Below are 46,722 nucleotides of genomic sequence, written 5' to 3'. Positions count from 1 at the left end.
TTTGATTAATTTCTTTTGCCATAATGCCAAATTCGTCGTGGGATTCTATTTTGATGAGATTGGCTGTTTGTGTATCGTGGTTGAGGTAGGAGAAGAAATGAGACAACCCTTGTTGAATGCGTTTGAGTGGTTTTAAGAAAACCCGAATGATGTAATAAAGTATAATAGAGCCAATAACGATAAGTATTGAATTGATGATGAAATTTTTAACAGCAGTGATATTAGAGGCTCTTGTATAATCGCCATGGTCTGCGCTTGCAACCATAATCCAACCAAAAGGCATTACCCGATAATGTGCGATTCTTTCTGTGTTCGTATGGTCTGTGAGATTGATGATTCCTTGTGGATTTTGTTTGGCTGCTTTGGAAATTGCAATCTCTTGTGGAGTTTGTTTGCCATCTAGCACTAGGCTTTCAATTTCGTGGGAAACGATTTCATTGTTTTGGTCCATAATGTAAATATTTAAGCTTGGAAAATCTGAAGTATCAAAGTTTTTGAAACGTTCTTGGAATAAGTCCAAAGGAATATCTGCTGCAACTACTCCAGCAAATTTGCCATTTTTGTGGAATGGTAATGCAGCAGTTGCCAAATGTCTCCCAGCTAATTTGCCGCTTTTGGAAAGATAAGCAGGCGTTACGATAAAGCCATCTTTTTGTTTGGCTTGTTGATACCATAGAGCCTCTCGCATATCTTTGTATGTGGAAGGAATCGGAGTGAAGCTATCACTAAAGCTAGAGGGAAAATGTTCCTCTAGCCATTCATCAACGAAGTCTCCGTTATCTTCATAAACCATATAAACATCAGGATATTTCACGGTGTATTGGACGCTTGATAATGCCTTGCGAAGAGAAACAACATCGTAGCGGTCAATACTTGCTATTTCCTCTGCCAAGAATTTTAAATGTTGTTCCGCCTCAATATTCATTGTGATGTTGATAGTCGTATAAGACGCCTTTAGAATCTCTTCTTGTAACATAGTATAAACTTTTGTTGAATCGTCTGTCGTATTTTTATAATTTAATATTGCACTAATGCTAATCATAATAACAAAGGCTATCACGATTGCCCCTGCAATTTTTGTAACCAATGAAACCCTTAACGCCTTCATAAAATCTCCTTATTTTAAGAATAATAAAATCTTATAAAATTTCTTCTTTCAATTTAATTAATATTTTAGTTTAATGTGAGACATTAAAAGAATGCTAATCACTTAGAATCCTGCAAGAATAAGGAATCCAAGTGAAAAGTTAGAGTTGGATTTGAAAGATTAAGCAAGTTGCGCTTTAAGCATCCAAATTGCTTTTTCTAAGGCAGCGACTTTTTCGTCTGCTAGCCCAACGGTTGCTTTATCATTTGCATCGTCTGCTAAGTCTGAAAGCTCTCTAAAGGATTTTAGGAAATATTCATAGTCCGGTAAAATAGATTTTAAAATTGTTTTGGAATCAAAGCTTGTGCCTTTGTCTTCTTTGATTTTGCTAGCAGCTAGCATATCTTTAAGGGTTACAAAAGGTTTTTCACCGATTTGAATCACGCGTTCTGCCACTTCGTCCATTTGTTCTGTGATTTCATCATACATATTTTCTAGTGCTGAATGCATAGGGTGGAAATCTGCACCTTTGATATTCCAATGATAATTATGAAGCTTGATATAGAATACAGCTGAATCTGCTTGGATTTGTTTAAGTGTTTGAACAATTTTATTCATTGTTGTCTCCTTGATTAAAATATTTATGAATTATACAGAGGAGATTCTTAAAGGAAAATAATTATCATTAAGAAAATGAACTTGCCAAGCCAATAAATTTTATGTCATAATTTCTCAATTCTAAGGATTATAGGATTTAATGTGGAATGGCTGGGATTATCTTTTTGTGCGCAAGGAGAATATCCGCTAGAATCAGTAAAGGCTTGTAAGGGGTTTGTGGTTTTGTTGCGAGGTTTGATTTATGCGAGGTTATGGATTTGCACTAAAGTGGTTGAAGCTAGCGCAATGAGGACCACAAAATTTTATAAATTTTCTCGCAAGGATAAAGCAATTTTATATTTTCTCTTTCCTTGTGGAATCCCACAGGCTTACCCGCCTGTTTGATAAAATGCCCTTTGAGAAATCGCATTGGTATCCCAATCATTTTTTTCTGGCTTGTTTTCTATGCAGAGTTTTAAGCGAGAGAGAATCTCCTCTGTATCGCCTCGTAACATTGCTTCTTTAATGTCTATTGCGTTGTTATGATAAAGACAAGGAATCAGCTTGCCCTCACTGCTTAGGCGGACTCTATTGCAGGTTTTGCAAAAGTCATCGTTGTGAGGTGCGATGATGCCAAAGATATAATCGCGATTTAGCTCCACTCCTAAGTTTGCTTTGATTTCTTGTTGTGGAATCTTAAAAAGTGTCGCAGGTCCAATGACTTCTTTTTCAAATAGCCGCGTGGGATATTTTGTTTGAATGTTTGCTAAAATTTCTGCAAGTTTTAATCCCATAATTCCTTCTTTAGCGTGGGAATTTTCCATATATTCAATGAATCGCACCATTATGCCACGTTTCATACCATATTCCAAGATAGAGAGAATCTCGTCCGTATTGATTCCTTTGAGTGGAACCATATTAAGCTTGATTTTAAGTCCGACTTGATGTGCTACTTCAATGCCATTGAGGATTTTTTCTAATCCGTCGCGTTTGGAGATACAAAGGATTCTATCTTTTTGCAAGGAATCTAGGGAAATATTAATGCGCTTCAATCCCGCATCTTTGAGTGGTTTGGCAAGTGGAGCAAGCAAAAAGGCATTGGTGGTTAGTGCAATATCAATTTGTGGCGCAAAGTCGCAGATTTGCGCAATAAATGGAACGATTTTGGAACGCAAAAGCGGTTCTCCGCCTGTGATTCGGATTTTTTTAACTCCTTGTATAATGGCTACCTTGATGAAGTTTAACACAGATTCTAGCGGTACATCTTCGTTTTCATCGCCTAAATTCATCGGCGTGTTTGGCATACAATAAGCGCAACGAAAATTGCATCGTTCGGTTACGCTGATTCGCATATAATCAATGGTTCTTCCAAAACCATCTACTAGCACATTTACTCCTTACGCATTTAAAGTTTAGAATCCTACCAAAAGTGCAGGAAAAAAGCTATAATTTTGCCAAAACTTCAAATAGGATTTTTAGGTTTTGTATATTTTGGGGGTTGCTAAATGAGATTTTCAATACCTTGTGTCCTTTTGTGCGGTGGCAGAAGCACAAGAATGGGGCAGTTAAAGCAAGATTTGCTAATAGGCAATGCGAATGTTCCAAAAAAGCAGGAGACTTTGGCAAACTTTCAAGCAAGACATTTACAACAATGGTTTTTGAGTTTGTATTTTTCTGCCAAATTTGAGATTCCAAATACCTTTGGAATCGCTACAATTTTAGATTTATCCTTGAATGCGGATAATGCGGGAAAGGATTTCAATCAAAAAATCCATTTAGCAGACGCAAGAGATTGGCACAAGATTCCTAAAAGCAAGTTTGCACCTATCTTTGGTTTGCAGAGTATTTTGGAGTTTTTGCAATGTGATGTGTTTGTGATAAGCATTGATACGCCCTTTTTGGATTGCGATTCCATTGCAATGCTTTGGCGAGCTTACACAAAAAATCCCAAACCAACTTTTGCTAAAAATACAAAAATACACCCTTTGCTTGGTATTTATACATTAGAATCTCTTGCAAAGATTAAAGAGCAAATTGCGAAAGGAGATTACAAACTTATGAGACTTTTGGAAAATATTAATGCGCAATTTGTGGAGATAGATGAGGACAAAACACTAAATCTTAACACGTTAGAGGATTATCAAAAGGCGTGCAAACAAATGGAATCTTAACAAGGAGGCTAAATGGCAGATGAACAAGAAAAGACCGAAGCCCCCTCCGCGCGCAAGATTGAAAAGGCGCGCGAAGAGGGAAATGTCCTAAAAAGTCCTGATGTTAATGCCTTTTTGGGATTAACTATGGGATTGGTGTTAATCTTTTTGTGCTTTAGCTTCTGGGTGCAGGGTGTGAGCAATGTGTTTGAGCAAATCTATCAGCAATTTTCCCAAGATTTGACGCGAAAGAATGCAATATCTATCGCAATTTCTTTGATTTTTCAGATTCTCTTTCTAGTTGCGCCAATTTTTGGAGCATTAATGCTTATCGGAGTGATTGCCAATGTCGCACAAAGTGGATTTTTGCTAACCGCAAAGGCAATTCAGCCAAAATTGCAAAAGCTAAATTTTATTAGTGGAATGAAGAACCTTGTCTCTCTTAAAAAACTTCTTGATGGATTCTTGATTACTTTTAAGGTAATGACTGCCTTTATTATCGCGTTTTTTGTGTTTATTGGTTTTATGCACGAGCTAACCACCGTTGCGCTGTTTCCTATTGGCGACCAAATGCTGTGGTTTCGTGATAAAGCAATCATTTTGATTGGAATCCTGCTTGCGTTTTTTATGGTGATGGCGAGCGTGGATTATCTGATTAAACGTTATCAGTATTTTAAGTCTTTGCGTATGAGTAAGCAAGAGGTGAAAGATGAGTTTAAGAATATGGAGGGAGACCAACAAATTAAGGGCAAGATTCGCTCCCTTATGTTTCAAGCAGCGCGCAAGCGAATGATGCAGAATCTCCCTAGTGCTGATGTCGTAGTAACAAACCCTACACATTATGCAGTTGCGTTGCGCTATGATAGCGAAAAAGATCGCGCACCGCGTGTGCTAGCCAAAGGTGCAGATTTCTTAGCCCAGCGCATTAAAGAAGTCGCAAAGGAATATGAAATCCCAATCATAGAAAATCCCCCTTTAGCGCGTGCTTTGTATAAAGATGTAGATTTGGATATGGAGATTCCAGAGACATTGTATCAAGCAATGGTAGAAGTGCTAATCAAAGTCCAAAAAATCAATGATGAGCGCAGAAAAAAGTAAGTTAAACTTTCCTCAAAATCTAAAAGACTCCACAGAGAGTTTAGAATCTATGTGCCAGAAAAGCTTTTTAAAGGCAATGCAGATAGCGCGTCAAATTTTTTGCAAGAAAGTAAAAAAATCAATGCTTCGCGTAAAAATTCTACTAAAATATAACGATAAAGTGGAGTCTCGTCTTTGAGATTCTAAAAACTTATCCTCGCGTCCTTACGAGCGTAGTGAAGCAATCCATAATCAAGCATACTCAAAAGATTTCGTTGTAAAGATTCCTATATGCAAGATTATAGATTGCTACGATTCCTTACAGAATCTCGCAATGACAAGGCAGATAATCATATTTTGCGGAAGCTTAGAGATTCTAACAAATGTTCTTTTTGAATCTTTGCAGAGGAGTCTAAATCCGCAATCGTGCGCGCTACACGCAAGATTTTATCGCGTCCGCGCTTGGAGATTCCGAATTTTTCGCAAGCAATTTCTAGTGTTTCTTTTGTTTTAGAATCTAACACGCAATATTTTTCTAATTCTGCGCCTTGTAAGCGGGAGTTAAGGCAAGTTTGTCCGCGCTGTTTTTGGAACAAAAAGGCTTGTAAAATGAAATCTTGCAAGGTAAGAGAATTCACTCTATGTGCGCTTTGTTTGCCCTCTTGCATTTGCACAAATAAATCCAATCTATCCCAAAATGGCTCGGAAATTTTGGTTTTATAGGCGTTAATTTCTTTTTGGTTGCAGCGGCACTCCTTGCTAAGGCTTAAGAGATTGCCACAAGGGCAAGGATTCATCGCACCAATAAACATAAAATTTGTAGGACAAGTGATTTTTGCCTGCAAGCGCGAAATAGTAAAATAATGATTTTGCAATGGCTCGCGCAAGGATTCCAAAACGCTTTTTGGAAAGTGGGGTAACTCGTCTAAAAACAAAACTCCAAGATGTGCCATACCAATTTCACCCGGCTTGATATTTTGCCCCACGGCACTTCCCAAAATAGCAGCTTTGGTTGCGCTATTGTGTGGATTACGAAAGGGTCTATGCGGAGAGATTTCAAGTGTGTTGGCAGCCATTTGCAAGATTTCATAGAGCCTCAAAGGCGGCAAAATATAAGGAATCCTTGTAGCAATCATACTTTTGCCACTCCCGGCACTGCCTTCAAGCAAGAGATTGTGGAATCCACAAGCTGCGATGAGTGCGGCGCGTTTGGCGCGTTCCTGTCCAATAATATCATAAAAATCAAGTGGAAATTCTTGTGTGTAATAATATTTTTCTCCCGCAATTTCTTGATGCAAAAAGGGTAAGTCGCAAGAGTGCGATTCTAAAGGCGGTAAGTTTTGTAAAGTTGCAATGGCGTCTTGGAGGCAATCTACATAATAGGCTTTAAGGTTTGGAAGCTTGGAATAAAATTCTTGTGCAACTTTGGGCAATAAAAAGAGGGAATTGGATTGCTTGCTTAACAGAGAAAAAAGTAGAGGATAGATAGAGGGGCTATCCTTGATACGCCCATCTAACCCAAGTTCTCCAAAGGCAAAGATTTTTGGGGGTTTGGAATCTGTATTTTGTTGCGTGATTTCGTTGAGGTCGCAAGTGCCATTGAGTGCGATAAGCAAGGCAATAGGCAAGTCATAAAAACTCCCTTGCTTTGGGATATCCGATGGAGAAAGATTAACATTGATTTTGAGCGGAGGAAATTTAAAGTTGTTTGCGAGCAAAGAGGACTGCACGCGTTGTTTGGATTCTTGAATCGCATTACCCGCAAGCCCTGTAATGCTAAAAGAGGGCAATGCACGCGTAAAGCTTACTTCTACTTCCACGATTTTTGCTTCAAGTCCTACTTGTGCCGCGCAATAGAGTAGGTTTAATCCCATTATTTTTCCTTGTTTTTAGGTTTCAGTGTATCGGAAGTTTGTAAGAATTGCAAACAAAAGAATCGGATTTTGCAAAATTATTGTTTGACTGGATAAAATAGTAACATAGTTGTTGTGAAATGTAGCTTTTTAGTTTTTGCGATTGTATTGTAAAAATTTCTGTGAGATTCTATTTTCACGAGATTGTAGATTGCCAAGAACGCTACGCATTCTCACAATGACGCAGGGTAGAATCGCAAATGCACGCCACAAAAACCTTTAGGTTTTTGTAAGGACGCGGTGAAAGAATTGCGTTGCAGTTCTCGCAAGGATAAAGTGTGTGCTACAACTTCTATGAAGTCTCGCGAGGACACACAACAACAAATGATTGTGTGCGTTTAAGTAGGTTAAGATTAGATTTTGAAAGGGTTCTCAACTACTCTTTTTCTATCTACAATATAAGGAATTAATGCCATTTGTCTAGCGCGTTTGATTGCGACTTCTACGCGCTCTTGCCATTTTTTAGAGTTGCCTGTTAAGCGACGTGGCATAATTTTGTAACGTTCAGAAAGTGAATGCTTAAGCATTTCTACATCTTTGTAGTCAATAAAATCAATTTTTGCCTCTGTGTATCTGCAATATCGTTTGGAGTATCTTTTTTTCTCTGCCATAATTTATCCTTTAAAATGGTATTTCTTCATCGTCAATGTCAATCACAGGGATTTCGTTTTCTTTGGCTTTTTGTGGTTTTGGTGCGCTAGCTTGTTGTGTATTTTGAGGATTCCCATAGTTGTTGTAGTGAGTGGTTTCACCATAATTGTCATTTTGATTTTGGTAGCCCCCATAGCTTCCATTTCCACCGCCATTTCCATAATTCCCACCTTCATTTCTTGAGCCAAGCATTTGCATATTTTCGGCTGTAATGCTGTGTTTGCTTCGCTTTTGTCCGGTATTATCTGTCCAGCTTTCCAATACCAAACGCCCTTCAATAAGCACTGAAGAGCCTTTTTTGAGGTATTGATTTGCCACTTCAGCAGTCCGCCCAAACAGATTTACATCAATATAGCAAACTTCATCTCCTTGCGAACCATCTTGCTTTTTGAAGCGACGATTCACCGCAAGTCCAAGTTTTGCTAATGCGGCACCACTAGGCAAATAGCGCAATTCTACATCTCGCGTTAAATTTCCTGCTAAAATGACTTTGTTAAACATTGAATATCCTTAACTACCCTTATTCTTGAGCAACTTTTTCTTCTGCCTCTTTTTCTTTTAAGGGAGCAGATTTTTTATTGTTGATTGCTCTATCAACTAAGATTTCCCAAGCTTTTTGCTCTTTTTTGCTATCGTATTTGATGACGATAAAGCGTAAAATATCTTCATTGATGCGGTAGAGACGCTCTAATTCTAAAACAAGCTTAGGTTCTGCTTTGAAATAAATAACAAAATAGTAGCCGCGTTTGTTTTTTTTGATTTCATAGGCAAGGTTGCGCATACCCATATCTAAAGTTGCGCTGATTTCTCCGCCATTGTTGATGATTGCAGTTTTGTAAAAATCAATCTTTTGAGTGATTTCTTCTTGTGTCAAAGTGGGTTTAACCACAAACATAGTTTCATAAAAACGCATAAAGTCTCCTTGTGGATTTTGCCCTTTTGCGATTCAAAAGAGCAAGGATTCATCTTTTACAATTCAATGTAAAGTCGCGGATTTTATCTCAAGATTGCTTGAATTTTCATTAAAGCACTTAAAAGTCCATTGCCTTTGTTTGCGCCTTTTAAAGAATCCTCTCTCCAAGCATTAAGAATAGAGAAAACGGATTCATATTGAGATTCTTTAAGCAAAATCGCAAATCTCTTTTTCTGCTCTAGCAACATAGGAGGTAATTTGTAGCCCAAAACATCTTGTGATGAGGCTTCTCCATAAATCCTAATATGGCTTGAAAACAAAAACAATACAAAAAAGTATTTTTGTATTTCATTAATCAAAGGCACTTCCTCAAAGCCCTGTTCTAAAAATTGTGATAATTTGTCAAAATAAGGCTTTTTAAGCAGTAGGGATTCCAAAATCTCCTCTAGTTTTACACTGCCCAAGCCATAGCCCAAGCCCTCTACCATTTCCGCACTGATTTCTTGGTCAAAAATCGTATATTTGCGAAGTTCTGCGACACTTAATCCCAAATCAAAGTTTTGTTGTTCTAGGATTTTGTGTAGATTAAAGTCCGAAATTTGGATTTTTAGATTTTGGGCATATTCTTTTAAGATTGCCATTGCTTCGTTGAGGTTTGGTGCAAAGAATCGTGCTTCAAAAACCTTTTCTTTTGCGTTTTTTGCAGGAAAACTCGCAGACATCGCGCGTGCGTCTGTCATATATTCACTCGCACTTTTGTTCTCTGCGGGATAAAATTCAACCACCAAATAACCCGCGCCGTTTTGCAATAAGGATTGGATTAAAGTATCTAGCTGTTTTTTGGGAATTTTTTTGTCAATTTTAATCCACACCAATGCTTCATCTCCAAAGAGCGAGCCTTGTGAAAAGCAGCTTAATGCACTTTGGAAATCAAAGGCATTGAAATAAAAACTATTTTTTTCACAGCCTTTTGTAAGAATCGTTTGCGCAATTTTTTCACCATAATAGCCAATCAAAAAGGAGCTTTCGCCATACAGCAAAATAGCGCGGATTTCTTCTTGTTTGGCAAGTTTGGCGTCTAATTCTTTTTTATACATTATCTACCTTTGCATTTGTGGCGCACAAAAGATTGCGAGTTGGTATGGCGATTCCTTTTATAGCGTTTTGCTCGTTGCATTGTTTTTTGTGCTTTTTCTTTAGCTTTTTGTTGCTTTTGACGCTCTTTTTGAGAAGATTTCGCAAAGAGATATGTGGAGATTTGCTCGCTTGCGATTCCAAAACTTTCATTATAACTTTCCACAATTCTACCATAAATTTTTGCGGTTGCGATATTAACTTCTATGATTTGAATGCGCACTTTTTGGTATTTTACCCCTTTGCCTTTAAGACAGAGGACACGCGCACCTTGCAAAGGAGGAGTTACAAGAGAAACAATCTCTGGGGTAGAATCATTGGACACAAATCCGATAAAAGCTTGTCCGATTCTTTGTGATAAAAATCGCGCAAATTTGCGGTCTTTAAATTCCATTTCTATCTTGGCGACTTCGCGTTCTTTTTGGCTTAAATCCTCGCAAAGTGTGGGTAGAGATTCCTTGTGCGTGGAATCCTCATTAAGCTGAATCTTTGCCTTTAGGATTCTGTGAAGTAGCAAATCACTATAACGCCGAATCGGAGAAGTAAAATGACTATAAACTTCAAATCCTAATCCAAAATGCCCGATATTGTGGCTTGCATAGCTTGCTTGTGGCATAGATTTGATAATAAGTTTATCCATTTCGCTTTCCATATTAGCGAGTTTCGCGGCTCTTTGCACGTTTAAAATAGCTTGATGAAAATCTCTAAAAGGAATCACTTTTTCCCAAATGCCAAGTAGTTTAAGCTCCGTGAATAATTCTGTGATTCCAGCGGGTTTTGGTTGTGAATGGACGCGATAAATACCTAGTTTTAGGCTTTCGTCATTTGCTGTTGTTCTTTGAGTTTGGAGTTTTGCACTTTGCATATTTGCTAGCAGCATGCACTCTTCTACAAGTTGATGGCTAGGGGTTTGCGATTCTATTTTTATATTTTTTAATTCTAAGTTTTTGTCTAGCTCCATTGATTTTTCATCTCCTAAGAAATCAAAACCCTTTTTTAACCTTTTGGCTCGGAGTTTTTGGGCAAGCGTGTGAAGATGAAGGAGTGGTTTTTTGAGAGCAGGGAGAATTTGTTTGCTCTTGCCGCTTTCTAGTAGCTCATCTACTTCCTCGTAAGTGAGTTTTTGTCGCACTTTAACCACCGCTTCAAACAATTCGCTATTTAAAACCGCTTTGGTGCGTTTGTGTAGGCGCATTTTCCAAACCATTGCAAGACGCAATTTGCCCGCATTCAAAGAACAAAGATTCTCACTTAAAGCACGAGGCAACATAGGAATAGATTTGTGCGGAAAATAAATGCTAAAGCCACGATTTCTTGCTTCTAAGTCTAGCGGGGAATCCTGTGGCACATAATAGCTTACATCGGCAATCGCAACATAAAGCGTAGAGGATTCCGCGTCAAAATAAACCGCGTCATCGTGGTCTTTTGCGCCAAGCGGGTCAATCGCACAAAAAGGCAAATGCGTGCAGTTTATGCGGTCTTTGAAGTCTTTTATGCGCACTTCTTGGAAGCTTTCTGCTTGAAGTTGCGCGCTTAGATTGAAAGATTCTTGCCGATCATAGAGGCTTAATGTAAGGGTTTCATCAATCTGCGAATCTTCTAATGTGCCTAAAATTTCTAAAATCTCGCCATTTTTGGGATTTAACTTTAAGATTGTGTTAGAAGGTAAGGTTTTTAGCGATTTTTGGCTCGCTTTGATTTTATAAGGAATCTCGTTTGGGATTGAAATTGCAATGCAATCTAGTTTGTATTTTTCAAGATAGCAAAGCACGAATTTGTCTTTGGATTCTAAAATGCTTAAAACTTTTGCACGCGGACGATTGGAATCGCCTTTGGTAAGCAGTTTGGCTAGCACAATATCGCCCTTTTGCGCTCCTTTTAAAAGATTTTTTTCTACGAGCCAATCTTGCTTGTTGGATTTTGGCAGAGGAAGGACGAATCCATAACCCTTGCGCGCTAGTTCTACTCTGCCAATGCAGAATTGTTTGCGTAAAAAATAGCGATTTTTGCGCAAGATAAGCACATTAAGCTTTAAGAGAGATGCCAAAATTTGTGTAAAGGATTCTGCAAGTTTGAAATCAAGCGGAATCCCGTTTTGCAAGAGGTTTAAAAACTCATTCATCAACTAAAGGATAATCCTCTTCGGGCAAAGTAGGCGCGGGGTTTAGTCGCATATCCTCTAAGGTTGTGTCAAAGCTTGCTAAATCCAACTGATATTGTTGCACAAGATTTCTTGCTTCCAAAATTTGCGCTTCACTTGCGATTTCATAGGGATTTATTAAGGCATTCAACACTCTTAGGGGATAAATATAAATTTGTAGCTCTTTTGGTAAAGTAGGGCTATTTAAATAATGTACCACTTGCACCATTGTTTCTTCAAAGTTCCAATGTTCAAATAAATGCTCTAGCACTTCAAACTGGTTGTAGCCGAGCAAATTTTGTTCAATTTCTAAAAATTGATGGGAATTAATGTTCTGCATAAATTCTTCTTGCTTTCCTGATTGCTTTAAGCAGTTTGAAATAATCACCATACCAATGTGCATTACAAGTGCGCAGGGAACTAAAATCTCAAGCAAATGGATATTTTTTTGTTGCCACCTACATAAAAAAGCATTTTTGATATTGGAAGTATCTACAAATTGACTAACTTCTATGTTGTAAGGTGTTAAATTTATCACAAATTTTGCTTTGATTGCACTTGCAATCGCCAAGCCTTTGGCAGTTGAGATTCCAAAGAGGGAAACGGCTTGTAAAATGGAGTTAATTTTACGATGATAACCATAAAGAGGAGAATTTGCGCTTTTGATTAAATCCATTGTCAAAAAAGGGTCTTGCTCAATCACATTAGCAACTTGCTTGATGCTTGAATGTTCTTGAGCGCAAATCCTTTGCAATTCAAGAATTGTTTGAGGCAATGGTGGCAAAGCATCAATTTCGTTTATTACAAAATCTTTCATCGTTTGAATATTTTTTAACATAATAAAATAATTCCAATTTATGAGAATCAAAGAATCAAAATAAAATTATAGCATAAACTCTAAAATGCAGAGAATTTTGCTACAATAAAGCTAAATCTTTAAAGGGAGAAAAATATGCAATACATTGATGATTCTTTGAAAGGGAAACGCATTTTGATTACAGGGGGTGCAGGATTTATTGGCTCTAATCTCGCACTTTATTTTCAAAAGCACCATAAAGACGCGGAAGTGGTGGTATTGGATAGCTTTAGAAGCGAAACGAAGTTTAGCAACGGAAATCTAAAATCTCTAGGACATTTTAAGAATCTACTTGATTTTAAGGGCGAGGTGATTGTAGGGGATATTACCGATAAAGAGGATTTGGCAAGATTGGAGAAACGCAAATTTGATTATATTTTTCATCAAGCGGCTATTTCGGATACCACAGTGATGAATCAAGAGGCGATTTTGCGCGCAAATGTGAATGCATATAAGGATTTGTTGGACTTGTGCGTGCGTAGCAATGCAAGTATGATTTATGCTTCAAGTGCGGGCGTTTATGGCAATAGCCCTGCGCCTAATAGTATCGGTAGCGGAGAGATTCCAGAAAATGTTTATGGATTTTCTAAATTGATGATGGACAATCTCACGATGAAATACTTAAAGAATTTTCCGCTTTTAAACATTGTGGGCTTGAGATATTTTAATGTTTATGGTGAAAATGAAGTTTATAAAGGCAAAACTGCTTCAATGATTTTGCAATTAGGCTTACAAGCGTTGAAATCCAAAAAAGTGCGCTTGTTTAAAATGGGCGAACAAAAGCGTGATTTCGTGTATATTCAAGATGTGATTGCAGCAAATGTCAAAGCAATCCACGCAAAAAAAAGTGGAATCTATAATGTTGGTAGTGGCAAGGCAAGAAGCTATAATGACATTATTCAATGTCTCAAAACGAATTTGGGTGACTTTGAAGTGGAGTATATTGAGAATCCCTATAAGTTTTTTCAAACGCATACAGAAGCGAATATCGTTTTGACCAAAAAATTTTTAGATTATGAACCAAGATTCTCGCTAGAAGTGGGAATCAAAAACTATTTAAGCCAAATCAAAGCGATTCATAATGCAAATCTGTGGGAAGAAGTTTTGGGAAATTAATGTATGAAGCCAAATATTTTAGTTGTGGGAGATTTGATTTTAGACCATTATATTTGGGGGAATTGTGAGCGCATTTCTCCTGAAGCACCAGTGCAAGTGATTGATGTAAAAAAAGAATCTTTGAGCCTAGGTGGCGCGTGTAATGTCGCTAATAACCTTATAAGTTTGGAATCCAATGTATGGATTTGCGGAATAGTGGGTTGTGATGAAGCGGGTAAAACTTTGAAACAAGAATTAGAAAATAGGGGCATTAAGATAGAGGGGATTTTCTCAAGCACTTTGCGCCCTACGACACAAAAATCTCGCCTTATTGCGGCACATCAGCAAGTCGTGCGAATTGATAGGGAGGATAAAAGCCTCATTTGTCAAGAGGGCGAGAAGTTTATTTTGGATTTTGTTTCGCGCAAGATTGTGGAATCCAATCTCCAATGTCTCGTGTTAAGTGATTATCAAAAGGGCGTATTGAATGATAGTTTGACACAAAGTTTGGTTGCCTTAGCCAAAGCGCACGATTTAAAGATTTTAATAGACCCAAAGGGCAAGGATTATACCAAATACAAGGGCGCAACCTTGCTTACTCCCAACAAAAAAGAAGCAATGCAAGCCACAGGGATTAATATTTGTGATGAGGATTCGTTGCAAGATTGTATTGTGGCTTTACAAAAAATGTGCGCATTAGAGACTTCATTAATCACTTTAAGTGAAGATGGAATCGCATTTGCCACAAGGGATTCTATCCAAGAAGGAAGCGTCAAAGTAGAGAGAATGCCAACGATTGCACGGGAAGTCTTTGATGTAACAGGAGCAGGAGACACGGTGATTGCCTCTTTGGCTTATATGTTGGCATTGGGTAAGCCAATCTCACAAAGCGTATATTTTGCCAATGCCGCCGCTGCGGTTGTAGTAAGCAAAGTGGGTTCTGCAACTGCTAGCAAACAAGAGATTTTTGCTTATCTTAGGCGCAACAACCTTTTGGATTCTGCTTTGGCAAATACAGAATTTTTGCAAATTTTTGGCGAGGAGATGTCTCTTTCAAATTCTCTAAGCAGACAAATTACCAAAATTTTTAAGCGGCAAAAACTCACTTCCTATTGGGATAAATGGATAAAAGCAGAGGAGTTTTATGGATTTTTGGAATCTCTCCACCAACTCAAAGAGGAAAATTTCAAAATCGTTTTTACAAATGGTTGCTTTGATATTTTGCATTTAGGACATATTGATTATTTGCACAAGGCGCGTAATTTAGGAGATTTGCTGATTATCGGTTTGAATAGTGATGCTTCTGTCAAACGGCTTAAAGGGATTTCGCGCCCTATGAATGAGGAAAAAGATAGAATCGCAATGCTTTGTGCTTTGGAATGTGTGGATTTTGTCGTGGTGTTTGAGGAGGAAACTCCACGAGAGTTGATTGCAAAAATTCGCCCTAATGTGTTAGTAAAAGGCGCAGACTATCAGGGCAAGGAGGTTGTGGGGAGTGAATTTAGTGATGAGGTGTGCTTGTTGGAGTTTATAGAGGGCAAAAGCACAAGTCAATTAATCCAAAAAATAAAGGAATCTTAAATGAAACAAGTGATTTTGGGAGAGATTGCAGCACATTTAGAAAGTGCGCAAAAAATGGAATCTCTAGCGCAAGATTTAGAAAATGCAGCACAAATGGCGATAGAGGTATTAAAAGGCGGAGGCAAGATTCTACTCTGTGGCAATGGCGGAAGTGCGGCAGATAGCCAACACATTGCGGCAGAACTTACCGGGAGATACAAGCGGGAGCGCAAGGGTTTGTGTGCGATTGCTCTAACAACCGATACGAGTGCTTTGAGCGCGATTGGAAACGATTATGGCTATGAGTTTGTGTTTTCTAGACAAGTGGAGGCGATAGCAAGAAATGGGGATTTGTTGCTTGGAATCTCTACAAGTGGCAATAGTAAAAATGTCCTTAATGCCTTAAAAGTCGCGCGTCAGATAGGTTGTAAAACTCTAGGATTTAGCGGAGGGAGCGGGGGAGAAATGCGGAATCTCTGCGATATTTTGCTCATCTCTCCAAGCAGTGATACGCCGCGCATTCAGGAAATGCACATTTTAATGGGGCATATTCTTTGTGATTTGATTGAAAGAGAGGCGGAATAATTGCAAAAATTTTTTGAAAAAACGATTGCTGCTTGCGGAAGTGGAGAGAATGGCTTGGATTCCGCGCTTTTTAAACAGCTTCAACAGGGTGGGATTATGGCGAATTTCGCGGATTTATCTGCCGATGAGAGGGGCATTTACTTTCGTTTTTCAAGCAATAATATTTGCAAAATTATGCTCTATCAAGCAAGAGTGCAAGAGGTGATGTTTAGGAGTAAAGGCGACCCTTTTGTGCATTTGTGCGGGTGCAAGGAGGCTTTGGAGAATCTCAAAAATCCCGATTTCATTGCTACGATTTCTCTTAATTTGCGCTTTTTTCTTGGGATTTATTCGCATAAGGTGCAGACAAAGTTTTTTAACGACAAACCTTTACAAATTTGCCCACAATGCGCGAAAGTGTTAGAAATGTATTTCAATAATGATTTAAGAGGATTCTTTGGGGGATAGGTTGTGAAGAATATTGAAATATCTTATTCTTTGTTTCATACAATATGCCCATTGGTATATGTTTTTCATAAACTTTTAGCGTATATTCTAAGAAATCTATCCATTCTTTCTCGTTAGCATTTTTGGTAGTTTTCTAATATTCTTAAAATATCTTTTTGCCTGTTTTGGTTTGTTTTAGATTAATTACGCCTACTACAAAGCGTTTGTCCATTTTCTAAAGTGGCTTTCCCTCCTAAATCTTTTGGCTTAATATGGTCAATGTATAATTTTGCTCCCTCTTTTTTGATTGTCTCTAAAAAACGATTTTTTGAGAGTTTGCAATAGGTAGAGTCTAATTCAACGCCTACAAACTGATGCTTATTGAGATAAGATTTCGTTGCATTTTACTTTAGTATTCTACAAAATTTATTCCTTATTATTTCTATTAATCTTTTCCTCATCAATCAAGCGATAGCCGAGCGATTCTAGGCTTAATACATTGTCTGTAATAATTTTTGGCTCAATGATGAAAATAATTTCCTCCGTATTTTGCACTTCTTGCGAATAAGAAAAAAGTAGCTTTAGCAAAGGTATGTCCCCAAGTAGCGGCACTTTATTTTGTTGATTCATTGTGTTTTGCGAGATGAGCCCACCTAAAATTATCTTTTGATTATTTTTTACCTTGACGATAGAGCTTAGTTGATTGGTTGTAAGATTAGGTGGGGTGTCAAAGGCATTGCTTGGAATCTCGCTTTTGTTATCTTTGGTTTTGGTAATAGAGGGATTGATTTTGAGCATGATTTCCTCTCCAAACACCAAAGGTGTAATGTCTAAAAGCACGCCAGCAAAGATGCTTGGATATTCGTTATCGGTATTTGTGAGCGTGGTTTGCGCATTGGTGTTTTGATAAATATTGCTTTTCTTGTAGCGCAAAATATCGCCTACGCTAATCATTGCGGGTTGATTGTTGAGTGTAAGAACTTTGGGATTAGAGATAGATTGCACCTCCCCATAGGTTTTTAGAAACTCTACAATGCGCGTGAGACTTACGCCTTGCGAGAAAATATTTAACCCATAATGCAAACTGCGTCCGCTATCGCCACCGATGAGGTTTAGTCCGCTGACATTGCCCATTTCGCCCTTGCCTCCTAAGCTTGCACTCTCGCTAAAAGGTGGAATCACAAGATTTTGCAAATCATAAAGACTTTCCCAATTAATCCCCAAAGTCTGCGCGTTTTTGTGCGCAACGCTTAGAATATGCACATCAATCAAAACTTGTTGCTGCAAGCGTTCGTGTAGGTTTTGGATATAGGATTCTACCTTTTGGAGTGATTTTCTATCGCCTTTGACGCTGACTAATCCCGCGCCACGATTGATAATCACACGCCCTTCCTCTGCTTTGGCATTAATCATTGTTAAGATTTCTGTTTCAATCGTTTCCCAAAAATTAAATCCGTCTTCGCTTTTGATATTGATTCCAGACTTGCTTAAATTGTCTTCATCTCTTTGCGTATTGTAGTTGCTTTGCCGCTCCTCATTATTGATAGAAACAGAAGTATTGCTAATGCCTTGCCGATTCGTGCTTAAGTAGTTGATTTTGAAAGTTTTTGTTTCATTAATTTTAAGTCTTAAAATGTCCTTTTCAAAAGAATAATGCAAATTTGCCGCATTAAAAAGTAATTCAAAGATAAAATTCAAATCTTTGTCTTTAAAGTTAATCATAGAAAGATTTTGGTTGAGCCGCGATTCTATTGCGATTTCGTCCCAAACAACACTGAAATGGCACTCACTAGAAAATTCGTTTAAAACCTCACCAATTTTGATGGGATAATCTTGCAAAGAGAGATTAAAAAGGCGATTTTGGCACGCAAAAAGTGGAGCGAAAAGCAAAAGAAATAGGAGGCTGAATCGGTAAAGAAGTCGCATTTAGTTCCTTAATAGTTTTGATTTTTGTAGGCAAATTGTGCTTAAACCTTGCGTGGAGGATTCCTCCAAAATCACGCAGTTATTTTGGATTTTAAGAATCTTAAAGCGCATATTTTGCGCGTCAAAAGTTGTTTGTACCTTATACCATTTGCCATTGATATTGGCACGTTCTTTCATCAAACCATAGAGATTTAAGTCCTCATTACTTTGGGAATCTTGTCCATAGTAAAAGGGGTCAAATCCAGCACAAGCAGTGGTTAAAACGAGTATGAAGAAAAATAATTTCATTTTAATTCCTGTTGGGCAGAGGATTCTGTTTATGGAGTAGAATCTCTAAATAAAATTCCAAATGTTGCTTAAGGGCGTTGGGATAAAGAGAAAGAGACGAGATTTCTGAATAAGATTGTGCTTCTAGGCTTTCTAAAAAACTAAAAAAATCTGCATATTTTCCCTTTGCACTAAGTAAGATTTTTTGGTTTTCTTGTGTGAGCGTGAAGTCTTGTAGATTTTTAGAATCCGCAATTTGCGTCAGTGCATAGATGCTAGATTGATTTTGTAAGAGATTTTTTTGTTTGTCTTGTTGTGCAATTTTTTGTTCTAAGGCGTGGATAGAATCTTGTAAGGATTTTGTATCCTCAAAGTCTTGGGGGGCGTTAAAGGATTCTTGTAAGTCCAAAAGTTCTTTTTGTAGGTGTAGCTTCTTTTGGTTTTTTGCCTCCAAAGATTGTTTTGTGCGCTCAAAGCTTAGGCTAAAAATCCCAATAAAACCTAATAAAAAACAAAGAATAAAGATTAAAATCATTTCTTTTTTGGAGCGCAATTCTAAATAAGATTCTATTGTTTTGCAAATTTGTTCCAAAGCTCTTTTGGCTCCGTTCATTGTGGAATCCTAAAGGCAATTTGTATCCAATAAAATTCTTGATATTTTTCCAATCTCTGCACATTTCCCCAAGGGGATTTTTCTAGCTTTTCTAAGGCTTGCAAAGTGTTTTTGCCTCTAAAAAGCAAATGAAGTGAATCTTTTTCTAGCCCAAAATAAGCAATTTTGACATTGTATTGCTGCAAAATCGGGTTAAGTGTATGAAAAAATGGCACAAGAGCGTTAGGAATAGCATTTTGAAGGAAATGTGCATTTTGTGCTTCAAGAGTTTGTAGGGATTCTAACTTTTCTTTCAGAAGTAGCACTTGTTTTTGGGATTGCGTATAGCTTTGGATTTGGTTGTGGATTTGGATATTTTTTTCTTGGATTTGTCGCTGGAGATTTTCTATTTCTCTGCTTTTTAGCAAATCTAAGATTAACAAAACAAGCCAAATCCCGATTCCCACACTCGCACCCAATAGTGCAAATTTCAGTGCTTTGCCTACTTTTCGTTGGCTTAGGGGAAGCGTTTTTTCAAGTGGATTGAAATTATAAGAGTCCAAAAGCAAAACTTCCTCTAGCTTACATTGGAGGATTTGCGTATTAAAAAGGGATTGGAGGCTTTTTAGTTCTTCGGATTGCGCGGGATTCATTTCGCCTATTAGCCAAAAAAAGAGGGCAAAGTTTTGAGGGTTTGGATTCAAAAGTTTAATCTTGTCTTGTGCGATTTGGAGGTTATTTATGGATTGCAGAAAAGTGATTTTGCCTTTGTGATAATAAATAAGTGTCCATTTTGCGCAAACATCTAGCACCAAAAACGCCTGCGATTCTAAAGTTTCTTGCAAAAATTGCTCGCACAAAAAACAAGGGTGGCTAAGGTAGGTTTGCGCATCACTCACATATTTTTTCAAGGAATCTTTGTTAAGTAATAAACAATGATAAGTATGAGCATCTTGCGTAAAAAAGCGCGAAAAATATTCACAAGTGCGGGGCAGATTGAGCAGGGAGCAGACTTTGTCCTCTAATAAATCTTCCAAAATTTCTGGGGATTCTTGGAGGTCTTTGATTTCTTTTTCGTCCAAACTCAAGGAGTAAAAGACAATCTCTTTGTTATCAAAACTCTCCAAACTTTAAGCCTTTTGTTAAAATGTAGTTAGGTTTTGGATAATAACTCAAAAAGGTTTAAAATCCTTAGCTTTTAAGGAGAAGTGGAAGTAGAAACTTAAGTAAGAGAATTGAAATGTTACAATTTGTAATCTTTAACGAAAAATTTATTGCTTTGGCTTTTTGTGTGTGTTTGGAAAAGAATCTGCCTTATTTAACTCTAATTTCTTGTTTGCTACAATGCGGTAATTTTCATAAACAGGAGCTATAAATGATAGTTTCATTTAATTTTTACGCCACTTTGCTTAGTATGATTTTCGTATTGCTTTTGGGGCGTTTTATCATCGGCAAAAGTAAATTTTTGCGTGATTATAATATTCCAGAACCTGTGGTGGGGGGAATCATTGCAGCAATTGCGATTTTTCTGCTTTATCATTATGGCAAAATAGAATTGAAGTTTGATGGAGCGTTAAAAGACCCTTTGATGTTAGCATTTTATGCTAGTATTGGACTAAGTGCCGATTTTGCTTCACTCAAAAAAGGTGGAAAGATTCTTTTTATCTTTTTAATCTTTGTTTCTGTGTTGCTCTTTTTGCAAAATATTGCGGGAGTGCTTGCAGCTAAGTTTATGGGTGTGAATCCCGTGATTGGTTTGCTTGGAGGTTCTGTTACAATGAGCGGAGGACACGGCACAGGTGCTGCGTGGGCAGATATTTTTAAGCTGCCCCCTTATGAGTTTGAAGCTGCTTTGGAGGTAGCTATGGCTTGTGCAACTTTCGGATTAATCGCCGGTGGGGTTATCGGCGGTCCTGTGGCACACTATCTTGTGAAAAAATATCAATTGCAACTCCCAAGCAAAGATGTAGTAGAGGAGGGTTTGCCAAAAGGGTTTGAAAAGCCAGAAAAAGAGAGGTTGATTACCGCGACTTCGTTTGTGGAATCTCTAGCTTTGATTGCGATTTCTTTGCTGATTGGAACGCTTATTTCAAGTTATTTAAAAGGCTCTGCTTTCACGCTTCCCACCTTTGTATGGTGTTTATTTGTGGGAGCGATTCTGCGCAATGTGCTATCTATGACAAAAGTGCATCAAGTGTTTGATAGAGAAGTTTCCGTGCTAGGAAATGTGAGTTTGTCGCTTTTCTTGGCTTTTGCGTTGATGACGATTAATCTTACACAGCTTGTCTCACTTGCGCTTCCTATGCTTGTGATTCTCACGATTCAAGTCGTGTTGATGATTGCCTTTGCGATTTTCGTTACTTTTAGATTCTGCGGGCGTGATTATGACGCAGCGGTTTTGGCTGCGGGACATTGCGGGTTTGGACTTGGAGCGACTCCTACGGCAATGGCAAATATGCAAACGGTTACCCAACATTATGGTATGAGCCATATGGCGTTTATCGTCGTGCCTTTGGTGGGAGCGTTTTTTATTGACCTTGTGAATGCAATCGTGATTAGCGGAGTGCTAAAACTTCCATTTTTTTAGGATTTGCTTTTGCAAGATTTTGCATTGAGCCAAAGCGCGGCAGTTCGTAACTTGGCACAAAAGGATTCCATTGTGTCATTTGCTTCGCGCATTCCTCGCAATGACACGGTTGAGACATTACGTGTTGATTTGTCGTCATTGCGAGAAAATTTGCAAAATTTTCGCAATATGCATTTGTGCATAGCAAATTCACCCACACAGCGCAAATCCATAATTCTACATAAAGAAATATTCACAATGGAATCGCAAAGATTCTTTTGTATAATTGCAAAGAAAATTACAAAGGAAATAAATGCCAAAGAAGCAAACCCCCCAAGAATCCCTTACACATTTGGGAAATAAAACGCAATATGTCTTCACCTACGACAAAAGCCTTTTAGAGACTTTTGAGAATCAATTCACAGAGCGAGATTATTTTATCAAGTTTAATTGCCCCGAATTTACAAGCCTTTGCCCCATTACAGGACAGCCGGACTTTGCGACAATTTATATTTCGTATATCCCAGATAAAAAAATGCTAGAATCCAAATCACTTAAACTCTATCTTTTTAGCTTCCGCAATCACGGAGGATTCCACGAGGATTGCGTGAATAGAATCTTAGAGGATTTGGTGGAGTTAATGCAGCCACGCTATCTTGAAGTGTGGGGGAAATTTTTGCCACGTGGGGGAATCAGCATTGACCCTTATGCAAACTATGGAATCCCAAAGACAAAATACCAAGAAATGGCAGAATATCGCCTCACCCACCACGATTTATTGTTAGAAAAGGTGGATAATCGTTAAGATTCAACCTCTAATCCGCCTTCGTGCTAAAAGATTTTGTTTGCAGGATTAGATTTGCAAATGCGGGTGTGTTGCACAAATCTTTTCACCTAAACCCGCACAAATTTTTGCAGATTGCGCACTTTGTTTGTGTTGTCTTTACAAGGAAAAATACAATCATTTTACAAGCTCATCAAGCGGTAAAATCGGGTATGAGGGTGTAATGATAATTACATTTTGACAATAATTTATGCTATAATACCGCTTTGATTTTTTAAATAAGGGATATTAATGCAAATAATGCAAAAAACTATTTTGAATACAGCGATGATAGTTGGTTTAGCGAGTTTTGCTAATGCGGGATTTGAGGAAAATTTTACAAAAAGCGTGCAGGGATTCGCGGGAGTGGAAGTCAAGGTGCAACTCAAAAAACCGCTTAAAAGCTTCAAAAATCAATATTTTGTGATTGGACGCACGCAAGGAGGAGATATTTTTCCGGCACTTGTGAGCCAAGAGGGAAGTTATTTTGTTGCATTAAGTAATATGATGAACCTAGACAAGGAGGATTCCAAAATGATTATGGAGGAACTCCGCAAAGCAGAAAATGCAAAAGAAAAGAAAGATACAGCGGCACTCAACGCACTTTTTTCAGGTTTCAATCAAGAGGATTTCATTTACCTTAGAGGAACGGGTAAAAACCTCCCAACTCATATTGTTGTAACAGACCCGGATTGCCCTTATTGTCGCAAACAATTAGAGGAGATAGAATCTGAACTAAAAGAAGCGAATTTGAAATTAATTTTTGCGCCTGTACATCAAAAGGAAGCCTTTATTAAGGCACAATTAGCGATGAATCAAACCGCAAAACTTAAAGCAGACGATACAAAAGGCAAAATCAAAATTCTACGCAAATTTTATCAAGACAGAAAATTGAGCAAAGAAGAAATGGCGACAGATTTTACACAAGTGCGCAAAAATACAGATAAAATTTTTGCTAGCAAAGTAATTCGGGGTGTCCCTTTTGTCTTTGAGCAAAAATAATGATTGAAAATGGCGTGTGATGCTAGCGAGTTTGGAGATTCGTTATGAAGGAGTAGAAAATGTCCTCATTACATTTGGCGGTATTTGGGACAAAAGCCTTTCTAAGCAAGTTTTGAATAAATTGGACAGCACTTGGGATTCTATTACGCGACATTTTGGGGGTAAAGAATCACAAAACATAAAAGTTCATATTTTATTAAGAAAAGATTTTGATTTGGATTTTTGTGGTGGGGAAGTTTTGTTGCGTTGGTTGGAGGATTTGAAGCAAAAGGGAAAAATTAGACTTGAGGATTCGCAAAATGCACTCTTTCTTTCCCCCAAAACACAGCGGATTTTTGCGCTTTTGCAAGAAAAGAAAATGCCCGATAAGTCAGCAATTACAGAGGAATTAATCCGCTGGCATTTGGACACCTTTAAGATTCTAAAAAATTGGAGTAATTACGCACTAATAACCTTTGGTTTCTTGGGTGAAATGATTTATCGCCTTTTAGTGGGTTTTATTAATCCCGCGACGATTCGTCTAAAAGCCTTGTTTTTCCAAGTACAAGAAGCATTGATTAAAGCGATTCCGATTGTCTCTTTGGCTTGCTTTCTGATTGGAATCGTGGTTGCCTATCAAGGCAGTCTCCAGCTTGCGCAATTTGGGGCAAGCATTTTAATTGTGGAGATGAGCTCTATGCTGACTTTGCGCGAAATGGCACCAATCATCACGGCAATCATCATTGCAGGGCGCAGCGCGTCTGCCTTTAGTGCGGAGATTGGAATGATGCGTGCGACACAAGAAATTGATGCAATGAATGTGATGGGATTTAATCCTATAAATTTCTTGGTGCTACCTCGTGTCATTGCGCTATGTGTCGCGCTACCTCTTGTGGTCTTTATTGCAGATATTTTTGGATTAGTTGGTGCAATGCTTGTTTCTTCTATGCAATTAGGAATCAGTAGCGAGCAGTTTGTGGAGCGATTTTTGCAAATGGTTGAAATGCGACATTTTTGGATAGGATTTCTCAAAGCCCCATTTTTTGGGTTAATTATCGCGCTTATTGGTTGTTATCACGGATTCATCGTAGCAAAAGACACGCGCAGTATTGGAATCCATACAACTAAAAGTGTGGTAGAATCTATTTTTTGTGTGATTGCATTTGACGCATTATGCTCGGTAATTTTTACGCAAATAGGTTGGTAAATGGAATCACAAACAAATGCAAACTTCCAAAATATTATAGAGATTCGTAATCTTACAACGACTTATGGGACGCGTATCATTCACGATAGAATCTCCTTTAATATCCGTAGAAAAGAAATTTTTGCTTTGCTTGGTGGAAGTGGGAGCGGAAAAAGCACCTTGCTTAATACAATGATTTTTCTAAAACAACCCACAAGTGGTGAGGTGAGGATTTTGGGTCAAAATATTTGGAATCTCAATCCCAAAGATACGCTCCAATGCAAATTAAATATAGGCGTATTATTTCAGTTTGGTGCGCTCTTTAGCTCCTTAAATGTGTTGGAAAACCTAATGATTCCTTTGCGGGAATGGACGAATTTCAGACCTAGTGATATAGAATCTCTAGCATATATTTGGCTTACGCGTGTGGGGCTTAAGGCAGAGGTTGCCAAACTTTATCCCAATGAATTAAGCGGTGGAATGGTGAAGCGCGTGGGGTTGGCACGTGCTTTGGCTTTGAGTCCAAAAATCTTATTTTTAGATGAGCCAACAAGTGGATTAGACCCCAAAAGCGCGAGACATTTTGATGCCTTGATTATGGAGTTGAGGGATTTATTGGGGATTAGTGTCGTAATGGTAACGCACGATATGGAATCTGTCAAAGGCGCAGTGGATAGAATGATAATATTGAAAAATCAAAAAATATTTTTTGAGGGAAGTGTCCGTGAGTTGGCACAACAAACACAATCGTTGGATTTGTTTTTATATCAGATTTAAGGAGGTTTATGGAAGCGCGATTGAATTATGTTTTACTTGGTGTGTTTTTTGTTGTTTCGTTGATTGCTTTGGCAGGATTTGTTTTTTGGATGGGAAAATACGATAGAAATCTTAAGGATTATCACGAATATTATCTTTATAACAAGAATTTGCCCAAAGGGATTCGGACAGAAACACAGGTGCGATATTTGGGGCTTCCAGTAGGATTTGTCAAGAGCTATAAACTCAATACAGAAGCAGAGGATGTAGAGATTACACTTTGGATTAAAAAAGAGATTGTTTTAAAGGAGGGGGCACATATTTTTGTTGATTCTCAAGGGCTAACAGGAGGAGCTTTTCTCTCTCTTGTGCAAGGGCAAGGAGAGTTTTATAAAGAGGGCGAAAAGGCAGTTTTGAGCTTACAAGAAAATTGGCTAGAAAAAGTCGGAAGTAAGGCAGAAAATGTGTTTGACCGCTTGGAGATGAGCCTTAATCGTATCAATCGGCTTTTGAGCGATAAGAACTTAGACAACATAGAGCGCGCTCTATCGGGTTTGGCAAACTTGCCACCAAGAATAGATAATGTCTTGCTCTCCGCGCAAAAAGAAATTAAAGGTGTAGGGGAGAGTAGAGAGGCGATTCATCACGATATTGTCAATGGGGATTATAATTTGCGTGCAATTTTAACGCCACTTCTGTATGATTTAGAACGAAACTCCAAAACATTAGAGCAGGTTTTGCAAAGGGCAGAAAGTTCTATGGAAAATTTTTCTAACGCACCTAGTGAGTTTTTGTTTGGCACGCGAGGGCAAACTTTAGGACCACGTGAATAAAAAGGAAATATAATGCAAGCAATCCATAAAATTTCAAAAATTTTTTTTATTTTGATTTTTATCTTTGTTTTTGAAGGCTGTTTAGGCAAAGAATTGCCAAGAATTACTCACTATGAATTGAGCTTAGAGCCAGAGATTTTAAGTCCATATCCGACACAATTTGCAGGCAAAAAAGTGCGGAATCCCAGCTTTTTTGTCTATCTTGGTTCGGAAGCAAGCTTGAAAATCGCTAACAAAAGAATTGCTTATAAAATCAATGAAAATGCCATTGAATATTTTGTCAGAAATGAATGGATAGAGCCTCTACCCTTGATGATAGATTCTTTGGTGTTAAAAGCTTCCAAGCCTTTGGGATATATTCCTGTAAAAGAGCTAAAAAGCGGGATTCCAACTCTTGCGTTGAATCTTTTGGATTTTTATTATGATGAAAAACAAGAAATCGTGGTGCTTAATCTTATTGTGAATATTAAGGATTCTAGCCAACTTCTTAAGAAAGAAATAAAGGTGCAAAAGGGCGATTTTTATCAAATTATTGTTGCGATGAATCAAGCGGTTAATTCTGCAATTTTGGATTCTTTTAATCTGCTAAATTAAGGAAATTGATGTCAAATTTAACTTTGAATAATAGCAAGCAAGATTCTGCACATTGTGTTTTGGAATCTAAACCATATACGATTTGTTTAGAGGATTTTATCCTAGAAGTAATCATTGGGATTCTGCCAAGTGAGCGCGAAAAGGCACAAAAGATTTTAATTAACGCAGAGTTTATATGGAATCCCAAAATACAGGCACAATGCGAGGATTCTATGAATTTAGACAAGAGAGAGGATTTTTTGGATTATCGGGATTTGAGGGAATTTATTAAAGAGTCTTTTGCACGGCAATTTGGATTGCTAGAGGAAGCACAAAGTTATTTTTACCGCGAGATTCCTTTGCGCTTTCCGCAAATCAAGGAGTTTTGGATTAAAATTACGAAATTGGAAATCTTTGAGGATTGCAAAGTTTCAATAAAAATTAATTATCAAAAATAAAAAAGGATTAAAAAATGGAATTAAAAATTAAAGACAATGCCCCGCTTTTTAGTTTGCCAAATCAAGACAATGCAGAGATTTCTCTGCAAGATTTTCAAGGAAGTTGGGTGGTAGTGTATTTTTATCCCAAAGACAAAACGCCCGGCTGCACAACAGAGGCTTGTGATTTTCGCGACCGATTAGAGATTTTAAGTGCGCGTGGCGCAGTGGTGCTTGGAATCAGCCCAGATAGCGTGAAATCTCATCAAAGTTTCATCTCAAAAGAATCTTTAAATTTTACCTTGCTTAGTGATACGCAAAAATCTGTGCTGAAAAGTTATGGGGCTTGGGGGCTAAAAAAGCTTTATGGCAAGGAATATGAGGGAGTGATTCGTTCTACTTTTTTGATTAATCCTCAAGGCAAGATTGCATACATTTGGAAAAATGTCAAAGTCAAGGGACATATTGCGGAAGTTCTAGCTAAATTAAAGGAATTGCAAGGATAGAGAATTAATTGACCTTGCAAGGAATGAAACAGCGAAGCAGTTGGGTAAGTTTGGGTAAGACTCACGCAACGCACGCCCATACTTGCAAATCCAAAGAATTTCGCCTTAAAGAGACTCAAGGATTCTACGATTCTTTGTGGAATCTGACAAAGGTATAGAAACCAACACACAAGATTTAGCTTTATGGAATCTTAAAGCCCAAAAGTATAAAATACGACTTTTGTTTTAAAGGGTCTATCAATGTCTAAAGTCGTGATTATCGTGTCTGTGATGATTTTTACTACACTTATTGTTGCTTCAAACTATCTTGTGCAGTTTCCAATTAACGATTTTTTTACCTTTGGTGCGCTGACTTATCCCTTTACTTTTTTGCTTGCAGATATTCTAGCGGAGAAATACAACAAGCAAGAAGTGCTAAAAGTAGTGCGTATCGGTATTATTTGTGCCTTTGTTCCCTCTTTGTTTTTGAGCGAATTTAGAATCGCACTTGCAAGCATTAGTGCGTTTTTTGTCTCCCAACAGCTAGATGTTTATGCGTTTTATTGGATTAAATCCAAATTTCCTAAAATTTGGTGGCTTAGAAGTGCTGGCAGCACCGCATTTTCTCAAGCATTGGATACAATGATATTTTTTCACATTGCCTTTTTGTTTGTTATGCCTTGGACAAGCGTGTTAATGCTCATAATAGGAGATTATTTGATGAAATTTATTTTTGCTTTTACAAATACGCCCTTCTTTTACCTTTTTGGGATTAGAATGCAGAAATTTTTGGGAGTTTTCGCGCGATGAGTGGAGTAAAACAAAAGGTTGTGTTTTTTGATAGAGATGGCGTAGTAAATCTTGAGGATTCGCCTTATGGCTACAAAATAGAGGAATTTTATTTTGCTCCGCATTTTATAGAGTTATTTTTGGAGCTTAAAAAGCAAAATGCACTTTGTTTTGTGGTTACAAATCAATCAGGGATTCATCGCGGAATCTTTAGCCAAAAAGATTTTGAAGCCCTAAGTGTATTTATGCAAAACTGCATTCGCTCTTGCCTTACGATTCCTCTGCGAATCGGTGGCTTTGTGCCTAAAAATATTGGTTTTGATGGAATCTATTTCTGTCCGCATACCAAAGAGGAGCAATGCGCTTGCCGCAAGCCAAAATCTGCTATGCTAGAATCTGCAATCCAAGAATTTCATCTGAATTTAGAGGATTGCGATTCTTATATTTTGGGAGATAAGGAAACAGATATGCAAGCAGGGTTGAAAGTGGGTGTGCAAACGCGCATTTTGATAGGCGTAGAGGACGCTCCAAGTGCGACGCATAGGGTTGCAAATTTAGAAGAAGCAATGGAAATTTTACTTTAAATAGATTTACTTGTGGAATCGTGGCGTATATACTATCATTGTGAGAAAATTTGAAAAATTTTTGTGGCAATCTATAATTTGGAATCTCACAGGAGCATTTACAATGGAATCTTTCAGGCAAGATTCTAGCTTATGGATTGCTTTGTCGCGTTGCTCCTCACAACAACGAAAAGATGATATTACAAGCCCTCCAATCTCTTTTTGGCAAGTTGAAATCTTTTTTGCAAATTTAGGATTCTAAAAGGCAGGGCAAGCAATCTCCCTTTGCCTTTGTTGTAGGCTTTAATTGCCTCTTTGCCTATTTCTATGGAAAGGTTGTAGTCGCCTCGCGGAATTTCTTGTGAAGCTTGATTATCCAAGCCCTTTTTCATTATCCAATACGCTTGAATAGGAAGTAAGAAATAAAGCCCAAAACGCGCAAATTTTAACAAAAGGAATCCCAAAGCTGCTTGAAAAACTCTTGCTTGGCTAGCGGATTCTTTAAGCCGCATAAGCTCGTCTGTGAAAACAGGTGTCTTTTGCGCAATATCCCACCAATATTTTCCCAAAAACTCACCCTTAGTATCCACATAGATTTTATCGTCTCTCCAAGGTTTGTAGTCTAAGTAGTAATGCACGATTTTAGGATTCTTTAAGGCATTGTTTAGTTGGTTGCGCGTGTAGGAGATATTGAAATTTCCTCCTTCCTCTTTAGTTTTTGCATTGATAAAATAATAGACTAAAACATTCCAATATAAAGGCAGAATCTTGACTTTGTCCTTTAAAATATAATTTAAAATGCTTTGGTCGTGCTCCTTGAAATGATAGGAATCCATAGAGTGCAAGATTTGCGATTCTATCTCTTGCGCACGCCATTTTTGCACATCTATGAGGAGCAAGCCAGAGTTAAAATATCCTTGGGAGAGATTCAAGGGTGGATGGGATTCGTCCTTTGGCATTAAAAGACGATTTGCTTTGTAATCTAGCACTACACCACAGACTTTATCCTCTAAATCCATAGCAAAAATCTCGCGCAAATCCCATAGAACAATCATATCCACATCTAAATAAAGCACTTTTTGCGCGCTAAAATCTAAAAACCTTTCAAACAAAAGCCGATAAAAGCAAAGATAATTTTCATTGAGTTTTGGGAGATTGTTTTCTCTGAATTCTGCGTCATCACACAAATGAATCGTGATTTCTAAAGGGTAGATTATAGAGAGTTTGGCTTGAAGTTTGGAGAGTTTTTCTTGTGTGGATTTTGAGAGAAAATCACTTAAAATATAGAAGCAATAAGGCTTATTCTGCCCCCCCCCCACTATTTTATTTGTATTATAGATAATGCTTGTCATCAAGCAAGCAGCAAAAGGCACATAGTTTTCGGTAGCAATTAAAAGAATTGGGTAATTTTGCATTATTTAAACTCCCAATTTTGCGCTTTTTGCAAAATTTTTTCCGCTCCTTGTCGCAAAAACTCTTGCGCCATTTGCACGCCTATGCGTTTGCAATCCGCAAGCGTTTTTACCTGCACTTCCAAACATTCGCGCAAAATCTCTGTGCCATCGGGCAAACCCAAAATGGAGCGCACTTTTAAGATTCCATTTTCTAGGGTTGCATTGACGCCGATAGGCACTTGACAGCCTCCATTAAGTGTGCGCACAAATGCGCGCTCGCAAGTTGTTTCAAAGGCGGCTTTGGAATCGTTTAAAAATTGCAAAAGTGATTCTGTTTTGCTTCCCTTTTTGCATTCCACACCAAGTGCGGCTTGTCCCATTGCCGGAATCATAAAATCCAAAGGCACAATATAAGGCACTTCTTTGTGGATTCCAAGCCGATTTACTCCCGCTTGCGCAAGGATAATCGCATCAAAATCTCCTTCTTGAAGCCTTTTTAGTCTTGTTTGCACATTTCCACGCAAACTTTGCGTTTCCAAATCCTCCCTTAAGGCACTAATCTGCATTGTGCGCCTTAGTGAAGTTGTCCCGACACGCGCACCAAGCGGAAGCTCCTCCAAACTCGCGTATTTGAAGCTCAAAAAACTATCCCGCACATCTTCTCGCTTCGTGATTGCCGCTAGTCCCAAGCCCTCTACAAATTCCACCGGCACATCTTTGAGGCTATGCACTGCCAAGTCTATTTCATCTTTTAAGAGCAATTCTTCTAATTCTTTGGTAAAAAGCCCCTTACCACCGATTTTTGCCAAAGGCACATCTAGGATTTTGTCGCCTTTAGTTTTGACGATTTTTACTTCCACTTCTATGTCTTTGTATTGCGCCTCTAGGCAATCTTTGATATGGTTTGCTTGCCAAAGTGCTAGCACACTTCCGCGTGTGCCGATGATGAGTTTTTGCATTGCTTCTCCTTACTTTTCTATGACTTCTACATCAATGATTTCGCTATTTTGAGGCTTGTTGCTTGTGTCAAAGGGTGTGGAATTAGGAGCAGGTTTTTTCATAAAAGGCTTAACGGCTAAGAATCCAATTGCGCTAAACTGCATTAAAATCCCTAAAATATCGGTTAATCCACCGGGTAAGATTAATAGGATTGCTCCAAGGATTCTGAAAATATTAGAACCCACGAAAGCTTCATAGCCGATTTCTCTTTCTCTAAGGCGCACGAGGGCATCGCCTAGAAAAAAGCGATAATTTACTAAGATAAACAATCCCAAAATAGCACTGAAGATAATCTCTAATACAAAGCCCAAAACGCCCAAGAAATCAATCATTTCAAAGGTGATAAAGACTTCTAAAAACAAGTAAATGAAAATCAAAATGAATCGCATTGGCAAACCTCAAAAATCTTAGAAATTAGTGCGTCAAAATCTTGAATCCCTAGAGATTCTTTGGCTAAATCTTTACGTCTTATGAGTTCTATTTCACCTTTTTCTAAGCCTTTACCTACGACGATTCCAAAAGGCAATCCTATCAACTCAAAATCGGCTATTTTCGCACCATATCGTTCGGCTCTGTCATCTAGCAAGCATTCAATGCCCTTGCTTTGTAAGTTTTCGTAGAGTTTTATGCCCATTTGCATTTGGGATTGCTCTTTGATGTTAGAAACAATAAGATGAACGCAAAAAGGCGCACTCGCACGCGTCCAAATCATTCCGCGCTCATCGTGGTGTTGCTCTATGATTGCGCTTAAAAGTCGTGAGATTCCGATTCCATAACAACCCATAATAAAGGGCTTTGCTTTGCCTTCCTCATCTAAGAAAGTTGCCTCCATTGCGCTAGAATACTTTGTGCCAAGCTGAAAAATATGTCCCGCCTCAATTCCCTTAGTAAAATAGAGTTTGCCTTTTTTGCAAACAGGGCAGAAATCCCCCTCTTTGACTTCCACCAAATCCTTAAACTCCAATCCTTCAAAAGTGCTTAAATCCACGCCGACAAAGTGATAATCCACTTCATTTGCCCCGCAGATGAGATTGCTAGCATTTTCTAGTTCTTTATCAAAATAAATATAAGGGCTAGAGGTAAGATTGCGCAAGGCAAAAGGTCCGATGAATCCTTGCACAAGTCCCGCACTTTTTAAGTCTTCCTCACTTGCTTCTACAAGTTCGTTTGCACCTACAATGGCGTTTAGGGCTTTGGTTTCGTTTAAACTATCACTTCCGCGCAAGAAAAAATACACCAATGCGTTTTTTCCACCATCAAAGAGTGCTTTTTTTACCACTGCTTTGAGCGTCCAAAACGGCTCTACCTTAAAAAACTCGCTTAAAGATTCTATGGTTTGCACCTTTGGGGTATGAAATTTGGCAAACGAAGCGACAGGGGCTTCCGTGTTCGGAAGTTTTTTAATGCGCGTAGCTGCTTCTAAATTCGCTCCATATTGACAACTATCACATACGCAAATTGTGTCCTCTCCGCTCTTTGCAAGCACCATAAATTCCTTGCTTCCATTCCCGCCAATCGCCCCGCTGTCCGCAAAAACAGCGCGGAAGTCCAATCCCAAACGCGTAAAGATTCTGCTATAAGTAGCTTCCATAAGGTCAAATTCGCGTTTTAAATCCTCTGTGCTTGAATGAAAGCTATAACCATCTTTCATAATAAACTCTCTTGCGCGCATAAGTCCAAAGCGCGGACGAATCTCATCACGGAATTTGAGGTTGATTTGGTAGAGGTGGATTGGTAATTGTTTGTAGCTTTTGATATTTGCTTTGACTAGCTCTGTAATCACTTCTTCGTGTGTAGGTCCTAGCACAAAGTCATTGTCTTTTCTGTCTTTGAAGCGCAAAAGCTCCTTGCCATATCTTTCAAATCGTCCGCTTTTTTGCCACAGAAAGGACGGAGTAACAAAGCCGAGTGCAACTTCGTTTGCTCCTGCATTGTCCATTTCCTCTTTGACAATTTGGCGCACCTTGTCTAAAACACGCTTGCCAAGGGGCAAAAAGTTATAGATTCCGCTGCCAATTTGTTGGATAAATCCGCCACGAACTAAATATTCGTGGCTTTTTAGAACGACATCTTTAGGCGTTTCTTTAAATGTTGGGAGAAATAATTTTGAAAATCGCATAGCTTTCCTTGTGGTTTAGGATAAAGTTTTGTCTTGAGCGTATTCGCATTTGTAGGATTCCAACATTTTGCCTTGTGTATCCTGCTCAAAAAGGAATCGCAAGGATTCAATTACGCTGTCTCCTTTGGGTGTGTTGGCAACAGATTTTAGGTTGATTGTCAAATCGTGCAAAAAGGTATTGAAAGCATTGTGGAGAGTTTTTTCAATGTTTTTTTCATAGTCTTTTGGCAAATAGCCCTTTGCGATTCCTTTGTTTAGCTCTTTCATTGCGGCGTCTTTGGCAAGGGAGCGGATTGTCTTGATGAGTGGTTCTACATTGAGACTTTGTTGCCAGCTGAAAAACTCTTGTGTTGCTCTTCCTACGATTCCATAGGCAATTTTTGCTTGTTCCTCACGCAAGGTTAAATTTTTGCGCACAATATCCTCTAAATCATCTACGGCAAAAATTTGGATTTTGTCGCTCTTCTCCATAATTTCACATTCAATATCTCTTGGCACAGCCAAATCAAACCAATAGCGATTCCAATCCTTTACCTCTACCATATCATAGGTGATAATTGTATGTGGTGCGCCTGTGGCACTAAAAATAAGCGGAATCTCGTTGATATAAGTGCTAAGATCTTTGAAACTTTCTGCGCGAATCTTTGCGTTTGGAGAGAGGGCAAAAATCTCATCGCAAATTTTTTGTGCATTTTGAATTTCGCGGTTGATGATTAAAACTTCACAACCTGCGTTAATAAGGTGTTTTGCACAAAGATTGCTCATTTCACCCGCTCCAATCACGAGGGCAAATTGACTTTTCAAATCCCCTAGAATCTCTTTTGCCTTAGCTACCGCGGTGCTTGCCACGGAGACAGAGTTTTGTGAAATACTTGTGGAGTTGCGCACACTTGCGGCACAGCGAAAGGCAAAATGAATTGCGCGGGAGAGATACAAGCCACAACAGCCTAGTTCATAAGAAAACTTAAACGCACTTTTGAGCTGACCTGAAATCTGTGTTTCTCCTACAACAAGGCTATCTAGTGAGCTTGCCACACTGAAAAGATGATGAATTGCACTTAAATTTTCGTAACTATCCGCGCACGTTCGTAGCTCTGGGAGTGGAATCTTGGAATAATTGTTAAGTTTATCTAGCAAAAATTCCTCTGCCTTTTCGGCATTTTGGACATTTAATATAAATTCAATGCGGTTACAAGTAGAGAGAATCACTGCTTCGCTGATGAATTTGTTGCTAACCAAGTCTTGCAAAAATTCCTTTGTCGAGGGATTCTTTATCTCCAAGCTTAAGGCTTCACGCATAGCAATATCAGTATTTTTATGCGAATAGCTTAAAATGTAATAATCCATTGGCTTCCTTAAAAGTCGCGTTCAATCATTTCGCGCATAATTTGTATAAGTTTATCACAAGATTGATTAGCAATCGCTTCAATTCCATTGTTGCCTAAATGTTTTGCTAGAGCAAGACTTTGAGTTATTGCGTCTTTCGCTTTTAGCTCGTTTAAAATCCATTCTTGTTCTTGCGCTTGCAGGTCTTGTTTAAACGCATTTTTTAAACGCATTCTGTCGTTCTCGTTTAATTTATGATATAAAAAAATATAGGGCAAGGTTGTTTTACCCTCTTTGAAGTCGCTTAGAGCTGGTTTGCCTAGAGTTTTGGAATCCGCAACAATGTCTAGCACATCATCAATGATTTGAAATGCGATTCCAAGATTGCGCCCATAGAGGCGGAATCCTTGCGCTTCCTCTGCGCTTTTGCCTGCTAAAAATGCTGCGGAATACGCGGTGGCTTCAATGAGTGCAGCTGTTTTATGTTCTATCATTTGGAGATATTGACTTTCATTGGGATTAAAGCTTTTTGCCAACTCTACATCTTCTAGTTCGCCGATTGCAAGAGTGGTAACTGCATTTGCAATAATGCGCGGAATCATCGGATAATTTTCTTGCAAGCTTGTAAGCTCACAAAAGGCTTTGGAATAAAATATATCGCCTAGCATAATAGAGTTTTTATCACCAAAAAGTGCGTTGATAGAGGGCTTAGAGCGTCTTGTAAGGGCATTATCAATCACATCATCGTGCAGGAGCGAAGCACTCTGAATCATCTCAATGACTGCACAAAGCAAAATACATTCTTCACATTCACCCGCAATGTGAAGCGCAAGTTTGGAGCGGAGCATTTTGCCTCGCTGCAAATGCGCACTCAAATCTAATACGAGCGGGGATCCCAATTCTTTTAAAAATTCTTGAATTTTTGTTTCAATGTGCGCTAAAGCCTCCATTTGGAACCTTCCTTTCATCAATGATATTAAAATCTCTGTTGCCTTGATAAAGATAATATTTCAAGGTTGCAACTTTTTTGGTGCGGTGATAATCCTTAAAACATAGCATAAAAAAGGGTTCTTCGCTATAATATTTTTGTTCTGGTTTGAGCAGAGGGACTTTATAGCATCTGCGCTGATAGTCTTGGTAAAGAATAAATTGGTGTGGAAAAGAATCGTAATTTAAGTGCATTACCAAGCCCTCGTTTTTTAGTAATGTCCAACGAAAAAACAATGTCTTAGCTGCCTCTCTTGCTTGCAAAGTCAAAAGATAAAACTCATCTTTGTTTAGCTCAATGAATCTTTCTGCTTTCCATACCGGTGGTGCAAAAAGCATTGAAACTCCTAGAATCGCACTCAAGATTGCTGATAAACTAAAGAGTGTAAATATTTTCATTCTTAGGATTCCATTGGAGTTGCTTAGTGCAAGAATTGCATTTTGTCTTTATTCATTTTGTGTTAAAATATTTCCCATAGATTCAATCGCAATATTTTGTGTGCGATGATGGATTTCGTCTGAGGATTCCTCGCTATTGGTTAAGTAGGCTAATTCTTCTTCCCACATTTCCCCTAGTCTTTTTTCAAGCAGAATCTCCATTGCCGCTTGGCGCTCTAATAAGCGCGTAAGCTCTTGTGCGCTTAAGCCTTGTGAGGCATTAAAAATAATCTCAATCCATTTTTCTTGTGGTAAGCCCTCTAAAATATGTTCCATAATGTTCCTTATATTTATGAATTTAGTCTCGCAAGCACGGCATTTTGGTGTGCGTCTAGTCCCTCTGTGTGTGCGAGAATTCCACATTCTTGTCCCATTTGTGTGATTCCTTTTTTGGAAAAGGCGATGATAGAAGATTTTTTCATAAAATGCTCTGTGGAAAGAGGTGAAAAAAACCTTGCACTTCCGCCTGTTGGCAGGGTATGGTTTGGTCCTGCAATATAATCTCCAATAGGTTCGGGAGTGTTTTCGCCGATGAAAATTGCCCCCGCGTGTTGAATTTTAGATAGAATCTCCAAAGGATTTTTCACAAGCAATTCCAAATGTTCGGGTGCAATTTGATTCATCAAGGCAATGCCCTCTTGAATGTTTTGTACAATGAGAATTGCTCCGCGCTCATTAATGGATTTTGCCGTGATTTCCTTGCGTGGCAAGGTGGCTAAAAATTCCTCAATCTTTTGTGCGACTTGTTTTGCCAAGTTTTCGCTTGTAGTGATGAGAATAGAGCTTGCCATTTCATCGTGTTCTGCTTGTGAGAGTAAATCCCAAGCAAGATAATCCGCCCTTGCGTCTCCGTCGTTTAGGATTCCAATCTCACTAGGTCCAGCAATCATATCAATCTGCACTTCCCCAAAAACAAGCTTTTTGGCGGTCGCAACATAGATATTGCCCGGTCCTGTGATGACATCTACTTTTTGGATTCCTTTTCCTTGTGAATCTTGCGCACCAAAGGCAAGCGCACCTATTGCACTTGCTCCACCAATTTTATAGGCTTCTTTAATACCACAAAGGTGCATAGCAGCAAGCAATAAGGGATTGGGTTCGTTGTGCGGAGTAGGCGTGCAAACGACAATTTCTTTCACTCCTGCAACAAGGGCTGGAATCGCATTCATTAAAAGTGAGCTAGGATAAGCCGCCTTGCCTCCGGGGATATATAGTCCTGCTCTGTCCATAGGCGTAACTTTCTGTCCCAAAATATTGCCATTTTCCTCAAAGTCTAGCCAAGTTTTAGGCTTTTGCTTAGAATGAAAGGCGTAAATGCGTTCAAAGGCGAGTTGTAAGGAATCTTTCAAAGGAGTTTCTATGGCTTCATAAGCCTTTTGCATTTGTTCTTGCGTGATTTTTAAATCTGAAAAGTTAGTTGGATTCCAATTATCAAATTGTGCAACTTGCGCTATAATCGCACTTTGCCCTTGCTTTTTAATCGCATTGAGCAACTCCTTGACGCGCCCCTCAACGTTTTCTATATCCATAGCACCACGCTTGAGTATTTTTTCAAACTCGGTATTGAAATTTGAATCTTTACTATTCAATAAAGCAATCATTGCTTAAAAAACTCCTTTAATTCCTTTATTAAGAATTTGGCATTTTAGCCTTTTATGTTTAATTTTATTTTAATTACAGAATCTTTATGGGCAAGATTTCATTTTAATAGATTGCTGCGAAAATTTTATAAATTTTCTTGCAAGGACAAAATCTAATCTCTTTGCCATTATATGCGTATCCAAATGGCTTTAGGCTAATTTTGTATAAAACTTTGTTAAAATAGTGCAAAATTTTTATAAAGGTATAGAATGCAAGATTCCAAAATGCGAGAAATCTTGAAAGAATCTAAAGTTATTGCTGTGCTTGGATTGTCTCCAGAAGAGAGCAAGCCGAGCCATAAAGTGGCAAAATTTTTGCAAAATCAAGGCTATGAGATTCTACCCATTTATCCTAAGGGAGGCGATATTTTGGAGGTAAAAGCCTTTGCGAGCTTAAAGGAAGCTTTTGAAGCACAGGACAAAGCGGGTGTGCGGATAGATATTTTAAATGTTTTTCGCAAAAGTGAAATGTTGCCCGAAATTATGCGTGAAGTGTTGGAGTTGCAAAATCCTCCACTTTGTGTTTGGGTGCAACTAGGATTGCAAAATGCGCAGGCGCGTAAAATGCTAGAAAATACAAAGATAATGTATATTGAAAATTTATGTATCAAACTTGAATACGAAAGGTTATTTGTATGATTCCACTTTCTAAAATTATGGACGCTAAGGCACGATTAGAGGGTATCGTGCAAAACACGAAGTTAGCTTTTGCTCCTAAACTTAGCCAAATTTGCGGAGCAAAGGTGTATGTCAAACAAGAAAATTTACAAAATACAGGCTCTTTTAAACTGCGCGGAGCGTTTAATAAGATTTCATCTTTAGGCGAGGAGGAACGCGCTTGTGGTGTGATTGCTTCTAGTGCGGGTAATCACGCACAAGGGGTTGCGTATAGTGCGAAGCATTATGGAATCAAGGGTGTGATTGTAATGCCAGAGGCAACGCCACTGCTGAAAGTAATGGGAGTAAAGGAGCTTGGTGCAGAAGCAATCTTAAAGGGCAATAATTACGATGAAGCCTATGCCTATGCGCTAGAATATGCTAAAACGCATAATTTGCAATTCATTCACCCTTTTGCTGATGAGGAAGTGATTGCGGGACAAGGCACGGTTGCGCTAGAGATGATTGAGGCACAAAGTCATCTTACAAGCATTGTTGTGCCAATCGGCGGTGGCGGGCTTATCTCTGGAATTGCAGCGGCGTATAAGCAAATGTTGCCGAGTGTGCGCATTATTGGAGTTGTCGCGGAGGGTGCGCCCGGAATGTATCATTCTTACCACAAAAAAGAAATCCAAAGCACGGATTCTGTGCGCACAATTGCTGATGGAATCGCAGTGCGTGATGTGAATCCTAAGAACTTTGAATACATTTTAGAATCCGTAGATGAAGTTGTAATGGTAGATGATGAGGAAATCGCCAATGCGGTGCTTTATTTGCTAGAAAACCAAAAGCTTGTCGTAGAGGGAGCAGGAGCTAGTGTGGTTGCAGCAGTGTTACACCATAAATTTGCTTTGCAAACGAACGAATCTTTGGGGCTTGTGTTAAGCGGAGGGAATATTGATGTAACAATGCTTGGAAATATTATTGAGCGAGGGCTTGTGCGCTCTCACCGCAAAATGAAAATTTCTGTAACGCTAATAGATAAACCCGGAAGTTTGCAAAAATTAAGCGATTTACTCTCCAATCTTGGCGCAAATATTGTCAAGATTGATTTTGATAGGACTTCCACTTCTCTTGCTTTTGGTGATGCAAATATTGTGATTATGCTTGAAACAAAAGGTAAAGAACATCAAGGAGCAATTCGTTCGCAGCTACAAAAACAAGGTTATGTGTTTATAGAGGTTTAAGGAATCGCAACTTTGAAATCGCAAACTCGTAGTCTTTTTTGGCTTTTTAGCTTATTTTTTTTAAGTCTTGGCGCACTTTTGTGGTTACTTAGCACATTAAGCATTAGCTATAACGAAGCGCAAGAGTTTTTTAATCCACAGCATTTTTGTGGATTTGTTAGCTCTTATAGCGCAAAGATTCTAGGACAAAACGATTGGAGTTTGCGACTACCTTTTTTATTGTTGCATTTTTGCAATGCTTTTTTGATGTTTTATTTTGCAAGAGATTTTTTAAAGCACTCCAACGACGCGGTTTTTTGCACTTTGTTGTTTCTTTTATTGCCCGGTGTTAATGCTGTTGCTTTGTTGGTTTCTAATAGTGGAATCGTGATTTGTTTAACATTGATTCTCTGTATTTGGGTGCAAAAAAACAACACGATTCCTTATGGATTGCTTTTGATAATGGCTTTTGTGGATAGAAGTTTTGCTTTGGTTTTTATTGCGTTGATTTTTTATGGCATTGAACGCAAGCAAACACTTTTGATTTTTTTGTCTTTGGGGTTTTTCGCGCTCAATATGTATTGTTTTGGGTTGGAGATTGGCGGACACCCAAGAGGTTATTTTTTGGATAGCAATGGGCATTTGTTGTTGATTTTTTCTCCATTGTTGTTTTTATATTTTTTATACACGCTTTATCGTTATTTTAATCAGAGCAAAAGACCCTTAGTTTGGCATATTGCAAGCGTAGCATTGGGTTTTATTTGGTTGCTTTCCCTGCGTCAAAGGGTGCAGACGGAATTTTTCGCGCCTTTGCTGATTTTAGCGATTCCTTTAATGGTGAATCTTTATTTCTCTGGGCTTCGCGTGCGTTTGCCACAATTTCGGGCGCGTTATACGATTCCATTTTTAGCTACTTTTTTGGTTTTGTTGCTTTGTAGTGGAATGTTATTTTTATCTAAACCTCTTTTTGTGCTTTTTCCTACTGCAAATGAACATTTTGCTTTTCGGCATTTTATTGCGAAAGAAGTTGCACAAGCATTGCATTCTCAAGGAATTAAACGCGTCAAAACAGAAGCAAAAATGCAGGAGAGATTGAAATTTTATGGAATCTCCAAAGGGGGTTTGAGACTTAGCAACAGCCCTAGAGCAAATGCTTTGAGGATTCCTATTTATTATTATGATAAAAAAGTCGCAACTTTTTATGCTTACGATTAGACGATGAAACCCGCGTTTAGTTTGCTAGAAATTGTGCTTATACTTGGGATATTAAGTGCATTGGCATGGCTTGGCTATGCTTGGTTTCCAGATTCCAAATTGTATTTGGCACAAAATCAAATCATTACGCATTTAAATTACACGCGTTTCTTGGCATTAAGTAGCACAAAGCATATCACGCAAGGCGCGTTTTGTCAGAGTGATTATTGTCAAGCAGAGAGGGAGAGATGGACAGAATCTTTATGGAGATTGCAGTTTTCTAAGCTTCAAGATGTGGGTTATGCGTATTATATTTATAGCGATTCTGCGCGAAAGGTTAGCACAAAGCATTTTGATGACCGCCCACGTGATGCGCAAGAAATCGCTCGCGACCCTTTAGATAATAAATACTTAAACAGCTACAATTATGATAATTCTAAGTTTGCAAACGCACTTCGTGCGGGAGATTTGGCAATCACAAAGCGGTATGGAATCTTAGAAGTGCGAATGAGCGGAGGTTGCGGAGAAAGTGAGGGCGGAAGAGTTTTGTTTGATGAGCGGGGTTTTTTGCGCTGTAAAAAACCCTATGAACAAGTGATTGTCCCGCAAGGAATGGTGCGTTTAGAGTTGCAAGGAAGCAGTGGTAAAAGTGTGGGTATTTGCATTTTGGAAAGCGGAATCGTTAAAAAATGCTAAAATTATTTCAAATTATGTTATAATTAAAGATTTATTTTAAGGCGAGACTTTGAAAGCCGTTGAGAAGCAGAATCTAGCCAAAAAACATTTTGGACAGAATTTTTTACAAGATGAAAGTGTGCTAGAAGCGATTATCCAATCCATTCCCAAGATGAACAAAGAAATAGAACTGATAGAGATTGGGGCTGGCTTAGGTGATCTAACAAATAAGCTATTAAGCTTAGGGAATATCACTACTTATGAGGTGGATAAGGATTTGATTCCTTATTTGCAAGAGCGTTTGAAAGGCGCATTAGAATGCGGGAGATTGAGCCTTGAAATAGGCGATGTATTAGAGATTTGGAAGGGTGAGAGTTTGCGCAAGAAAGATTATTTTCTTGTCTCAAACCTACCTTATTATATTGCAACTTTGCTTATAATAAAAACCATCAAAGACCCGTTATCTAAAGGCTGTGTCGTAATGACACAAAAAGAAGTTGCGCAGAAATTTTGCGCACAATGTGGAGGAAGTGATTTTAGTGCGTTAAGTGTGTTAGTGCAAAGCGTGGGAGAGGCAACACTGCTCTTTGATGTACCTCCTAGTGCCTTTGTGCCACCGCCTAAAGTTACTTCTTCGGTGTTTTTGCTACAAAAAATGGCGAATCCACCAAGCTTTAAGGATTTGGAACATTTAGAATCTCTCTTGAAAGTTGCCTTTGGTGCGCCTAGAAAAACGATTCTAAATAACTTAAGTAAAGCTTATCCAAAACAAGAGATTATGGACGCTTTGGAATCCTTGCAGATTGCACCTAGCAAACGACCTCACGAGATTGATACGACTAATTATCACCGACTTTTGAAAATTTTATAAAAGGCGGAAGTTATGGAAGACAATAAAATAAATGAAAATCCAAATCGGACAGAAAAGCCAAAAAGAAATCACGAAAACACTCGTGAAGCCAAAGGAGAAAATAGAGAGAATCGCGAACCCAATAAGCGCCGGTTCAAACCGCGAAAAACAGAGGAAGCAAATGGGACAGAAAAACCAAGAAACCAAAGAACGCAGAATCGCAATCGCCCTAATTCAAGATTCAAAAAACAAGAAAATACACAAAATAATGCAGAAACAAGAGAGAATCGCCAAAGATTTGACAAAAATTATGGCAACAAAGAAGTCAATGCGTCTAATTTGGAGTTGCGCAAAGCCGTAGAAATCAATGCCAAAGTGCATAAAAGTGCATTGACATTACACTCTCAAGTGGAAATTAATCCTAATGGAAAGGTGCGCATTACTCCGCTAGGGGGCTTAGGTGAGATTGGTGGCAATATGACGATTGTTGAAACACAAAATAGTGCAATTATTATTGATGCGGGAATGAGTTTCCCCGATGATAGTCTGCACGGAGTGGATATTTTAGTGCCAGATTTTAGTTATCTTGAAGTGATTAAAGACAAAATTGCGGGGATTATTATTACCCACGCGCACGAAGACCACATTGGCGCAATGCCTTATTTGTTCAAAAAGCATCAATTCCCTATTTATGGCACACCTTTGCCTTTGGGATTGATTGGCTCAAAGTTTGATGAGCACGGACTCAAAAGATTCCGATCGTTGTTCCGCGCAGTAGAGAAGCGCAAGCCGATTCAAATCGGAGAATTTGAGATTGAATGGATACATATCACGCATTCCATTGTGGATTCTAGTGCATTAGCAATCAAAACAGAAGCAGGTTTGATTTTTCATACAGGGGATTTCAAAATTGACCATACGCCTATTGATGGTTATCCAACGGATTTAAATAGAATCGCATATTATGGTGAGCAAGGAGTTTTGTTGCTCCTTAGTGATTCTACAAATTCACACAAAAGTGGCTACACTCCAAGTGAAGCAAGCGTGGGACCGGCGTTTGATATGTTGTTCTCTCGCGCGAAAGGACGCGTGATTATGAGCACTTTTAGTTCTAATATTCATCGTGTTTATCAAGCTATCAATCACGGACTTAAATATGGACGTAAAGTTGCGGTGATTGGACGCTCTATGGAAAAAAACCTAGAGATTGCAAGGACATTAGGTTATATTGATTTGCCACAAAATATTTTTATTGAAGCGCACGAGGTGGCAAAATATGCTGATGAGGAAGTGCTGATTGTTACGACTGGCTCGCAAGGCGAGACGATGAGCGCACTCTATCGTATGGCAACAGACGAACATCGCCATATTAAGATTAAGCCAAGTGATACGATTATTTTATCTGCTAAGGCGATTCCGGGTAATGAAGGCTCGGTATCCAATATTTTGAACTTTTTAAATAAAGCAGGGGCAAAAGTTTATTATCAAGACTTTAGCGAGATTCATACGAGCGGACACGCAGCACAAGAGGAGCAAAAGTTAATGTTGCGCCTTGTGAAGCCAAAATTCTTTTTGCCTGTGCATGGAGAATATAATCATATCCTTAAACACAAAGAAACTGCGATTAGTTGCGGTGTAGAGGAACGCAATATTTATCTTATGGAAGATGGCGACCAAATGGAGATTGCACACAATTATTTGCGCAAAGTGCGGAGCGTGAAAACCGGCAAAACTTATATTGACAATCAAGTCAATACCACAATTGCAAATGATGTGATTTTGGATAGGCAAAATCTAGCAGAAAATGGAATTTTAATTGTGCATTTGGAGTTGAGCAAAGCCAAAAATTCTGTTCTCTCTAAACCGCGCATTCAAAGTACGGGAATTGTTGCAAATAAAGATACAATAGTATTCAACAAGGAAATTGAGGAATTTTTCAGTCTCTTTGTGAAAAATTGTAAAAAAGAATTGTATAACAGCCAAAAAAGTATGGAAAATGAGATAAGAAATGCGCTAAGAAAGTTGATGTTTAAGAAAACGAAGCGGTATCCGACAATTATTCCAATCGTGGATTTAAAATAAATTACTGCTACCATAGGGTTTAGATTGCAGAATCTAAACCTTTACATTTATTCTTCTAGCACACAAATTTCTTTTTGTTTGATTGCAAGCAAAGTGCGAAACCCGACAACTAGCACAATAACACTGCTTAATACAATGCCAAAAATTCCTAAAAATGCGTAAAATAACGAACCGCCTAGGGAATAAAGCTCTAATGCGCAGAGAGTCCAAGCGGCAGTTGGAAAGGTGAAAGCCCACCAAGAAAGTGCGAATTTTAATTCTTTAAAGATTTCAAAAAGACTAATCATCAAAAGCATAAAAAACAATGCTACACTAAAGCTCGCACTTGCGATTCCATAGAGGCTAGCAATAGAAACATAGTCTTTGAACAAAAGAAGTATGTCCAAAGCAAAGACACTAGGTGGCGCAATGAAAATAAATAAAGTCGGAGAGAGTTTTTGTGGCAAATGTTCTCCAAAAATGAGGCGAATCAAAAGTGCAGCATTGAGTAAAATCCAAAAGAAACTGCCCACTCCAAAATAAAAAATTAAGATTTCAAAAGGAATCCAAGCCATTTGTGCATTCAAATTCATTCCAACAAGCGGCACAATGAGATTCCCAACAATAGGAATAAACCAAGCAGGATTTGCCATTTTTTGTTCTAGGGCATGGAGAAACCAGAATCGCACAACATAGAGGCTAAGAATCAGTTGCAAAAAAGCACCAATATAAAAAATAATAAGAGCAAACCACAAGGGAATAAAGCGTAAAATTAGCATTAAGACAATCAAAAGAGATACACAAACAGCAGAGAAAAAATTAATGCGCACAGGGTGTTTTAGCTCTTTTGAAAATGCGGAGTAATGCCGAATAATTTTTGCAAGATAAAGAATGCTGATTCCACATAGCAAAAAAACACTAAAAAAAGAAAGTGCGGTAAGAAGCCACGAAAAATTCACTTCTAATTCAAAGATTCTAATCGTTTTGCCAATCACAAGCGTAAGTCCGCCAATGCCCATAACAGAAGCAAAAAACATAATAGGAAAGTGTAAAAGCCAATTTCTAGAATCAATCGTCCGCTCTATTTTTGGGGTATTCATTATAAGCCTTTTTGGAGAGATAAAAGTATCTTTAGCCTACGAATTGTAAGAATCGCATTGTAGGAATTTTGACTTGCAAGGGGACAAGCCCCATACAAGACTAATAAAGGTTAAAGTATTTTTGGATTTCTTTTGGGTTGCTTGTTTTTGTAAGCGCCAACATTAAAAGAACCCTTGCTTTTTGAGGATTGAGATTGTTTGCACTGATGAAGCCTTGTTGGATTTCTTCCTCACTTAAAGGGACTAAGCCAGAGCCAACGCGTGAGCTTTTTGCCACTACAAGTTTTTTCTGTGAGAGAAGCTCAATTAGATAGTTTTTTTGATTTTCGTGAATGCTACCCGCTCCACTTCCTGCGACAACTAATCCTTTTGCACCTGCGTTTAAAAAGGCTTCTACTGCTGCTTTTGAGCCGTCGTTAGAATAAGTATAGACAATATCTACTTTAGGTAATTCTTTTAAGCCTCTAACATTAAAAGGAGAATCCTTTGTATGTGCTTTGATGCTAAGGGAGTTAAAAAACACTTTACCATCTACGATATAGCCGATTTCTCCACTGTTGGGAGCTTTAAAGGTTTCAACATTTAGTGTGTGGGTTTTGCTTACTTCTCTTGCGCTATAAATTTTGTCATTAATCGCCACCATTACACCTTTGTTTTTAGCGTTTTTATCTCCAGCAAGACTTACGGCATTGTAAAGATTCTTTGGTCCATCTGCGCTAATAGCAGTTGCAGGTCTCATTGCCCCGGTTAAAACAACAGGTTTATTGCTTTTTACCACGAGGTTTAAGAAGTAAGCGGTTTCTTCCATTGTATCTGTTCCGTGTGTGATGACGATTCCATCTACATTGGAGCTTGATAAAAGAGAATTGACTTTATTTGCGAGTGTGAGCCAAACTTGGTCTGTCATATTAGAGCTATCAATATTTGCTACTTGCTCGCCACTGATATTGGCAATATTCTTTAGCTCCGGCACTGCGTTAATAAGCACTTCTATTCCCAAACTACCTGCTTTGTAGCCTGTAGTTGCAAGGTCGCTTTTTGCCTCTCCCGCAATTGTTCCACCTGTTGCTAAAATCACGATATTTGGTTTAGCAAACGCCATCATACTTACTCCTAGCATAAGCAAAATGCCAAAAAACAATTTTTTCATTTTTA

50 protein-coding genes are annotated in these 46,722 nt (G+C 38.4%); 23 read left to right on the top strand and 27 right to left on the bottom strand.

The window, feature by feature from the left end; translation table 11 throughout:
* The 3 genes from CQA43_RS07325 to moaA form a co-directional block, all read right to left on the bottom strand.
* Window positions 1-1,108: cache domain-containing protein (locus tag CQA43_RS07325; RefSeq protein WP_181881657.1), on the bottom strand; the 1,108-nt coding region annotated here is incomplete at its 3' end.
* Window positions 1,109-1,267: 159 nt separating this feature from the next.
* Window positions 1,268-1,705 (bottom strand): Dps family protein, encoded by a 438-nt coding sequence (locus tag CQA43_RS07320; protein WP_115551952.1) that lies wholly within the window; start codon window positions 1,703-1,705, stop codon window positions 1,268-1,270.
* A 368-nt stretch (window positions 1,706-2,073) separates the two neighbouring features.
* Window positions 2,074-3,072: a GTP 3',8-cyclase MoaA gene (gene moaA / locus CQA43_RS07310; RefSeq protein WP_115551950.1), complete on the bottom strand. Its 999-nt coding sequence runs from the start codon at window positions 3,070-3,072 to the stop codon at window positions 2,074-2,076.
* 117 nt (window positions 3,073-3,189) lie between these two features.
* Between moaA and CQA43_RS07305 the strand changes: the two genes are divergently transcribed.
* Window positions 3,190-3,855 carry a molybdenum cofactor guanylyltransferase gene (locus CQA43_RS07305; protein ID WP_115551949.1) on the top strand — a complete coding sequence of 222 codons (666 nt, stop codon included), beginning with the start codon at window positions 3,190-3,192 and terminating at the stop codon, window positions 3,853-3,855.
* A gap of 12 nt (window positions 3,856-3,867) precedes the next feature.
* Entirely contained in the window at window positions 3,868-4,932 is a 1,065-nt protein-coding gene (gene flhB / locus CQA43_RS07300; protein ID WP_115551948.1) for a flagellar biosynthesis protein FlhB, read from the top strand.
* Between the two features lie 329 nt (window positions 4,933-5,261).
* On the opposite strand, the gene CQA43_RS07290 is transcribed toward flhB, so the two are convergent.
* The 8 genes from CQA43_RS07290 to CQA43_RS07260 form a co-directional block, all read right to left on the bottom strand.
* Window positions 5,262-6,785 carry a YifB family Mg chelatase-like AAA ATPase gene (locus CQA43_RS07290; RefSeq protein ID WP_115551946.1) on the bottom strand — a complete coding sequence of 508 codons (1,524 nt, stop codon included), beginning with the start codon at window positions 6,783-6,785 and terminating at the stop codon, window positions 5,262-5,264.
* A 129-nt stretch (window positions 6,786-6,914) separates the two neighbouring features.
* Entirely contained in the window at window positions 6,915-7,037 is a 123-nt protein-coding gene (locus tag CQA43_RS09920) for a hypothetical protein (protein WP_281270114.1), read from the bottom strand.
* A 140-nt stretch (window positions 7,038-7,177) separates the two neighbouring features.
* Entirely contained in the window at window positions 7,178-7,435 is a 258-nt protein-coding gene (gene rpsR, locus CQA43_RS07285) for a 30S ribosomal protein S18 (RefSeq protein ID WP_026944503.1), read from the bottom strand.
* A 10-nt stretch (window positions 7,436-7,445) separates the two neighbouring features.
* On the bottom strand, window positions 7,446-7,976 hold the full coding sequence (locus CQA43_RS07280; protein WP_115551945.1) for a single-stranded DNA-binding protein: 531 nt from the start codon (window positions 7,974-7,976) through the stop codon (window positions 7,446-7,448).
* 19 nt (window positions 7,977-7,995) lie between these two features.
* Window positions 7,996-8,388, bottom strand: coding sequence for a 30S ribosomal protein S6 (gene rpsF / locus CQA43_RS07275; RefSeq protein ID WP_115551944.1), 393 nt, complete (start codon window positions 8,386-8,388; stop codon window positions 7,996-7,998).
* 83 nt (window positions 8,389-8,471) lie between these two features.
* Window positions 8,472-9,485: a DNA polymerase III subunit delta gene (locus CQA43_RS07270; protein WP_115551943.1), complete on the bottom strand. Its 1,014-nt coding sequence runs from the start codon at window positions 9,483-9,485 to the stop codon at window positions 8,472-8,474.
* Window positions 9,485-11,644: an RNB domain-containing ribonuclease gene (locus CQA43_RS07265; RefSeq protein ID WP_115551942.1), complete on the bottom strand. Its 2,160-nt coding sequence runs from the start codon at window positions 11,642-11,644 to the stop codon at window positions 9,485-9,487. Before CQA43_RS07265 ends, CQA43_RS07270 begins: the two co-directional genes overlap by 1 nt.
* Window positions 11,637-12,500 (bottom strand): HDOD domain-containing protein, encoded by an 864-nt coding sequence (locus CQA43_RS07260; RefSeq protein WP_245944267.1) that lies wholly within the window; start codon window positions 12,498-12,500, stop codon window positions 11,637-11,639. The genes CQA43_RS07265 and CQA43_RS07260 overlap by 8 nt, the downstream gene beginning before the upstream one ends.
* 114 nt (window positions 12,501-12,614) lie before the next feature.
* On the opposite strand from CQA43_RS07260, the gene rfaD reads away from it, so the two are divergent.
* The 4 genes from rfaD to CQA43_RS07240 are packed head-to-tail and all read left to right on the top strand — an operon-like array spanning window position 12,615 to window position 16,205.
* Complete coding sequence (gene rfaD, locus CQA43_RS07255) at window positions 12,615-13,634, top strand: ADP-glyceromanno-heptose 6-epimerase (RefSeq protein ID WP_115551941.1); 1,020 nt, start codon at window positions 12,615-12,617, stop codon at window positions 13,632-13,634.
* Window positions 13,635-13,637: 3 nt separating this feature from the next.
* Entirely contained in the window at window positions 13,638-15,194 is a 1,557-nt protein-coding gene (rfaE1, locus tag CQA43_RS07250; RefSeq protein ID WP_115551940.1) for a D-glycero-beta-D-manno-heptose-7-phosphate kinase, read from the top strand.
* Complete coding sequence (gene gmhA / locus CQA43_RS07245; RefSeq protein WP_115551939.1) at window positions 15,195-15,758, top strand: D-sedoheptulose 7-phosphate isomerase; 564 nt, start codon at window positions 15,195-15,197, stop codon at window positions 15,756-15,758.
* Window positions 15,759-16,205: a hypothetical protein gene (locus CQA43_RS07240; protein WP_245944266.1), complete on the top strand. Its 447-nt coding sequence runs from the start codon at window positions 15,759-15,761 to the stop codon at window positions 16,203-16,205. It begins immediately after the preceding gene.
* Window positions 16,206-16,384: 179 nt separating this feature from the next.
* Here CQA43_RS07240 and CQA43_RS09765 read toward each other — a convergent pair whose 3' ends face one another.
* The 5 genes from CQA43_RS09765 to CQA43_RS07215 form a co-directional block, all read right to left on the bottom strand.
* Window positions 16,385-16,456, bottom strand: a complete 72-nt coding sequence (locus CQA43_RS09765; RefSeq protein ID WP_245944270.1) for a hypothetical protein — start codon at window positions 16,454-16,456, stop codon at window positions 16,385-16,387.
* 154 nt (window positions 16,457-16,610) lie between these two features.
* A complete protein-coding gene (gene mshL, locus CQA43_RS07230) occupies window positions 16,611-18,110 on the bottom strand; it encodes a pilus (MSHA type) biogenesis protein MshL (RefSeq protein WP_115551938.1) in 1,500 nt (499 codons plus the stop codon).
* Window positions 18,111-18,398, bottom strand: a complete 288-nt coding sequence (locus tag CQA43_RS07225) for a hypothetical protein (RefSeq protein WP_115551937.1) — start codon at window positions 18,396-18,398, stop codon at window positions 18,111-18,113.
* Window position 18,399: 1 nt separating this feature from the next.
* On the bottom strand, window positions 18,400-18,990 hold the full coding sequence (locus CQA43_RS07220) for a hypothetical protein (RefSeq protein ID WP_115551936.1): 591 nt from the start codon (window positions 18,988-18,990) through the stop codon (window positions 18,400-18,402).
* Window positions 18,987-20,096, bottom strand: coding sequence for a hypothetical protein (locus tag CQA43_RS07215; protein ID WP_115551935.1), 1,110 nt, complete (start codon window positions 20,094-20,096; stop codon window positions 18,987-18,989). Before CQA43_RS07215 ends, CQA43_RS07220 begins: the two co-directional genes overlap by 4 nt.
* 248 nt (window positions 20,097-20,344) lie before the next feature.
* Between CQA43_RS07215 and gltS the strand changes: the two genes are divergently transcribed.
* From gltS to CQA43_RS07155, 11 genes are all read left to right on the top strand, one after another.
* Window positions 20,345-21,556 (top strand): sodium/glutamate symporter, encoded by a 1,212-nt coding sequence (gene gltS / locus CQA43_RS07210; protein WP_115551934.1) that lies wholly within the window; start codon window positions 20,345-20,347, stop codon window positions 21,554-21,556.
* A 292-nt stretch (window positions 21,557-21,848) separates the two neighbouring features.
* Window positions 21,849-22,340 carry a preQ(1) synthase gene (gene queF, locus CQA43_RS07200; RefSeq protein ID WP_115551932.1) on the top strand — a complete coding sequence of 164 codons (492 nt, stop codon included), beginning with the start codon at window positions 21,849-21,851 and terminating at the stop codon, window positions 22,338-22,340.
* Window positions 22,341-22,610: 270 nt separating this feature from the next.
* Window positions 22,611-23,360 carry a thioredoxin domain-containing protein gene (locus CQA43_RS07195; RefSeq protein WP_245944265.1) on the top strand — a complete coding sequence of 250 codons (750 nt, stop codon included), beginning with the start codon at window positions 22,611-22,613 and terminating at the stop codon, window positions 23,358-23,360.
* Between the two features lie 19 nt (window positions 23,361-23,379).
* Window positions 23,380-24,546 carry an MlaE family ABC transporter permease gene (locus CQA43_RS07190; protein ID WP_115551931.1) on the top strand — a complete coding sequence of 389 codons (1,167 nt, stop codon included), beginning with the start codon at window positions 23,380-23,382 and terminating at the stop codon, window positions 24,544-24,546.
* On the top strand, window positions 24,547-25,302 hold the full coding sequence (locus CQA43_RS07185; protein WP_115551930.1) for an ABC transporter ATP-binding protein: 756 nt from the start codon (window positions 24,547-24,549) through the stop codon (window positions 25,300-25,302). It begins immediately after the preceding gene.
* 8 nt (window positions 25,303-25,310) lie between these two features.
* Entirely contained in the window at window positions 25,311-26,114 is an 804-nt protein-coding gene (locus tag CQA43_RS07180; protein WP_115551929.1) for an MlaD family protein, read from the top strand.
* Between the two features lie 12 nt (window positions 26,115-26,126).
* Window positions 26,127-26,708 carry a hypothetical protein gene (locus CQA43_RS07175; RefSeq protein WP_115551928.1) on the top strand — a complete coding sequence of 194 codons (582 nt, stop codon included), beginning with the start codon at window positions 26,127-26,129 and terminating at the stop codon, window positions 26,706-26,708.
* A gap of 8 nt (window positions 26,709-26,716) precedes the next feature.
* Entirely contained in the window at window positions 26,717-27,145 is a 429-nt protein-coding gene (locus CQA43_RS07170) for a dihydroneopterin aldolase (protein ID WP_115551927.1), read from the top strand.
* Window positions 27,146-27,159: 14 nt separating this feature from the next.
* Window positions 27,160-27,630 (top strand): thioredoxin-dependent thiol peroxidase, encoded by a 471-nt coding sequence (gene bcp, locus CQA43_RS07165; protein WP_115551926.1) that lies wholly within the window; start codon window positions 27,160-27,162, stop codon window positions 27,628-27,630.
* 240 nt (window positions 27,631-27,870) lie between these two features.
* The gene (locus CQA43_RS07160) at window positions 27,871-28,419 is read left to right on the top strand and encodes a queuosine precursor transporter (protein WP_115551925.1); all 549 of its coding nucleotides are present in this window, start codon (window positions 27,871-27,873) and stop codon (window positions 28,417-28,419) included.
* The gene (locus tag CQA43_RS07155) at window positions 28,416-28,982 is read left to right on the top strand and encodes a D-glycero-alpha-D-manno-heptose-1,7-bisphosphate 7-phosphatase (protein ID WP_115551924.1); all 567 of its coding nucleotides are present in this window, start codon (window positions 28,416-28,418) and stop codon (window positions 28,980-28,982) included. Before CQA43_RS07160 ends, CQA43_RS07155 begins: the two co-directional genes overlap by 4 nt.
* Window positions 28,983-29,161: 179 nt before the next feature.
* Here the strand turns inward: CQA43_RS07155 and CQA43_RS07150 are convergent, their stop codons facing one another.
* Genes CQA43_RS07150 through hisD form a run of 9 tightly spaced genes read right to left on the bottom strand, consistent with a single transcriptional unit; the run spans window position 29,162 to window position 37,825 of the window.
* A complete protein-coding gene (locus CQA43_RS07150) occupies window positions 29,162-30,376 on the bottom strand; it encodes a glycosyltransferase family 8 protein (RefSeq protein WP_115551923.1) in 1,215 nt (404 codons plus the stop codon).
* On the bottom strand, window positions 30,376-31,314 hold the full coding sequence (hemC, locus tag CQA43_RS07145) for a hydroxymethylbilane synthase (protein WP_115551922.1): 939 nt from the start codon (window positions 31,312-31,314) through the stop codon (window positions 30,376-30,378). Before hemC ends, CQA43_RS07150 begins: the two co-directional genes overlap by 1 nt.
* A gap of 9 nt (window positions 31,315-31,323) precedes the next feature.
* Window positions 31,324-31,743, bottom strand: a complete 420-nt coding sequence (locus tag CQA43_RS07140; protein WP_115551921.1) for an FxsA family protein — start codon at window positions 31,741-31,743, stop codon at window positions 31,324-31,326.
* Window positions 31,728-33,473, bottom strand: coding sequence for a proline--tRNA ligase (locus tag CQA43_RS07135; protein ID WP_115551920.1), 1,746 nt, complete (start codon window positions 33,471-33,473; stop codon window positions 31,728-31,730). The genes CQA43_RS07140 and CQA43_RS07135 overlap by 16 nt, the downstream gene beginning before the upstream one ends.
* 15 nt (window positions 33,474-33,488) lie before the next feature.
* Window positions 33,489-34,820 (bottom strand): glutamyl-tRNA reductase, encoded by a 1,332-nt coding sequence (gene hemA / locus CQA43_RS07130; protein WP_115551919.1) that lies wholly within the window; start codon window positions 34,818-34,820, stop codon window positions 33,489-33,491.
* Window positions 34,821-34,828: 8 nt separating this feature from the next.
* Window positions 34,829-35,749: a polyprenyl synthetase family protein gene (locus CQA43_RS07125; RefSeq protein WP_115551918.1), complete on the bottom strand. Its 921-nt coding sequence runs from the start codon at window positions 35,747-35,749 to the stop codon at window positions 34,829-34,831.
* Window positions 35,727-36,185 (bottom strand): hypothetical protein, encoded by a 459-nt coding sequence (locus CQA43_RS07120; RefSeq protein WP_115551917.1) that lies wholly within the window; start codon window positions 36,183-36,185, stop codon window positions 35,727-35,729. The genes CQA43_RS07125 and CQA43_RS07120 overlap by 23 nt, the downstream gene beginning before the upstream one ends.
* A 48-nt stretch (window positions 36,186-36,233) precedes the next feature.
* Window positions 36,234-36,500 carry a DUF2018 family protein gene (locus CQA43_RS07115; RefSeq protein WP_115551916.1) on the bottom strand — a complete coding sequence of 89 codons (267 nt, stop codon included), beginning with the start codon at window positions 36,498-36,500 and terminating at the stop codon, window positions 36,234-36,236.
* 14 nt (window positions 36,501-36,514) lie between these two features.
* Entirely contained in the window at window positions 36,515-37,825 is a 1,311-nt protein-coding gene (gene hisD, locus CQA43_RS07110) for a histidinol dehydrogenase (protein WP_115551915.1), read from the bottom strand.
* A gap of 249 nt (window positions 37,826-38,074) precedes the next feature.
* Here hisD and CQA43_RS07105 point away from each other — a divergent pair, with 249 nt between their 5' ends.
* The 6 genes from CQA43_RS07105 to CQA43_RS07080 are packed head-to-tail and all read left to right on the top strand — an operon-like array spanning window position 38,075 to window position 44,488.
* Window positions 38,075-38,503, top strand: a complete 429-nt coding sequence (locus tag CQA43_RS07105; protein WP_245944264.1) for a CoA-binding protein — start codon at window positions 38,075-38,077, stop codon at window positions 38,501-38,503.
* Complete coding sequence (gene ilvA, locus CQA43_RS07100; protein ID WP_115551914.1) at window positions 38,500-39,708, top strand: threonine ammonia-lyase; 1,209 nt, start codon at window positions 38,500-38,502, stop codon at window positions 39,706-39,708. Before CQA43_RS07105 ends, ilvA begins: the two co-directional genes overlap by 4 nt.
* A gap of 12 nt (window positions 39,709-39,720) precedes the next feature.
* Window positions 39,721-40,902, top strand: a complete 1,182-nt coding sequence (locus CQA43_RS07095) for a hypothetical protein (protein WP_115551913.1) — start codon at window positions 39,721-39,723, stop codon at window positions 40,900-40,902.
* A 3-nt stretch (window positions 40,903-40,905) separates the two neighbouring features.
* On the top strand, window positions 40,906-41,577 hold the full coding sequence (locus tag CQA43_RS07090; protein ID WP_115551912.1) for a pilus assembly FimT family protein: 672 nt from the start codon (window positions 40,906-40,908) through the stop codon (window positions 41,575-41,577).
* Between the two features lie 49 nt (window positions 41,578-41,626).
* Complete coding sequence (gene rsmA / locus CQA43_RS07085; RefSeq protein ID WP_115551911.1) at window positions 41,627-42,427, top strand: 16S rRNA (adenine(1518)-N(6)/adenine(1519)-N(6))-dimethyltransferase RsmA; 801 nt, start codon at window positions 41,627-41,629, stop codon at window positions 42,425-42,427.
* A 12-nt stretch (window positions 42,428-42,439) separates the two neighbouring features.
* Window positions 42,440-44,488: a ribonuclease J gene (locus tag CQA43_RS07080; RefSeq protein ID WP_115551910.1), complete on the top strand. Its 2,049-nt coding sequence runs from the start codon at window positions 42,440-42,442 to the stop codon at window positions 44,486-44,488.
* A 47-nt stretch (window positions 44,489-44,535) separates the two neighbouring features.
* Here the strand turns inward: CQA43_RS07080 and CQA43_RS07075 are convergent, their stop codons facing one another.
* Entirely contained in the window at window positions 44,536-45,567 is a 1,032-nt protein-coding gene (locus tag CQA43_RS07075) for an SLAC1 anion channel family protein (RefSeq protein ID WP_245944263.1), read from the bottom strand.
* Window positions 45,568-45,667: 100 nt separating this feature from the next.
* Entirely contained in the window at window positions 45,668-46,717 is a 1,050-nt protein-coding gene (locus CQA43_RS07070; RefSeq protein WP_115551909.1) for a type II asparaginase, read from the bottom strand.
* Window positions 46,718-46,722: the final 5 nt, after the last annotated feature.

This window comes from Helicobacter ganmani (genome assembly GCF_003364315.1).
In the GTDB taxonomy this organism is placed as follows: Bacteria; Campylobacterota; Campylobacteria; order Campylobacterales; family Helicobacteraceae; genus Helicobacter_D; species Helicobacter_D ganmani.
The sequence above is the reverse complement of the archived record's forward strand: the minus strand, read 5'-3'. Positions and strand labels throughout refer to the sequence as shown.

Coding starts and splice junctions, on each gene's coding strand:
- CQA43_RS07320 (WP_115551952.1), bottom strand. CDS start 1,705: ATGAATAAAATTGTTCAAACACTTAAACAAATCCAAGCAGATTCAGCT.
- CQA43_RS07305 (WP_115551949.1), top strand. CDS start 3,190: ATGAGATTTTCAATACCTTGTGTCCTTTTGTGCGGTGGCAGAAGCACA.
- flhB (WP_115551948.1), top strand. CDS start 3,868: ATGGCAGATGAACAAGAAAAGACCGAAGCCCCCTCCGCGCGCAAGATT.
- CQA43_RS07290 (WP_115551946.1), bottom strand. CDS start 6,785: ATGGGATTAAACCTACTCTATTGCGCGGCACAAGTAGGACTTGAAGCA.
- rpsR (WP_026944503.1), bottom strand. CDS start 7,435: ATGGCAGAGAAAAAAAGATACTCCAAACGATATTGCAGATACACAGAG.
- CQA43_RS07280 (WP_115551945.1), bottom strand. CDS start 7,976: ATGTTTAACAAAGTCATTTTAGCAGGAAATTTAACGCGAGATGTAGAA.
- rpsF (WP_115551944.1), bottom strand. CDS start 8,388: ATGCGTTTTTATGAAACTATGTTTGTGGTTAAACCCACTTTGACACAA.
- CQA43_RS07270 (WP_115551943.1), bottom strand. CDS start 9,485: ATGTATAAAAAAGAATTAGACGCCAAACTTGCCAAACAAGAAGAAATC.
- CQA43_RS07265 (WP_115551942.1), bottom strand. CDS start 11,644: ATGAATGAGTTTTTAAACCTCTTGCAAAACGGGATTCCGCTTGATTTC.
- CQA43_RS07260 (WP_245944267.1), bottom strand. CDS start 12,500: ATGTTAAAAAATATTCAAACGATGAAAGATTTTGTAATAAACGAAATT.
- rfaD (WP_115551941.1), top strand. CDS start 12,615: ATGCAATACATTGATGATTCTTTGAAAGGGAAACGCATTTTGATTACA.
- rfaE1 (WP_115551940.1), top strand. CDS start 13,638: ATGAAGCCAAATATTTTAGTTGTGGGAGATTTGATTTTAGACCATTAT.
- gmhA (WP_115551939.1), top strand. CDS start 15,195: ATGAAACAAGTGATTTTGGGAGAGATTGCAGCACATTTAGAAAGTGCG.
- mshL (WP_115551938.1), bottom strand. CDS start 18,110: ATGCGACTTCTTTACCGATTCAGCCTCCTATTTCTTTTGCTTTTCGCT.
- CQA43_RS07225 (WP_115551937.1), bottom strand. CDS start 18,398: ATGAAATTATTTTTCTTCATACTCGTTTTAACCACTGCTTGTGCTGGA.
- CQA43_RS07220 (WP_115551936.1), bottom strand. CDS start 18,990: ATGAACGGAGCCAAAAGAGCTTTGGAACAAATTTGCAAAACAATAGAA.
- gltS (WP_115551934.1), top strand. CDS start 20,345: ATGATAGTTTCATTTAATTTTTACGCCACTTTGCTTAGTATGATTTTC.
- queF (WP_115551932.1), top strand. CDS start 21,849: ATGCCAAAGAAGCAAACCCCCCAAGAATCCCTTACACATTTGGGAAAT.
- CQA43_RS07195 (WP_245944265.1), top strand. CDS start 22,611: ATGCAAATAATGCAAAAAACTATTTTGAATACAGCGATGATAGTTGGT.
- CQA43_RS07190 (WP_115551931.1), top strand. CDS start 23,380: ATGCTAGCGAGTTTGGAGATTCGTTATGAAGGAGTAGAAAATGTCCTC.
- CQA43_RS07185 (WP_115551930.1), top strand. CDS start 24,547: ATGGAATCACAAACAAATGCAAACTTCCAAAATATTATAGAGATTCGT.
- CQA43_RS07180 (WP_115551929.1), top strand. CDS start 25,311: ATGGAAGCGCGATTGAATTATGTTTTACTTGGTGTGTTTTTTGTTGTT.
- CQA43_RS07175 (WP_115551928.1), top strand. CDS start 26,127: ATGCAAGCAATCCATAAAATTTCAAAAATTTTTTTTATTTTGATTTTT.
- CQA43_RS07170 (WP_115551927.1), top strand. CDS start 26,717: ATGTCAAATTTAACTTTGAATAATAGCAAGCAAGATTCTGCACATTGT.
- bcp (WP_115551926.1), top strand. CDS start 27,160: ATGGAATTAAAAATTAAAGACAATGCCCCGCTTTTTAGTTTGCCAAAT.
- CQA43_RS07160 (WP_115551925.1), top strand. CDS start 27,871: ATGTCTAAAGTCGTGATTATCGTGTCTGTGATGATTTTTACTACACTT.
- CQA43_RS07155 (WP_115551924.1), top strand. CDS start 28,416: ATGAGTGGAGTAAAACAAAAGGTTGTGTTTTTTGATAGAGATGGCGTA.
- CQA43_RS07150 (WP_115551923.1), bottom strand. CDS start 30,376: ATGCAAAATTACCCAATTCTTTTAATTGCTACCGAAAACTATGTGCCT.
- hemC (WP_115551922.1), bottom strand. CDS start 31,314: ATGCAAAAACTCATCATCGGCACACGCGGAAGTGTGCTAGCACTTTGG.
- CQA43_RS07140 (WP_115551921.1), bottom strand. CDS start 31,743: ATGCGATTCATTTTGATTTTCATTTACTTGTTTTTAGAAGTCTTTATC.
- CQA43_RS07135 (WP_115551920.1), bottom strand. CDS start 33,473: ATGCGATTTTCAAAATTATTTCTCCCAACATTTAAAGAAACGCCTAAA.
- hemA (WP_115551919.1), bottom strand. CDS start 34,820: ATGGATTATTACATTTTAAGCTATTCGCATAAAAATACTGATATTGCT.
- CQA43_RS07125 (WP_115551918.1), bottom strand. CDS start 35,749: ATGGAGGCTTTAGCGCACATTGAAACAAAAATTCAAGAATTTTTAAAA.
- CQA43_RS07120 (WP_115551917.1), bottom strand. CDS start 36,185: ATGAAAATATTTACACTCTTTAGTTTATCAGCAATCTTGAGTGCGATT.
- CQA43_RS07115 (WP_115551916.1), bottom strand. CDS start 36,500: ATGGAACATATTTTAGAGGGCTTACCACAAGAAAAATGGATTGAGATT.
- hisD (WP_115551915.1), bottom strand. CDS start 37,825: ATGATTGCTTTATTGAATAGTAAAGATTCAAATTTCAATACCGAGTTT.
- CQA43_RS07105 (WP_245944264.1), top strand. CDS start 38,075: ATGCAAGATTCCAAAATGCGAGAAATCTTGAAAGAATCTAAAGTTATT.
- ilvA (WP_115551914.1), top strand. CDS start 38,500: ATGATTCCACTTTCTAAAATTATGGACGCTAAGGCACGATTAGAGGGT.
- CQA43_RS07090 (WP_115551912.1), top strand. CDS start 40,906: ATGAAACCCGCGTTTAGTTTGCTAGAAATTGTGCTTATACTTGGGATA.
- CQA43_RS07080 (WP_115551910.1), top strand. CDS start 42,440: ATGGAAGACAATAAAATAAATGAAAATCCAAATCGGACAGAAAAGCCA.
- CQA43_RS07075 (WP_245944263.1), bottom strand. CDS start 45,567: ATGAATACCCCAAAAATAGAGCGGACGATTGATTCTAGAAATTGGCTT.
- CQA43_RS07070 (WP_115551909.1), bottom strand. CDS start 46,717: ATGAAAAAATTGTTTTTTGGCATTTTGCTTATGCTAGGAGTAAGTATG.